Origin of the sequence: Flavobacterium sp. GP15, from assembly GCF_014281985.1 — a bacterium.
In the GTDB taxonomy this organism is placed as follows: domain Bacteria; phylum Bacteroidota; class Bacteroidia; order Flavobacteriales; family Flavobacteriaceae; genus Flavobacterium; species Flavobacterium pygoscelis.
Genome location: NZ_JACFTC010000005.1, coordinates 1 through 57,671, shown reverse-complemented (window position 1 = coordinate 57,671; position 57,671 = coordinate 1). Strand labels below are relative to the sequence as shown.

At 31.0% G+C, this 57,671-nt stretch carries 44 protein-coding genes and 1 tRNA gene (1 of these 45 running past the window's edge); 18 read left to right on the top strand and 27 right to left on the bottom strand.

The window, feature by feature from the left end:
• The 3 genes from H2650_RS11340 to H2650_RS11330 form a co-directional block, all read right to left on the bottom strand.
• Positions 1-1,496, bottom strand: partial view of an ABC transporter permease gene (locus H2650_RS11340; protein WP_188050929.1) — the 5' portion only. It extends 946 nt beyond the left edge of the window; 1,496 of the gene's 2,442 nt are visible here — the first part of the coding sequence; it begins with the start codon at positions 1,494-1,496; its stop codon lies beyond the left edge, outside the window.
• Positions 1,497-1,507: 11 nt separating this feature from the next.
• Complete coding sequence (locus H2650_RS11335) at positions 1,508-2,212, bottom strand: ABC transporter ATP-binding protein (RefSeq protein ID WP_188050928.1); 705 nt, start codon at positions 2,210-2,212, stop codon at positions 1,508-1,510.
• Between the two features lie 79 nt (positions 2,213-2,291).
• Complete coding sequence (locus tag H2650_RS11330) at positions 2,292-3,530, bottom strand: efflux RND transporter periplasmic adaptor subunit (protein ID WP_188050927.1); 1,239 nt, start codon at positions 3,528-3,530, stop codon at positions 2,292-2,294.
• Between the two features lie 193 nt (positions 3,531-3,723).
• On the opposite strand from H2650_RS11330, the gene H2650_RS11325 reads away from it, so the two are divergent.
• From H2650_RS11325 to H2650_RS11315, 3 genes are all read left to right on the top strand, one after another.
• Positions 3,724-5,073 carry a sigma-54 dependent transcriptional regulator gene (locus H2650_RS11325; protein WP_188050926.1) on the top strand — a complete coding sequence of 450 codons (1,350 nt, stop codon included), beginning with the start codon at positions 3,724-3,726 and terminating at the stop codon, positions 5,071-5,073.
• A 70-nt stretch (positions 5,074-5,143) separates the two neighbouring features.
• Positions 5,144-6,406: a PAS domain-containing sensor histidine kinase gene (locus H2650_RS11320; RefSeq protein WP_370566863.1), complete on the top strand. Its 1,263-nt coding sequence runs from the start codon at positions 5,144-5,146 to the stop codon at positions 6,404-6,406.
• Positions 6,407-6,709: 303 nt separating this feature from the next.
• Complete coding sequence (locus H2650_RS11315) at positions 6,710-8,119, top strand: glycosyltransferase family 2 protein (protein ID WP_188050924.1); 1,410 nt, start codon at positions 6,710-6,712, stop codon at positions 8,117-8,119.
• A 132-nt stretch (positions 8,120-8,251) separates the two neighbouring features.
• Here the strand turns inward: H2650_RS11315 and H2650_RS11310 are convergent.
• A tRNA-Val gene (locus tag H2650_RS11310) sits at positions 8,252-8,329 on the bottom strand.
• A gap of 207 nt (positions 8,330-8,536) precedes the next feature.
• On the opposite strand from H2650_RS11310, the gene H2650_RS11305 reads away from it, so the two are divergent.
• On the top strand, positions 8,537-10,324 hold the full coding sequence (locus tag H2650_RS11305) for an ABC transporter ATP-binding protein (protein ID WP_188050923.1): 1,788 nt from the start codon (positions 8,537-8,539) through the stop codon (positions 10,322-10,324).
• 221 nt (positions 10,325-10,545) lie between these two features.
• On the opposite strand, the gene H2650_RS11300 is transcribed toward H2650_RS11305, so the two are convergent.
• On the bottom strand, positions 10,546-11,715 hold the full coding sequence (locus H2650_RS11300; RefSeq protein WP_188050922.1) for a proline dehydrogenase family protein: 1,170 nt from the start codon (positions 11,713-11,715) through the stop codon (positions 10,546-10,548).
• A 93-nt stretch (positions 11,716-11,808) separates the two neighbouring features.
• Here H2650_RS11300 and aroB point away from each other — a divergent pair, with 93 nt between their 5' ends.
• From aroB to H2650_RS15905, 7 genes are all read left to right on the top strand, one after another.
• Positions 11,809-12,876 (top strand): 3-dehydroquinate synthase, encoded by a 1,068-nt coding sequence (gene aroB / locus H2650_RS11295; RefSeq protein WP_188050921.1) that lies wholly within the window; start codon positions 11,809-11,811, stop codon positions 12,874-12,876.
• A gap of 291 nt (positions 12,877-13,167) precedes the next feature.
• Positions 13,168-14,568 (top strand): arginine decarboxylase, encoded by a 1,401-nt coding sequence (locus tag H2650_RS11290; protein ID WP_188050920.1) that lies wholly within the window; start codon positions 13,168-13,170, stop codon positions 14,566-14,568.
• Positions 14,569-14,669: 101 nt separating this feature from the next.
• Positions 14,670-15,644, top strand: coding sequence for a deoxyhypusine synthase family protein (locus tag H2650_RS11285; RefSeq protein ID WP_188050919.1), 975 nt, complete (start codon positions 14,670-14,672; stop codon positions 15,642-15,644).
• A 7-nt stretch (positions 15,645-15,651) separates the two neighbouring features.
• Entirely contained in the window at positions 15,652-16,053 is a 402-nt protein-coding gene (locus H2650_RS11280) for a DNA primase (protein WP_188050918.1), read from the top strand.
• A gap of 83 nt (positions 16,054-16,136) precedes the next feature.
• On the top strand, positions 16,137-18,248 hold the full coding sequence (gene recQ, locus H2650_RS11275) for a DNA helicase RecQ (protein ID WP_188050917.1): 2,112 nt from the start codon (positions 16,137-16,139) through the stop codon (positions 18,246-18,248).
• Positions 18,249-18,257: 9 nt separating this feature from the next.
• A complete protein-coding gene (locus tag H2650_RS15910) occupies positions 18,258-18,440 on the top strand; it encodes a uracil-DNA glycosylase family protein (RefSeq protein ID WP_255462875.1) in 183 nt (60 codons plus the stop codon).
• Positions 18,437-18,733, top strand: a complete 297-nt coding sequence (locus H2650_RS15905) for a DNA-deoxyinosine glycosylase (protein WP_370566868.1) — start codon at positions 18,437-18,439, stop codon at positions 18,731-18,733. The genes H2650_RS15910 and H2650_RS15905 overlap by 4 nt, the downstream gene beginning before the upstream one ends.
• A gap of 1 nt (position 18,734) precedes the next feature.
• Here H2650_RS15905 and H2650_RS11265 read toward each other — a convergent pair whose 3' ends face one another.
• The 4 genes from H2650_RS11265 to H2650_RS11250 all read right to left on the bottom strand — a co-directional run bounded on the left by H2650_RS11265 (position 18,735) and on the right by H2650_RS11250 (position 23,657).
• Positions 18,735-19,250, bottom strand: coding sequence for a DinB family protein (locus tag H2650_RS11265; protein ID WP_188050916.1), 516 nt, complete (start codon positions 19,248-19,250; stop codon positions 18,735-18,737).
• 12 nt (positions 19,251-19,262) lie between these two features.
• A complete protein-coding gene (locus tag H2650_RS11260) occupies positions 19,263-21,848 on the bottom strand; it encodes a phosphoenolpyruvate carboxylase (RefSeq protein WP_188050915.1) in 2,586 nt (861 codons plus the stop codon).
• A gap of 96 nt (positions 21,849-21,944) precedes the next feature.
• Positions 21,945-22,424, bottom strand: a complete 480-nt coding sequence (locus H2650_RS11255; protein WP_066082003.1) for an Lrp/AsnC family transcriptional regulator — start codon at positions 22,422-22,424, stop codon at positions 21,945-21,947.
• Positions 22,425-22,502: 78 nt separating this feature from the next.
• Positions 22,503-23,657: a M14 metallopeptidase family protein gene (locus H2650_RS11250; protein WP_188050914.1), complete on the bottom strand. Its 1,155-nt coding sequence runs from the start codon at positions 23,655-23,657 to the stop codon at positions 22,503-22,505.
• A 311-nt stretch (positions 23,658-23,968) separates the two neighbouring features.
• Between H2650_RS11250 and H2650_RS11245 the strand changes: the two genes are divergently transcribed.
• A complete protein-coding gene (locus H2650_RS11245; RefSeq protein WP_188050913.1) occupies positions 23,969-24,445 on the top strand; it encodes a helix-turn-helix transcriptional regulator in 477 nt (158 codons plus the stop codon).
• Between the two features lie 33 nt (positions 24,446-24,478).
• Here H2650_RS11245 and H2650_RS11240 read toward each other — a convergent pair whose 3' ends face one another.
• A complete protein-coding gene (locus H2650_RS11240; RefSeq protein WP_188050912.1) occupies positions 24,479-25,033 on the bottom strand; it encodes a 1-acyl-sn-glycerol-3-phosphate acyltransferase in 555 nt (184 codons plus the stop codon).
• Positions 25,034-25,094: 61 nt separating this feature from the next.
• Here H2650_RS11240 and H2650_RS11235 point away from each other — a divergent pair, with 61 nt between their 5' ends.
• Positions 25,095-25,760 carry a spermidine synthase gene (locus H2650_RS11235; protein WP_188050911.1) on the top strand — a complete coding sequence of 222 codons (666 nt, stop codon included), beginning with the start codon at positions 25,095-25,097 and terminating at the stop codon, positions 25,758-25,760.
• On the opposite strand, the gene kdsB is transcribed toward H2650_RS11235, so the two are convergent.
• Positions 25,761-26,486: a 3-deoxy-manno-octulosonate cytidylyltransferase gene (gene kdsB / locus H2650_RS11230; protein WP_188050910.1), complete on the bottom strand. Its 726-nt coding sequence runs from the start codon at positions 26,484-26,486 to the stop codon at positions 25,761-25,763.
• 99 nt (positions 26,487-26,585) lie between these two features.
• On the opposite strand from kdsB, the gene H2650_RS11225 reads away from it, so the two are divergent.
• Complete coding sequence (locus tag H2650_RS11225; protein ID WP_188050909.1) at positions 26,586-27,392, top strand: hypothetical protein; 807 nt, start codon at positions 26,586-26,588, stop codon at positions 27,390-27,392.
• Positions 27,393-28,101: 709 nt separating this feature from the next.
• On the opposite strand, the gene H2650_RS11220 is transcribed toward H2650_RS11225, so the two are convergent.
• Positions 28,102-29,523: an ATP-dependent RecD-like DNA helicase gene (locus H2650_RS11220; RefSeq protein ID WP_188050908.1), complete on the bottom strand. Its 1,422-nt coding sequence runs from the start codon at positions 29,521-29,523 to the stop codon at positions 28,102-28,104.
• A gap of 198 nt (positions 29,524-29,721) precedes the next feature.
• On the opposite strand from H2650_RS11220, the gene H2650_RS11215 reads away from it, so the two are divergent.
• Positions 29,722-30,543 carry a DUF3822 family protein gene (locus H2650_RS11215; RefSeq protein ID WP_188050907.1) on the top strand — a complete coding sequence of 274 codons (822 nt, stop codon included), beginning with the start codon at positions 29,722-29,724 and terminating at the stop codon, positions 30,541-30,543.
• Complete coding sequence (locus H2650_RS11210; RefSeq protein WP_188050906.1) at positions 30,540-31,130, top strand: RsmD family RNA methyltransferase; 591 nt, start codon at positions 30,540-30,542, stop codon at positions 31,128-31,130. Before H2650_RS11215 ends, H2650_RS11210 begins: the two co-directional genes overlap by 4 nt.
• Before the next feature lie 88 nt (positions 31,131-31,218).
• On the opposite strand, the gene H2650_RS11205 is transcribed toward H2650_RS11210, so the two are convergent.
• The 11 genes from H2650_RS11205 to H2650_RS11155 all read right to left on the bottom strand — a co-directional run bounded on the left by H2650_RS11205 (position 31,219) and on the right by H2650_RS11155 (position 50,007).
• Positions 31,219-32,580, bottom strand: a complete 1,362-nt coding sequence (locus H2650_RS11205) for an amidohydrolase (protein WP_188050905.1) — start codon at positions 32,578-32,580, stop codon at positions 31,219-31,221.
• 173 nt (positions 32,581-32,753) lie between these two features.
• Positions 32,754-34,172 (bottom strand): aminotransferase class V-fold PLP-dependent enzyme, encoded by a 1,419-nt coding sequence (locus tag H2650_RS11200; protein WP_255462897.1) that lies wholly within the window; start codon positions 34,170-34,172, stop codon positions 32,754-32,756.
• 197 nt (positions 34,173-34,369) lie between these two features.
• Positions 34,370-36,433, bottom strand: a complete 2,064-nt coding sequence (locus H2650_RS11195; protein ID WP_188050903.1) for a thioredoxin family protein — start codon at positions 36,431-36,433, stop codon at positions 34,370-34,372.
• Between the two features lie 133 nt (positions 36,434-36,566).
• Positions 36,567-39,374 carry a pitrilysin family protein gene (locus H2650_RS11190; RefSeq protein ID WP_188050902.1) on the bottom strand — a complete coding sequence of 936 codons (2,808 nt, stop codon included), beginning with the start codon at positions 39,372-39,374 and terminating at the stop codon, positions 36,567-36,569.
• A 388-nt stretch (positions 39,375-39,762) separates the two neighbouring features.
• On the bottom strand, positions 39,763-40,794 hold the full coding sequence (locus H2650_RS11185; protein WP_188050901.1) for a TlpA disulfide reductase family protein: 1,032 nt from the start codon (positions 40,792-40,794) through the stop codon (positions 39,763-39,765).
• Between the two features lie 104 nt (positions 40,795-40,898).
• A complete protein-coding gene (locus H2650_RS11180; protein ID WP_188050900.1) occupies positions 40,899-42,323 on the bottom strand; it encodes a RagB/SusD family nutrient uptake outer membrane protein in 1,425 nt (474 codons plus the stop codon).
• 12 nt (positions 42,324-42,335) lie between these two features.
• Positions 42,336-45,836, bottom strand: coding sequence for a TonB-dependent receptor (locus H2650_RS11175; protein WP_188050899.1), 3,501 nt, complete (start codon positions 45,834-45,836; stop codon positions 42,336-42,338).
• A gap of 98 nt (positions 45,837-45,934) precedes the next feature.
• Entirely contained in the window at positions 45,935-47,149 is a 1,215-nt protein-coding gene (locus H2650_RS11170) for a FecR family protein (RefSeq protein WP_223151100.1), read from the bottom strand.
• A 66-nt stretch (positions 47,150-47,215) separates the two neighbouring features.
• A complete protein-coding gene (locus H2650_RS11165) occupies positions 47,216-47,770 on the bottom strand; it encodes an RNA polymerase sigma factor (RefSeq protein WP_188050898.1) in 555 nt (184 codons plus the stop codon).
• Between the two features lie 338 nt (positions 47,771-48,108).
• Positions 48,109-49,269, bottom strand: coding sequence for an MFS transporter (locus H2650_RS11160; RefSeq protein WP_188050897.1), 1,161 nt, complete (start codon positions 49,267-49,269; stop codon positions 48,109-48,111).
• A 168-nt stretch (positions 49,270-49,437) separates the two neighbouring features.
• A complete protein-coding gene (locus H2650_RS11155; protein WP_188050896.1) occupies positions 49,438-50,007 on the bottom strand; it encodes a Crp/Fnr family transcriptional regulator in 570 nt (189 codons plus the stop codon).
• Between the two features lie 383 nt (positions 50,008-50,390).
• Between H2650_RS11155 and H2650_RS11150 the strand changes: the two genes are divergently transcribed.
• A complete protein-coding gene (locus H2650_RS11150; protein WP_188050895.1) occupies positions 50,391-51,137 on the top strand; it encodes a GYF domain-containing protein in 747 nt (248 codons plus the stop codon).
• A 155-nt stretch (positions 51,138-51,292) separates the two neighbouring features.
• Here H2650_RS11150 and H2650_RS11145 read toward each other — a convergent pair whose 3' ends face one another.
• Positions 51,293-52,147 carry a DMT family transporter gene (locus tag H2650_RS11145; protein WP_188050894.1) on the bottom strand — a complete coding sequence of 285 codons (855 nt, stop codon included), beginning with the start codon at positions 52,145-52,147 and terminating at the stop codon, positions 51,293-51,295.
• 257 nt (positions 52,148-52,404) lie between these two features.
• On the opposite strand from H2650_RS11145, the gene H2650_RS11140 reads away from it, so the two are divergent.
• Positions 52,405-53,400, top strand: a complete 996-nt coding sequence (locus H2650_RS11140) for a metal-dependent hydrolase (RefSeq protein WP_188050893.1) — start codon at positions 52,405-52,407, stop codon at positions 53,398-53,400.
• Positions 53,401-53,724: 324 nt separating this feature from the next.
• Here the strand turns inward: H2650_RS11140 and H2650_RS11135 are convergent, their stop codons facing one another.
• The 3 genes from H2650_RS11135 to H2650_RS11125 all read right to left on the bottom strand — a co-directional run bounded on the left by H2650_RS11135 (position 53,725) and on the right by H2650_RS11125 (position 57,318).
• On the bottom strand, positions 53,725-54,318 hold the full coding sequence (locus H2650_RS11135) for a 2OG-Fe(II) oxygenase (protein ID WP_188050892.1): 594 nt from the start codon (positions 54,316-54,318) through the stop codon (positions 53,725-53,727).
• 278 nt (positions 54,319-54,596) lie between these two features.
• On the bottom strand, positions 54,597-56,060 hold the full coding sequence (locus H2650_RS11130) for an AAA family ATPase (RefSeq protein WP_188050891.1): 1,464 nt from the start codon (positions 56,058-56,060) through the stop codon (positions 54,597-54,599).
• A 139-nt stretch (positions 56,061-56,199) separates the two neighbouring features.
• Positions 56,200-57,318: a VWA domain-containing protein gene (locus H2650_RS11125; RefSeq protein WP_188050890.1), complete on the bottom strand. Its 1,119-nt coding sequence runs from the start codon at positions 57,316-57,318 to the stop codon at positions 56,200-56,202.
• Between the last annotated feature and the right edge of the window lie 353 nt (positions 57,319-57,671).

Below are 57,671 nucleotides of genomic sequence, written 5' to 3'. Positions count from 1 at the left end.
TCTTTTATTCTCAGGTAATCCCTTAAAAATTCATTTTGATAACTTTCATCAGAATGTGTGTCAAACTTTTTGAGATAATCAATTTCAATAATTTTATCACCTTTAAAACCTAAATTTTTATTGGTCAAATGGCTGACTTGTTGATAAACAATTGTTGATCCGATAATAAAAAAAACGGCTATTGCAAACTGAAAAACCAACATACTGTTTCGAAAACAAATTCCCATTTTACTCCTGTTAAAGTTTCCTTTTAATACTTTTTGAGTTTCAAAACTTGAGATATAAAGTGCAGGAAAAAATCCACCGAGAAAAACCACAATTCCAAAAATAAAGAGCAATTGTAAATAAAACTCACTTCCGTACATTTTTAAATCCTTCTCTAATAATTCATTGTAAAACGGCAATGATATTTCGACAATTACTAATGCAAAAAGAATAGAAACTAGTACTATTATGATAGTTTCAGATATAAATTGAGCAATAATATTTCTTCTACTTGCGCCTAATATTTTACGCATACCAACTTCTTTAGCTCTTTTTATAGCACTTGCATTAGCTAAATTGACATAGTTAACAATGGAAAGAATCATTATCAAAATAGATAATACTACCGTTATAATTAAGTATTGATAATTACCGATTCCTTCAGGATATCCCCAATTTTCATTTAATTCTGAATTAAGACGCGCATCGCTTAGGGTTTCTAGATGTATTGCCACGATTCCGTGTTCTTTTATTTGCTGTTCTAAAGTAATATTGGCTTCATTTGCTTCTTTTTTTATAACGTTTTCTATAAAAAGTTTTTCAATCTTACGTTCAACCGCTTCTTTACTAGCATTAGTTTTAAGCTTGAGAAGTAAGCAAAAATTAAAAGTTTCCCATTGATCTAAATTCTTCTTAATGATTTTTTTAAAATTATCCGTCAGTACTACATCAGGTGCAAATGAACTTTTCATTTCATTTTTATATACGCCATTTACAGTGTAAAAATTTTTACCAAACTTAATTTGTTTACCTATTGGATTTTCATTGTTGAAAAAAATCTTATAAATTTTTTCAGAAATAGCAATAGACGAATCATCTTTAAGCGCATTTTTATCATTTCCAAATATGAAGGGAAATGGAAAATAGTCGAAAAATTTATTTTGAGTATTAAATGCTTTTTCAATTTTTTGCTTCTTTCCATTATAACTAAACAATTCCGAATCGTACCAATTAAAACTGTAGTTATAACTTTCAATATTTGGATCACCGTCAAAATATTTACCAAGAGTACCAACTGTATAAGGCCATTGTTCATTATTTACCTTATTTATAACCATATGAATATTGTTCTTTTCAGGATTCCATTCATTGTAACTTTGCTCGTCGTTCCAATAGAGCGTGGCAAAAATTAATCCTGCTATTCCTATCGCTAAACCCAAAACATTTAAAACTGTAAAAAGCTTATTGTTTTTTATGTGATAGAAAAATATATTTATCCAATTTTTTAGCATGATTCAAAAATTTATGAAGTGATTAGTACATCAACATTACGACTATTCGTTTTTTCAGAAAGTACTATTCCGTCCTTCATCAATATTGTTTTTTGCGAAAAAGAAGCGTCATAATCAGAGTGTGTAACCATCAAAATGGTAGCGCCATTGGCATGTAAATCTGTCAATAATTCCATTACTTCATTTCCGTTTTTACTATCTAAATTTCCTGTAGGTTCATCGGCAAGAATAATTTTTGGATCATTAATTAATGCTCTTGCAACAGCAACGCGCTGCTGTTGTCCTCCAGAAAGTTGTTGCGGATAATGTTTCAGTCGGTGTGAAATATTCAGTTTTTCAGCAATTGCTTCTACTTTTTGTTTTCTTTCTGCTGCAGGAATTTTGTTGTAAATCAACGGTAATTCAATATTATCATACACCGATAATTCATCGATTAAATTGAAGTTTTGAAAAATAAATCCAATATTTTCTTTTCTAACCTTCGATTTTTGTTTTTCTTTTAAACCCACCATTTCCTGATCGAGTAATTGGTAACTTCCGCTAGAAGCGCTGTCTAATAATCCCACAATATTCAGTAAAGTCGACTTTCCGCTTCCTGATGCTCCCATTATCGAAATAAAATCACCTTGATTAATGGTTAATGATACGTCACTTAAAGCTTTGGTTTCAATTTCTTCGGTTCTAAATACTTTTGAAAGGTTTTTGATTTTGATCATACTATTCGTTTTTTGATTGATGTTATTTATTTATTAACTATTTACTAAGAACTAATTACTACGTGCTATTTAATTCAGCTCATTCTAAATTTAAAACTTCTACTTGCTTGTAATCATTGTAAGAGGAAGTAATGACTTTTTCTCCCGGTTTTAATCCTTCCAAAACTTCATAATACAACGGATTTTCTCTTCCTAATTTAATGGCCCTTCTTTCTGCTTGGTTTCCTTTGACTACAAAAATCCATTTTCCATTGGTTTCTTCGTTAAAACTTCCTTTAGAAACGACAATTGTTTTCGTCTTTTCAGATAAATTTAGTTTTACACCAAAACTCAATCCTTGCTTTAAATCCAATTTTTCTTTTGATATAAAATCCAGTTCGACTAAAAATCTTCCATTTTTAATTTCTGGAATTACTTTAGTTATTTGAACTTCTATGTTTTTATTGTCAAAAATAACCGTTCCTTTTTGCTGCTCAGAAATACGGTCCAGATAAAACTCATCCACATCAGCGACTAATTTATACCCTTTTCGATCATCTATAATTCCAATGGTAGAATTCTGAGGATAATTTTTTCCAAGAATAGGTTCAAATGAAGACAATCTTCCGGAAAGTGGCGCAGTAACCAGAAAGTTCTTTTTATTAGTTCTTAAAATTTCAAGACTTTTATTCATCACTCCAATCGATTGATTGAATTGTCCGATTTGTACTAAATTAGCTTGCTTTTCTTTAGTTACACTTTGTTTTATAATTCCCATTCGTTCTTGTTGAAAACGAAAATTTTCTTTGGTTTTGTTCCACTCGCTTTTAGCTAAAATTTCCTGTTCAAATAAATTTTTATTCAAATCATATAAATTTTTGGCATCTAAATAATCGTGTTCTATTGCAATCAAATCTTTACTGAGATTTAATTCTTGGTTTCTTAAATCGAGTTTCGCTTTATTCAGATTATTAATTTGCTCAATAATAGCGGTTTCTTGTTGCATATACGCCAATTCTGAATTAGGATTGTACAATTTTGCCAACGGTTGTCCTTTGCTTACTTCATCCCCATTTTCGACAAAAATTTCTTGAACAGATCCACCTTCAATGATATTAATCAACATCGAATTTAGCGGAACTGCCTTTGCTTGAAAAGACATAAAATCTTCAAAATAATTATCTTCGACTAATTTTATTGAAATTTCATTTCTTTTAATTGTAAGACTTCTCTTTTTTGTTGCCGATGTAAAAACAACATACCCCACAATCAAGATAATTGGTAATGCGATTAATACGTACTTTTTTTTGTTACTTTTACTTTTAATAATGGTATCCATTGTTGCTAATTTGATAAGTGTAAAGGGAATTTCATGCCACTGATTTATAAATCATAACAATTTAATTTTCAGTTATTTGCATTTAAAAAATTATTCTATATGTCCATTATTGAACACTATTTGTCCATAAACGAACACTATTATAATTGACTCTATTTTAATAGAAGTTTAAAAAATAAAATATACGCCATAAATGAAAAAAACAAATGCCTCCATTTTAATAATCGACGATCAAGAAGACATTCTTTTTGCTTCAAAAATGTTCTTGAAAAAACATTTTGAAACTATTTTCACCCTTAGCAATCCAAAAAATGTAGTCGATTTATTAGCTCAAAATGCGATTGACGTCGTTTTATTAGACATGAATTACCGCATCGGTTTTGAAGATGGCAAAGAAGGTTTGTATTTATTGAAAGAGATAAAAACACTTTCGCCACGAACAGTAGTCATTTTAATGACGGCTTTTGGTAAAGTAGAAACCGCTGTTGAAGGTTTAAAATCGGGTGCTTTTGATTATATTTTGAAACCTTGGGAAAATGAAAAGTTGCTCGAAGTAGTCAAACAAGCCGTACACAAATCCCGTAAAGACCAAAAGAAATGCGATTCTAATTACTCCGATATTGATTTTTTTACAGGAACTTCAGAAGTAATAAAAAAAGTTTATGCTGTGGCGGATAAAGTAGCAAAAACCGATGCAAACGTGCTGATTTTAGGTGAAAATGGAACCGGAAAATTTGTTTTATCACATTATATCTATAGACAATCCGAACGAAAGGAAAACCCATTTATTCATGTTGATTTAGGTTCTTTAAACACTAATATTTTTGAAAGTGAACTCTTTGGTTATGCCAAAGGTGCTTTTACGGATGCTAAAGTAGATACACCTGGACGTTTTGAAATGGCGCAAAATGGAACGATTTTTTTAGACGAAATAGGAAATGTGCCGCTTCATTTACAATCAAAACTACTGCAAGTTATTCAAACCAAAACAGTAACTAGATTAGGTGAATCTAAAGCTAGACCTTTGAACGTAAGGATTATTACTGCGACAAATTTGAATTTGAAAGAAGAAGTAGCCCACAAAAATTTCAGAGAAGATTTGTATTACCGCATTAATACGATGGAAATTATCTTACCACCTTTGCGAGAAAGAGACGCTGATAAAATACCGTTGGCAGACTATCTATTGCAAAAAATGAGTTCTAAATACCAGCGAGAAGCCATTATTTTTGACGAAAAAGTAATCGATGCAGTCGAAAAACACGCTTGGAATGGTAACATTCGGGAAATGGAAAACAGAATAGAACGCGCAGTAATTTTATGTGAGAACAATACAATTACTGTTTCTGACTTAGATTTAGACCAACTAACCGCGTACGATGAAAATACAACCGATCATCAACTTTGGTCAATTGAAAAAAATACCGTTGAAAAAGCGCTCCTAAAAAACAACAATAATATCAGTAAAACGGCAGAAGACTTAGGATTATCAAGAGGTGCCTTGTACCGCCGTTTAGAAAAACATAACATTAGCACTAATTAATATGTTTAAATCTTTTAAAATTTACAATCTGCTTTTTGCACGATTGATTCTGATTCTTTTAATGAGTGTAATGTCTATTTTTCTATTTGAAAAAGAACTTATTTTCACTTCTACTTTTGTAGTTTTCATCGTAGTATTGCTTGTTGTAGAACTTTATTTTCATGTTAAAAATGTATTTTCTATTTACGACAGAACCATTACTTCTATCTTAAAAAATGATTTTACTGCTGATTATTCAACTTATAGCGTCTATAAAAACTATGTAGAATTATTTCATTTATATGAAAGTTTAAAACACAAGCAAAAAGAAGAAACTTCGAAAGACATTGTGTATCGTTCCATTTTAAATAATATAGATAGCGGAATTATTATTCTGCAAAAAGAAGAAACCGATTGGAAAATATTTTTGATGAATGATTACTTTTCTAAACATTTTCAGGTTCCTAAGGTTTCCAAATGGAAATATCTTAAAAATCAATTGCCGTCTTTATGCCAAATCATTGAAGATCATCAATTTCAGGAACTTAAAACCTCATTAGAAATACGTGTCAATCAGCAAGACAATCAAACTTTTGCCTTACAAACCTCAAGAAGTGAAATTTACAATCAAGATTATTTTATTGTTTTATTAGATTCTATCCAAAATGTAATTGAGAAAAAAGAAAAAGAAGCGTGGATTAATTTGATGAAAGTCATTTCTCATGAACTTTTAAATTCGATCACTCCTATTCGATCGCTTTCGCAAAATTTACAAGATTTAGTACAACAAGAAACCATTTCTACAGAAGATTTAGACGACATGAAAAATAGTGTCGCGGCAATGCTTAGAAGAAGCGATCATTTGCAGCAGTTTGTAGAAAGTTACCGAAAATTAGCGATGTTGCCTTCTCCCAAAAAAGAAAAAATCAAGTTGCACGACCTCATTCACAATAGTCTACAATTGATGGCGCCACTTTTTAAACAAGAACAAATTGAAGTGATTAACACTATTGCTTTAAACCATAACTTAAATATTGATTTTCAACAAATAGAACAAGTTTTGATCAATCTGTTTACCAATTGCAAGTATGCTTTAAAAGAAGTGTCAAAAAAGCAAATCTATCTATCGGCTGAAGCTAAAGAAAACAGAGTTTTTATATACATTTCAGATAATGGAAATGGTGTTGAAAAAGAGATTGAAAATAAAATATTCTTGCCGTTTTTTACAACTCGTAAGGAAGGTGCCGGAATTGGCTTGACCTTGTCTAAAAACATAATCGAATCGCATGGTGGCTATTTGGCTTACCGAAAGGATAATAACAAAACTACTTTTGTTATTTGTTTGGTTGATTAACAGTTTATCAAATAATTATATAAAACCTCCAAAGAGCAACCTTTGGAGTTTTTTTTTGTAATAATCCATTTATAATTTATATGATATTATTCAAAATAAGATTTTAGTATTAGATTTTTTTTAAGTCATTTTTTATCATTTACACACCACAAATAATGAGTAATTGTCTCAAAGTGGGTAATTTTTACACAGTGATAAATAGTAATAGTATTTGCAAGTGTTTGATTTACAATTAGAAATCGATTAGGAACAAAAATTGCTAAATATTTAAAAAATAATTACACATCATTTTAGTCCTTTACCATGAGAACACAAACCATAACAACCGCTGACATTTTATTTGCTAATAAGGAAATAGCATCTACACCTAAAACTACCACTTCAAAAAGTGCTATTGCCAATCGAATTGTTTTATTAGCTACAATGCTATTATTGATTGGTGGTGCTGCATTAGTATATTTTTTGCAACCCCATTTTTATAATTTTAATCAAAGCAGAATCAACTCTCCTATCGGATTAACATTTCTTATCATAACAACGGGTTTACTTGTATTTAAGGTTTTATTTTTACTATATAATGCTTATTTGTACTTACAATATAAGCCTATTGCCTCTGTCAGTGACGAATTATTGCCTACTTGTACCGTAATTGTACCCGCTTATAACGAAGGAAATTTAGTTTTTCAAACTTTATTAAGTATTGCTAATAGTGATTTCCCAAAACATAAATTACAAATTCTAGCGATCGATGATGGTAGTAAAGACGATACTTGGTATTGGATGAATAAAGCTAAAGAACAATTAGGAGATCAAATAGTTGTTTTTCAGCAACCGGAAAACAAAGGAAAAAGACATGCACTTTACCGTGGATTTAATTTAGGAACTGGTGAAATATTTGTTACTATTGATAGTGATTCAATTATTAAAACGGATACTTTAAGAAACTTAGTTAGTCCATTTGTAAAAGATGCCAATTGTGGTGCTGTAGCTGGAAATGTTCGTGTACTAAACAATAAAACTGCTATTTTACCTAAAATGCTGAATGTGAGTTTTGTAATGAGTTTTGAATTTGTACGATCTGTTGAAAGTCAATTAGGAAGTGTACTTTGTACTCCTGGAGCCTTGGCTGCTTATAGAAGTTCTGCTGTTTTTGAATGCCTTCCAGAGTGGATTAATCAAACTTTTATGGGAAGCGCATCGGATATTGGTGAAGACAGAGCAATGACAAATATGATTTTAAAACAAGGGAAAAAAGTACTTTTTCAAAGAAATGCACTAGTTTTAACAGACGTTCCAGAAAAATACCAAGGATTGTATAAAATGTTCATTCGTTGGGGAAGAAGTAATGTTCGTGAAAACCTGGCCATGGCCAAATATGTATTTACCGACTTTAAAAAGGAATCTAAAGCGGGAACTAGATTGTTATTCATTAATCAGTTTTTAACATTAGTAATGACCTACCCTTTTTTAATTTTTATGTTGTTTTTTATAGTGGTTCATCCATTACTATTTATAAGTTCTACACTTTTAGGAATACTTATTGTGTCTAGTTTTCCTGTTCTTTTTTATGCTAAAAGATACAGCGCAGCAGAATCATTGTGGGCCTATGCTTATAGTGTTTTATATACTTTTGGTTTATTCTGGATTCCACCTTATGCCATTGCAACAGCAGGTCGCAGTGGTTGGTTAACTAGAGAGCTTTCTCAAAAATAAATTTTATGTTGTAATTAAAAAAGCCACTTTTGAAAGTGGCTTTTTTTTGATTTAAAACGAAATTTTACAATAATTCTATCTTTTATAAAACTCATAAAATAAAAAAACTCCTTAATTTCTTAAGGAGTTTCTTGGTGGGCGATGAGGGGTTCGAACCCCCGACCCCCTCGGTGTAAACGAGGTGCTCTGAACCAGCTGAGCTAATCGCCCTTTCGGGTTGCAATGTCTTTCGTTATTGCGAGTGCAAATATACAGCTCCATTTCGATTTCACAAGCATTATTTTAAAATAAATTGATATTTTTTTTCCGAAATTTGCTTTCACACTCTTTAACAGCATTTTAAATAAGAAATGAATCTGAATCATTTTTTTGTATTCACTTCTTATAGTCTTACATTTGCTTCACAAATAAAAAAAAATGGGAAGATTCAAAGAAAATGATTTACCAAAATCAAAAATTACAGCAAGTTCACTCAATAAAGCAAAAATAATTTTTAAATATGCAGGCAATAATAGCTGGAAATTCTATGTTGGTCTTGTTTTTTTATTACTAACCAGTGTAACGGCATTGGCTTTTCCTAAATTTATGGGAATGCTAGTGGATTGTGTCAATAAAAAAGACAGCCATTTAGCCAATCAAATTGCACTTGGCCTTGGATTGGTATTGATATTGCAATCTGTTTTCTCGTTTTTTAGATTGTCTTTGTTTGTCAATTTTACCGAAAATACTTTAGCAAATGTTCGGTTGGCTCTTTATACTAATTTAGTAAAATTACCAATGACGTTTTTCTCTCAAAAACGCGTTGGAGAATTAAATAGTAGAATAAGCAATGACATTACACAAATACAAGATACATTAACTACCACAATAGCCGAATTTCTGCGTCAATTTATATTGATCATTGGAAGTTTTATTATGTTAGCAAGCATCAATGTCAAATTAACTATTATGATGGTTTCTGTAGTGCCTTTAGTAGGTGTTGCAGCGGTATTTTTTGGTCGCTTTATTAGAAAATATTCTAAAAGAGTGCAAGATCAAGTTGCTGAAAGTCAGGTTGTGGTTGAGGAAACCATGCAAGGTATAAGTATTGTAAAAGCTTTCGCTAATGAATGGTATGAAATAGCACGTTATAAAGAGAGAATTAAGGAAGTTGTAAAAATTGCTATTCAAGGTGGTCAACTTAGAGGTTATTTTGCCTCTTTTATCATTATTTGTTTGTTCGGAACTATTGTAGCGGTAGTTTGGTACGGCGTTCAATTAAGTATTGCAGGAGAAATTACTGTTGGAGAATTATTCACCTTCATCTTGTATTCTAGTTATGTAGGCGCTTCCTCTGGTGGAATTGCAGAATTGTATGCTCAAATGCAAAAAGCCATTGGTGCGACGGAAAGAGTTTTTGAACTATTAGAGGAAACTCCTGAAAAAATAAATGCCGTTAAAAATACTACTTCTCTTGAAAAAATAAAAGGAAACGTAACGTTCAAAAACGTAGCGTTCAGTTATCCATCTAGAAAAGAAATCAAAGTTTTAAAAAATGTAAACTTTACCGCTAATTTTGGTCAAAAAATTGCAATAGTTGGACCTAGTGGTGTAGGAAAATCGACTATTGCCTCGTTATTATTACGTTTTTATGATATCGAAGGTGGAGAAATATTAATTGACGGAAAAAACATTTCTGATTTCGATTTAGAAAACTTACGTGGAAATATGAGTATTGTTCCTCAAGATGTAATCCTTTTTGGAGGAACCATAAAAGAAAATATCGCTTATGGAAAACCAGATGCTACAGATGAAGAAATTCTTTTGGCAGCAAAACAAGCGAATGCCTTTAACTTTATTGAAGGTTTTCCGGAGAAATTTGAAACGATTGTAGGTGAAAGAGGAATTAAATTATCAGGAGGACAAAGACAGCGTATTGCTATTGCTCGCGCTTTACTTAAAAATCCAAGTATTTTAATACTAGATGAAGCCACTTCCTCTTTAGATAGCGAAAGTGAAAAATTAGTTCAAGAAGCATTAGAAATTTTGATGGAAGGAAGAACAAGTATTATAATTGCTCACCGTCTTTCTACAATTCGCAGCGCTGATCAAATTTTAGTGTTGGATAATGGAGTGATTTCTGAACAAGGAACCCATCAAGAGTTAATTGGTTTAGAAAACGGGATTTATAAAAATTTAAGCAACTTACAGTTTAGTACAACTTAGAATCCTCTCCCCGTCCCTCTTCAAAGGAGAGGGTGCCTAGATAGAAATGCATTGGTTTCCAAAGTAAAAATTTACAATAATCGAAATATAAAATATTTTTTACTTTTCTTTACTATATCAATTAGAGTTAGAAATTAGAAATAACACTAAAGCAAAAAGCTCCAATTTTTCAATTGGAGCTTTTTTGTATATTTAAAATTCTGACACGTTAAAACTGAAAATTATTTCCCTTTTCTTCTATTTCTCTCTGATTTGATCATTGATAATTCACGACTCGTTTGTCCTGCTACTGAAGTATTTTCTTCAGCACGACGAATCAAGTACGGCATAACATCCTTTACAGGACCAAATGGAAGATATTTAGCCACATTATAGCCATTAGCAGCCAGATTGTAACTAATATTATCACTCATGCCATATAACTGTCCAAACCAGAATCTGTCATCATTGTTGTTTATTCCTTTTTCCTTCATAATATCCATGAGTTTATAAGTACTCAATTCGTTATGTGTTCCGGCAAAAATGGACATCATTCCCAAATGATCAGCCATATAACGCACCGTATCATCATAATTTTTATCAGTAGCCTCTTTAGTCTCGCAAATTGGAGACGGATATCCTTTTTCTATTGCTCGTGCAATTTCTTTTTCCATGTAGGCACCGCGAACTAATTTCATTCCAATAAAAAAACCTTCATTTTTAGCTTTTTCATGTAATTTTTTCAAATAATCCAAGCGATCCCAACGGTACAATTGTAAGGTATTAAAAACAATTGCTTTCTCTTTATTGTACTTGCGCATCATATCAGTTACTAAATCATCAGCTGCATCTTGCATCCAAGTCTCCTCGCCATCAATTAATAAGGCTACATTTTTTTTATGTGCTTCGCTACAAACTAAATCAAAACGAGCTACTACTCTATTCCATTCTGCTTGTTCATCTGCGTTTAAAGCTGTTTTTTCTCCAATTTTTTCATACAGTTCAAAACGTCCAAAACCGGTTGGTTTAAAAACAGCAAATGGGATCGCTTTACGTTCTTTGGCAAATTCAATAGTTTTTAGCGTCATCTCTAATGCAGCATCAAACTGATTTTCCTCTTCTTTTCCTTCAACAGAATAATCCAAAACAGACGAAACTCCTTTAGTATACATTTTATCAACTACAGATAAACAGTCATCTTCATTTACACCACCACAAAAATGGTCAAAAACAGTAGCACGAATCAATCCTTCGACAGGAAGATTTGCTTTTAAGGCAAAATTAGTAACTGCAGTTCCTATCCTAACTAAAGGTTGATTGTCAATCATTTTAAAAAGAAAATAAGCTCTATCTAGTTCCGTATCGCTTTTTAATGAAAATGCAACTTGTGTATTATCGAATATTTTTTCCATTTTTTTGTGAAATTTTTGTACAAATATAAAGAGAGTTTTAAATATTATTCAGCAAAAATTACCTTATTTTGCCATTACTATAAATTATTTAAGATGCAATCAATTCAAGCCAACGGATATCCAATTCATTTCAACGAAAAAGCATACGAAGCTTTAAACCTTCATTTAAAAGAAAACAAATATTCTAATCTTTTTATTTTAGTGGATAGCAATACAAATGAGTCTTGCTTACCAAATTTATTACCTCTTTTAGAAACGGATTTAAACATTGAAATAATTGAATTTGAAGCAGGAGAATCGAATAAAAACATCGAAACTTGCGTTCAAATCTGGAACGTACTAACGGAACTTGGAGCTGATAGAAAAACTCTTATAATTAATTTAGGTGGTGGAGTTGTTACGGATTTAGGTGGCTTTATAGCATCTACCTTCAAAAGAGGAATAGATTTTATCAACATTCCCACTACTTTGTTAGCGATGGTAGACGCATCAGTTGGAGGAAAAAACGGAGTTGATTTAGGCAATTTAAAAAACCAAATTGGAGTTATAAACGTTCCAAGTTTGGTTCTAATAGATACTCAATATCTTGAAACACTGTCTCAGAACGAAATGCGATCCGGTTTAGCCGAAATGCTAAAACACGGTTTAATTTATGATAAAAAATATTGGGAGCAATTTTTGGATTTGAAAGCCATTGATTTTGCTGATTTTGATCAACTAATATACCGTTCGGTTGAAATTAAAAATGAAATTGTAACTCAAGATCCTACAGAAAAAAACATTCGAAAATCTTTGAATTTTGGACATACTTTAGGGCATGCAATAGAAAGTTACTTTTTAGAAAATGAAAATAAAACTACTTTATTGCATGGAGAAGCGATTGCCGTAGGAATGATTTTAGAAAGTTATATTGCTTTGCACAAAAACTTGATTAGTAAAGCAGAGTATCATCAAATAAAAGCAAGCCTAAAATCAATATATGAAACTATTATTTTTGAAGATAATGACATCGAACCTATCCTTGATTTACTTATTCATGACAAAAAAAATGAATATGGTACGATACAGTTTGCTTTGATAGAAGGTATCGGAAAAATAAAGATCAATCAATCCGTTGAAAATGAATTAATTCTTAATGCCTTTGAGGATTATAAATCTTAATTTTATTTTTATAAAAAGGAAGCATACTGTTTATAATATTTTTTTACATTTGCATCAATGAAAAAGTGTCAAAATAAACCCAATTATAGTTCTAATAAAGCGCGAAACAATATGTCTTTTCTAAGGATATTGAAACGCTTTTATTCTATTAAAGGAAACTTCAGTTTTGATATTTTTCAGTACTTGAAATCTGATCATGAGAAATTACAGATTATTTATGCTAATATTCGGGTTTGAATTATAGATTTATTTGTTTTAAAATATTCTAATCTCTAAAATTCAAAAAATCTAATGAATACAAAATATTCTGATTTAATCAATCAAACTTACTATTTTCCTCAAGAGGAATTCAAACTTAATAAAGACAATCTTCAGTTTCACAATATCGATTTGATGAGCTTGGTTGAAAAATATGGTACGCCATTAAAATTCACCTATTTACCTCAAATATCAAACAATATCAATAAAGCCAAAGGCTGGTTTAGAAAGTCGATGGAAAAAAACAAGTACGAAGCTAAATACTTTTACTGCTATTGTACAAAAAGTTCTCATTTTGAATATATCATGAATGAGGCTTTCAAAAACAATATTCACATTGAAACCTCTTCTGCTTTTGATATTAATATTGTTGAGAATTTACTTGAAAATGGTAAAATCAATAAAAGCACTTATGTAATATGTAATGGTTTCAAAAGAGATCAATACGTAGAAAATATTGCTCGATTGATCAACAACGGTCATAAGAATACCATTCCTATCATTGATAATTACGAAGAATTAGATTTACTGCAAGCAGAGATCAAAGGAAAATTTAAAATTGGTATTCGTATTGCTGCCGAGGAAGAACCTAAATTTGAGTTTTATACTTCAAGACTTGGAATTGGATACAAAAACATTGTTAGTTTTTATAAAAAACAAATTCAAGAAAATAAAAATTTGGAACTGAAAATGTTGCACTTTTTTATCAATACAGGAATAAATGATAATGCGTATTACTGGAATGAATTAGTAAAATGTATTAAAGTATATGTTGCCTTAAAAAAAGAATGTCCATCGTTAGACGGATTGAACATTGGTGGTGGTTTCCCTATAAAAAATTCACTTGCATTTGATTTTGATTATCAATACATGATTGACGAAATCATTAATCAAATTAAAATTGCTTGTGACGAAGCTGAAGTTGATGTTCCGAATATTTTTACCGAATTTGGATCTTTCACAGTTGGAGAAAGCGGCGGTGCTATTTATCAGATTTTGTATCAAAAACAGCAAAATGATAGAGAAAAATGGAACATGATTGACTCTTCTTTCATTACTACTCTTCCTGATACTTGGGCAATCAACAAACGTTTTATCATGCTAGCTGTAAATCGTTGGAATGATACTTACGAAAGAGTGTTATTAGGAGGAATGACTTGTGATAGCGACGATTATTACAACTCTGAGCAGAATATGAATGCCATTTACTTACCTAAATACAATAAGGAAAAACCTTTGTATATTGGATTTTTCAATACGGGAGCGTATCAAGAAACAATTGGTGGTTACGGAGGATTACATCACTGTTTGATTCCACAACCTAAACATATTTTAATAGATAGAGATGAAAATGGTATATTAGCTACCGAAGTATTCTCAGAACAGCAAACTGCTGAAGATGTTTTAAAAATATTAGGTTACGATAAAAAATAAAAACAAACCTTTTTTAATTACGCCACTATTCAAATTTATTTTATTAGATTTGGATAACTACTTTACAACTAAATAATTACAAGATTTTAAATTAAATAAAAATGAGCAAAGGACCAATTAGTCAGTTTATTGAAAAGAATTATTTGCATTTTAATGCAGCTGCCTTAGTAGATGCTGCAAAAGGATATGAAGAGCATTTATTAGATAATGGCAAAATGATGATTACCCTTGGTGGTGCGATGAGTACTGCTGAACTTGGAAAGTCATTAGCAGAAATGATACGCCAAGACAAAGTACATATTATCTCCTGTACTGGTGCAAATCTTGAAGAAGATATCATGAACTTAGTAGCTCATAATTCTTATAAAAGAATTCCAAATTACAGAGACTTAACACCTCAAGAAGAAAGAGACTTGTTAGACAATCACTTTAATCGTGTAACGGATACTTGTATTCCTGAAGAAGAAGCTTTTAGAAGATTGCAATCTCATTTATTTGATATTTGGAACAAGGCAGATAAATCAGGAGAACGTTATTTCCCGCATGAATTCATGTACCAAATGATTAATTCTGGAGTTCTAGAACAGTATTATGAAATAGATCCTAAAGATTCATGGATGGTTGCTGCAGCCGAAAAAAATCTTCCAATAGTAGTTCCAGGTTGGGAAGACAGTACCATGGGAAATATTTTTGCTTCTTATTGTATCAAAGGAGAATTCAAGCCAACAACAACAAAAAGTGGAATTGAATACATGATGTGGTTAGCAGATTGGTATCCTAAAAACTGTAGTGGTAAAGGAATTGGTTTCTTCCAAATTGGTGGTGGTATCGCTGGTGATTTCCCTATTTGTGTTGTACCAATGTTAGATCAAGATTTAGAAGTAGAAAATGTTCCGTTTTGGAGCTATTTCTGCCAAATCTCAGATTCTACTACGAGTTATGGTTCGTATTCTGGAGCAGTTCCTAATGAAAAAATTACTTGGGGTAAGTTAGATATTTCAACTCCTAAGTTTATTATAGAGTCAGATGCAACAATAGTAGCACCTTTAATTTTCGCTTATTTATTAGACCTATAGCATATTTATGAAAAGAGTAATAGTTGATTACGCAAAACTTACAAACGAAATTTTAAACCTTCTAGTAGAAAAATTTCCAGACGGTTATGATGATTCTAACATCATTAGTTTTAGAAACGCAAAAAATGAATTGATTGAAGCAGTCGAAGTGCGAACTGAAGATACTATTTATTTAGTAAAAGTAAGTACTAAGCTATCTGATAGGATTGAAAATTACGATGAAGATGATGAAATGTTAATTGACGAAGTAGTAGAACCGATCAAAGGTCTTGACTTAGACGATGACATCGACGATGATGACGAAGATGAAGTTATCGACAAGCCTGATACTGGTGATGACGAAGATGATGAAGATGGAGATGATAAGGATTTTTCTGACGATGATGAAGATCAAGATGATGAAGATTAATAAATCTTAATTATAATACTATTTAAAAGGAACTCTCAATTGAGTTCCTTTTTTTATTACTTTAGGTTTAAATATACGCCAAAATGAAAAATCAAATTTTACACGACACTTTAAAGGAAAACTTTGGTTTTGAAAAATTCAGACCCAATCAGGAAGACATCATAAATTGTGTATTATCCGGAAAGGATACATTAGCCATCATGCCAACAGGTGGCGGAAAATCAATTTGCTTTCAATTACCTGCTTTACTTTTTCCAGGGATAACAATCGTAATTTCACCACTAATTGCTTTGATGAAAGACCAAGTAGATAGCTTAAAAGCAAATGGAATCGAAGCTTGTTTTATAAACAGTAGTCAAACGGAAAATGAACGCCAATTTTTTATCGAAAGATTACAATCGAACCTTATAAAATTAGTTTACATCGCTCCAGAAAGTTTATCTTTTTTGGACAATATATTCAATAGTTTGACAATAAGTTTAATTGCAATTGACGAAGCGCATTGTATTTCAGCTTGGGGTCATGATTTCCGACCTGCCTATACGAACTTAGGTTATCTTAAAAACCGCTTCCCTTCTACTCCAATCTTAGCTTTAACTGCTACAGCGGATAAAGCTACACGTAAGGATATTAGCGATCAATTAAACTTAATAAATCCTACAATATTTGTAGCATCATTCGACAGGAAAAATCTAAGTTTAGAAGTGCGTCCCGCTTTAGACCGAGTGAAACAAATTATAGATTTTATAAAAGAGAAGCCAAATGAATCTGGAATCGTTTATTGCTTAAGTCGAAAAACTACTGAAGAACTTGCTGAAAAATTGCAAAAAGTAGGCGTTAATGCAAAAGCGTATCATGCTGGTTTAGACAATAAAATTCGATCAAAAACACAAGACGAATTTATTAATGATGATTGCCATGTGGTTTGCGCAACTATCGCTTTTGGAATGGGGATTGACAAATCAAATGTGCGTTGGGTGATTCATTATAATTTACCTAAAAATATAGAAGGCTATTACCAAGAAATTGGTCGTGCAGGTCGCGATGGTTTACCTTCTGAAACGGTATTGTTCGAAAGTTACGGTGATCTAATTCAGCTTCAAAAATTTGCATCACAAGGTTTGAATGCCGAAGTACAACTAGCAAAGTTAGAACGCATGAAACAGTATGCGGATGCCTTAAGCTGCAGACGTAAAATTTTGCTTTCTTATTTTGGGGAACTCGTTACAGAGAATTGTGGGAATTGTGATATTTGTAAAAATCCGCCTTTATTTTTTGATGGAACTGTAATTGCTCAAAAAGCATTATCAGCAATAATACGCTTACAAGAAAGCGAACCATTACCCGTTATTGTTGACTTTTTGCGAGGTTCTAAAAATGCTTATATTTTTGAGAAGGAATATCAAAACCTAAAAACCTACGGCGTTGGCGCCGATCTTTCCTGGTACGAATGGAACCAATACTTAATCCAATTGATTAATTTAGGTTATTGTGAAATCGCTTTTCACCAACAAAATAAAATTAGATTAACGGCTTTTGCAAAAAAAGTATTGTTTGAAGGTGAAAAAGTACAATTGACAACCGTTCAAAAAATTAATATTGATAAGCAAGAAATCAAAGAAAAAAAATCAAAATCAGTTGCTAATTCACTATTTGAAACCTTACGCAAATTACGTTATGAAATCTCAAAGGAAGAAGAAGTTCCTGCTTATGTGATTTTTAGTGATGCGGCTTTACGCCAAATGGAAACCGAACGTCCTATGAGCGAACAAGAATTATTAGCGATTGATGGTGTTGGAAAAGCAAAGCTAGAAAAGTATGGCGATGCGTTTATCAAAGCTATTATTGATTTTCAGAAAACAAAAGCAGTTAAAAAAAAGAAGGAAAAATCTACCTACAAAGAGACTTTAGAATTGTATCTAAATGGATTATCTGCTGAAGCCATTGCTGAAAAACGAAAATTAGGACTAAGCACAATTATGTCACATTTAGCCAAATTATATCTTGACGGCGTTTCTATTGATTTGAAAGCTTTCGTTTCTGATGATGAAGTAAATAATATTGCAAAAGCAAAAATAAAACTAGAATCGCCAGCAACCTTAAAACCCTATTTTGATTATTTTGAAGAAAAAATGGATTACGGAAAAATCCGATTAGCATTAGCTATAATTGAAAAAGAAAGTACTTTAATATAAATTTAAAATATGATTCATTCCTTTCTGCCTTTTGTAAACATAGACACTGAAATTTTGATTTTAGGAACGATGCCTGGAGTCGCCTCTTTAGAAAAGCAAGAATATTATGCACATCCTAGAAATCATTTTTGGAAAATAATCTACACCCTTTTCAATAATTTACCTGTGTCAGATCTTTTGAAGAAAAGATAAACTTTCTCCAAGATCATAAAATCGGATTATGGGATGTTTTAGAAAATTGCAAAAGAAAAGGAAGTCTAGACATTCATATCAAAAACCATAAAGAAAATGATTTTGAAATGCTATTTGAAAAATTTCCTCAAATAACTAAAATTGTTTTTAATGGGAAAGAAAGTCATAAGTACTTCTTGAAAAAATTTGGCCAAATAAAAGGCATCACGTATTATGTGATGCCTTCAACTAGTCCTGCAAATACAATGTCTTTTGATAAAAAATTAGAAATCTGGTCTGCAATTTTAGACTAAATTACAAATACCTTTCTTCAAAAACTCTTTGATGGTGCTTTTGATGTCCAATCATAATAAAACCTATAGCGCGAACCGATATCCCAGCATTTGAAGCTATTCCTGTTCTTTCTAATTGTTCATTTGAAAAACTTTTAAAAAGATAAATATTTGAATGTCTAACTGCAGACAATTCAGTCAATAAATCCTGAATACTTCTAGTATTTGCCTGTGTATTGTTTACATAGTTATTTTCATCAAAACCGGGTAAAGGTGTTTGATCATTTCTAGAAATACGTAAAGCGCGATACGCAAAAATACGCTCTGTATCGATTACATGCTGAATAATTTCTTTGATTGTCCATTTCCCTTCTGCATAACGAAAATCAAATTTATCCATGGGTATATTTTGAACAAAACGAATAAACTCATGCAATGAAATTTCTAATTCTTCAATCAAAGTGGCATCTCCCAAAACACTTATGTATGGGAAAAAATATTCTGCATATTCTTTTACTGGTAATTGTGATGCTTTCATTTTATTTATTTTTTAAGCGGAGTTTCTACTCGCATTAGTGTTTCCAAAAAGAGAACGTGTAACAATTTTTTCATACACTTTTATTAACTCCTCGTTGGGTATGTTTTCTTTATTTAATTCATTTATTCTAAGTAAAGCATATTGTTGTATTGTTATCAATGGCAACACAATACGTTCTCTAACATCAATAGAAGCTTTACCATCAGGATAATTTTCCATTAAAGTTTTATGACCTGCAATTTTCAAAAGTAAACGTTCTGTTTCTAAAAATTCATCATAAATAATTTGCCAAAATTCACCAAATTCGGGATCGTTTTTCATATATGCCGTCAGTGGAAAAAATGATTTTGCCAAGGACATCATACTATTTTCCAACAAGGTTTTAAAGAATAATGAATTATTGTATAGATCTTGAACTTTATGCCACTCCTTATTATCTTCAAATTTTTTCAAAGCAGTACCCAAACCAAAGAATCCAGGAACATTTTGTTTTAATTGACTCCAAGAACCTACAAAAGGAATCGCTCTCAAATCAGCAAAATCTAAACTAGCAGATTGACTTCTTTTAGAAGGACGACTACCGATATTTGTTTTAGCATAATACTTTAACGTACTCATCTGTTCTAAATACGGGATAAATTTTGGATGATTTTTAAAACTCAAATATTTTTCATAACCTATATTCGCTAAAGCATCCAAAATACTTTTCTCCTCTACAGTCAACTCATTTTGCCCTTTATTAAACACCTGATTAGTAACACCAGCGCTTAATAAGTTTTCTAAATTGTACCTACAAGAATCTAAAGTACCAAAATTAGAACTTATTGTCTGTCCTTGAACAGTAATTTGAATTTCATTATTTTCGATATTTGGACCTAAAGAAGCATAAAATTTATGCGTTTTACCACCTCCACGTGCTGGAGGTCCGCCTCTACCGTCAAAGAAAATTACTTTAATACCATATTTTCTAGAAACAGCTGTAAGTTCTTCTTTAGCTTTATAAATACTCCAGTTTGCCATTAAATAACCACCATCCTTAGTTCCGTCTGAGAAACCTAGCATTATCGTTTGCTTGTTTCCTCTATTTTCTAAATGTTTTGCATAAGCCGGATTCAAATATAATTTTTCCATAATAGCATGCGCATTATGCAAATCATCAACCGACTCAAAAAGCGGAATAATATCTACTGTTGGTTCTTGCCAATTGCTCAAACGAAACAACGCAAAAGTTTCCATTACATTTAGTGCGCTCTCATTGTTACTAATTATATAGCGATTTGCACCAAATTCACCATTTCTACTTTGTATGGTTTTTATAACCTGAATCGATTCGATTGTTAATCGTGTTAATTCATTTTCAAAAACATCAGGATTTAAATCTGCTGAAAGATTTGACAAAACATCAATTTTTTGATCTTCGGATAATTCAAAATAATTTTCTGGAAAAACAGCAGGATTTGTTTTCAAATAATAACCAACAACATCACTAAATACAGCATCATGTATTTTACTATTTTGACGGATGTCTAATGAAGCAAAGTGAAAACCAAAAAGATTTACTTTTATCAAAAGCGCTTCTAATTCATCCAAATATAAAGATTGATGCTTGGCTATAATTATATCTTTAATTGTATTTAATTCAGCTTTAAATTGCTCTAAGGATATAAACAATTCTCCTTTAGAATAAAAAACAGATCTATAAAGCTTTGATTCAAGTTCAGTAACCAAAGTATCTACACCTGAGAAAGTTAATTTTCTTTTTAATTTTCTAATTTCAATATAATAACACTTTAAAATAGAGGTTCTTAATCGTTCTGCAACATTCAAAGTAATTTGAGTAGTAACAAAAGGATTACCATCACGATCGCCTCCTGGCCAAAAACCAAGTTTAATTAATGGGTTTTGTATAGAGTTTCCTTTAAAAATATTTTTTTGCAAATAATGAACCATTTCACCAGAGGTCTCATAAAAAACATTTTCAAGATACCAAATCAAACTCACAGCTTCATCAAAAGGATTCGGTTTTACATCTTTTATAAAGGGAGTTTTACCCAATTGAGCCAACAATAGCTTAATTTCTAATAAATTATTAACTCGAATTGCATTAGTTAAGTCATTTATAATTCCTAAAACTGCGCCTGGATAAAATTGAGTTGGATGCGCCGTTAAAACTGTTCTAACATTAAAATCTTCTAAAAAATCAATTAATTCTTCTTGCTTATTTTTGACATCAGATTTCTCCTTGATATCTCTAAGCGACCCAATTCCTTCCATATTATGTACTGTAGAGAAAGCAGCATCTTCAATAGCATCAAATAAAACCACTTGTCGTTCTATATACTGAATAAAACGAAACATAATATCAATTTTCTCAGCTTCAGAGGCATTTTCTAAATACCTTGTAGCAAAAAAATCCAGTATTTCTTTAGGAGTTTCATGCTTTTTATAGCCTGCATCGCATATTTCTGAAAATAAAGGCAGCAAAGCACCTGTATTATCAATAGAATCAAAAGGAAGCGTAATAAAAACACTATTGTAAATATTGTATTTTGACAAGACCTCTTGGTTGAAGCGTTCAATTTTAGGTAAAGTGTACATATTGTATAGTTGTGGTTGGTTTAGTTAAATAAATTGTCATAAAAAAACCCCAAGTGTAAACTTGAGGTTATATTTATTATATAGCATTCAAGAACATTACATATTTTTGAAAATAGTATGCATCAAACGCTTCTTATCATTAATACTTTCTTCAAGAGAAATCATAGTTTCTGTTCTATAAACACCATCGATATCATCAATCATAAAGATCACATCCTTAGCATGTTTAGTATCTTTAGCTCTAATTTTACAGAAGATATTAAATTTTCCTGTAGTAACAGAAGCTACAGTAACGTAAGGAATTTCATTAATACGCTCTAAAACGAATTTAGTTTGAGAGGTATTGTTTAGAAAAACACCAACATAAGCAATAAAAGAGTATCCTAATTTATCATAATCAAGAACTAATGAAGATCCCATTATGATACCTGCATCTTCCATTTTTTTCACTCTAACATGCACCGTCCCTGCAGAAATCAATAACTTTTTTGCTATATCTGTAAAAGGAACTCTTGTGTTATCGATCAACATGTCCAATATCTGGTGATCTACTTCATCTAAACGAAATTTACTCATAATTCTAAAATTAATTTTTTTTAATTGCTTTAACAAAGTATAAAATTATATATAAAAAATAACAAAAAGATACAAATATTACGTTTTTATCATTCCGTTAACAAATTTTACATTATTTCCTAAATAAAAATTAGCTTTTTGGTTTAATTTTGGAATGTTATCTAAATCATCTTTGTAAGAAGCACCTTTCGCATCGTACTCAAAATGACCATAATAATGTTCTAAATTTCCTATTTGAGAAAAATAGGCATTAAAGCAAACTTCATTGTCAATTAATTCTTCTTTGTATTGTGCTGCAAAATTGGTGATTTTTTCAATACCATCATAACTTATTTTGATGTTTTTATAAATAAAATCATAAAAAACGACTTTATTTTGAGGAATATTCAAGTATTTGCCAATTCCATTAACAACTATAACGTTTTCGTAAAGTACAGTAAAACTACTCATTAGCGCCATAAAAACAAATTTACGCGTCTCTTCTCGCTGATAATCATCTTGAAAATGACCCGCTTCGAACAATAAAGTAGGAACTCCTAAGTACTGAAAAGTATCACCAATACAGTTAATATTAAACGAATCATCAAAGCGACCTATCTGATTAGGTAAATAAGACTGTAGCTTTTCGTTAATTGCAGCAATTAAATCAATTGATTTCATTCGTGATTCATTTACATCTCTATTCTCATTGAATGATGGCGCCAAAAAAGATAAGGTTGCAGGCTTCCCGGTGTCGGCTACACCAAAAATAGTACGTTGATCATGAAGATTAAAGCAAAAATGAGGCTTAAACGCATCAAAAGTAGCTCGTAAAAACTTACTTTCTGGCTGCGTAAGTACCTGTGAATCTCTATTAAGATCTACATCATTAGCATTTGATCTTGTATATAAAGCAGCTCCATCTGGATTTAACATTGGAATACATAAAAAAGTAAAATTCGTTAACAAATGATTAGCCAAGGTTTCATCGCTTTTTAGATAATTCAAAAAGTCGAATAATGCTTTTGTAGTAGTACTTTCATTTCCGTGCATTTGGGACCACAAAAAAACCTTAGTCTTTCCTGTACCTATTTGATAGGAGTATATAGGTTTATCGAGGACAGATTTTCCGATTACTTTTAATTCATTATTACTGTTTAATTTATTCAATAAAGGTTCTATTTCTACTAAAGTGATATATCTACCACTGATAGATCTTTCTTTATTTTTATTAAATAATGCTATTAAATTCATGCTGATTTATTTAGTTTACAAAAGTAAACATCTTTATATTTACATTTGTAAACAAAAAATAATATGCTTATTTCAATAGTGTAAACAGTTTATTTTACTTTTGTATGATAGCTAGAGTGATGATTAATGAGAAATGTTACCATTGTTAAAATAATTACCTAAATAACATTATATCAGAATATTAAAACCTATCAATTAAAGTGTTTATTAGCTAAAAATTACATTAAAAGTATAATTTACAACTGTAATTTAGGAAAACAGATAGCTTTTGATTACATTTGTAAATAGTTATCTTTCAATATTAATTTACAATGGTAAACATAGAGGATTTTATAAAAAGGCTTGAAATTATATTAGATTATTATAGCCTAAACGCTTCTTCTTTTGCTGATAAAATTGGTGTACAACGCTCTAGTTTGTCTCACCTACTTTCAGGAAGAAACAAACCAAGTTTGGATTTTGTACTTAAAATTTTAGAAGTTTTTCCAGAAATAGATTTATATTGGATTTTGAATGGGAAAGGAAGTTTTCCTAAAAACACAGCAGAACTGCAAACGGCAGTAAAAGCGACGGAACCCTTAAATGAAAAAAATAGCACTACTCTATTTAATAAACCAATTAGTGCCCAAGATTTATTTTCGGAAAATCAAATTCCAGATCCTGTTCTTATATCAGGATCAAAGAAAATTGAAAATCAAAATTTTAACAAACAAAACGATTCGGAAGAAATTGATAAGATTGTAGTTTTTTATAAAAATGGAACTTTTAAGAGTTATCGTCCCAATTAAGGTAAAAAATGATTTGAATGAATTGAAATGAATTTATTCTACACTATACCCCTTTTCTGGTATTTTACCTTTTACTCCAACAAAATGTTTTTTCAAAACTGCCAAATCTGAATCAAGATCTCCAGTAGGATAAACGGGCTTGCCTAAATTAACTTCTTTTTTACCAAAATCAAATGCAACCGGAACAATTGGAACATTGGCTTTAAGAGCAATGTAATAAAATCCTGTTTTAAGCTCGTTCGTTTTATTACGCGTTCCTTCTGGAGCTACAGCTAATCGAAAAACTTCTTTACGTTCAAATATAGCAGCAATTGAATCTACTTTATTTAAACCTCCAGAACGATCTAATGGTTCTCCTCCCATATATCTAAAATATGATCCTAATGGAAAACGAAATAATTCTTTTTTGCCCACAAAGTTCATTTCTAATCCAGTAATCCCTCTAGTAAAAATTCCTAAATAAAAATCATGCGCACTCGTATGAGGCAACACCATCATGACACATTTTTTAAGATCGTGATCTATTGTTCCTACTATTTTCCAACCCATAAGGTTGAAAAAAATCCATTTATATATTTGTTTTTTCATTCTTTAATTTTTTGCACAAAATAAATAATTTAAATCCTATTTTTGGGCAAAACTGCTAGCAATGATAAAAAAAATATTAAGCTATTTAATTCCAATAAAAATCTATACTTCAAAATCTTCCCTAAGTAATGCTATAGAGGTTACTTGGGCTAATGGTGAACTTGTATTAGACTCAGAAAATGCTAATTATTCATATGGTAGTTTACAAAGAATCTTGCGATTAGGATTAAAAAATATCGGATATGACAAAATAGTGTCTATGAATCATATTTTAGTTTTGGGAGTTGCAGGAGGAAGCGTGATAAAAACGCTAGTAGATGAAATTAAATTCAAAGGCAAAATTACTGGTGTCGAAATTGATCCCGAAATAATAAAAATAGCCAATACTTTTTTTAAATTAGATACTGTAGAAAACCTGCAAATTGTTATTGATGATGCTTTTGAATATGTTTTAAAAACAAAAAACAAATACGATTTGATTATCATAGATGTTTTTCAAGATACTTCGATGCCTGCTTTTTTGTTTGAAAATTTTTTTACCAAACGAATTTGCTATTTATTAAGAAGTCGTGGAGTTGTGCTTTTTAATACTATGATTTTAAATCAAAATCAAAATCTAAGAAATAAAAAATACGTTTCTGAATTTTACGAAAGTGATTTTAAAATTAGAACTATCGCCAGAGTAGAACAACATAATGAGTTAATTGTAATTGATAAGCTAACTTAATCATAGCATTTTTCTAGCTTTTTCTAAATCTTCTAAAGTATCAATTCCAATTCCAACATGAGTAGTTTCGACCATTTTGATGCGTTTTCCAAATTCTAAATAACGCAATTGTTCCAGTTTTTCAGATGCTTCTAGCGATTTCATTGGCAAGCTGTAAAAATCCAATAAGGCTTGTTTTCTAAAAGCATAAATTCCTATGTGTTGCATATACCGAACACCTACATTTTTCTCTCTAGCATAAGGAATAACCGAACGTGAAAAATACAAGGCGAACTGGTTTTGATCTACAACCACTTTTACATTATTGGGATTATTTATTTCTTCATCCTCTTTTATTTCGCGCATCAAAGAGGCTAAGTCTATTTTTTTATCGGCATCTTTTTTGAAAAATTCAATCAATTCTTTTAATGGTTCAGAATTTATAAATGGCTCATCTCCTTGTACATTGACTACAATATCTACATCAATACTTTCAACAGCTTCTGCTATACGATCACTCCCCGATTCGTGTTCCTTGATACTCATAATAGCTTTACCTTTATGAGAAATAATTTCATTATAAATTAATTCTGAATCGGTTACCACAAAAACATCATCAAATAAATTTGTTTCTACAGCAGCTTCGTATGTTGTTAAAATCACTGTTTTTCCTCCTAAATCCTGCATTAATTTGGCTGGAAATCGTGTTGATGCGTAACGTGCGGGTATAACTGCTATTATTTTCATTTTTATGTTTTAATGCTAAGACAAAAATAGAACTATTTTTAAATTATCATCAAAAAGATTATATCTTTAAATTTTTATTAATTAATAAGTAAATCCTGTATGAAGTCAATTTATATTGTTCTTTTTTTATTTTTAGTTTCTTGTAGTCCTATTAAAGTAAAAGATTTTAATTATGATTACACACAAGAGATTGTTGGCAAAATAAAGTCGATAGATATTAAAAAATACGAATACAAATTCATAAAAAAAGATACCGTTAACTTGGTTAAAAAGACAATTTTAAATTTTGACGTTAACAAAAATTTAAAGAATGAAAAATTCTTCACAGAAAATGAAAAAAAAGAGATTAGCTATAAGTATGTTAATGGATTAATTATCCAAAAAGAGGTAATTTCAGATAATGATACTACGATTATTGACTATAAATACGATGATGCAAATAATTTAATTGAAGAAAAATCATCTGACAAAAATGGACTATATAATATTACTACTCAAGCTTTTGATAAATATCATAATCCCATTGAAATAAACAAGAACTTTGCTAATAAAATAAAACAAACAATTCAAATCGAATATAATTATAAAAAAAACTACTTTATCAGTAAGAGTTTTATAGACACCTTAAGCTATACCAAATTAAAATCTAAAAAATATTTTGATAAAAAAGGATATATTATAAAAATTCACGATATTAAATCTAAAACAAATGCTAACTATTTTACGTTTGAAATTGATAAAAAAGGAAACCTAAATACAAAAAAATATTATAAAAGCGATGGTACAATTATTGAAACCGTAGCATTTAAAAATGATTATGATAACAGGGGTAATATAATTAGTAGAGAACGATTTTTAAATAATAAATTAGTTGACAAAACTATTTACGAAATAACTTATTATTGATAATACATTTTTTTAAAAAAATATTTGATTAATTAGTTTTAGATAGACTTACATATAATTCAATATGAATTTGAAAAAAACGACAGATGTAATAATTTTTAAGGAAAAAAAAAGTGCAGTTAAATATTGGTATTATTTAATATGTATTGTTATCTCTCTAATTTTCAATAGTTACTTTATACTTTTTAGTTCTATTATAAGTTTATTTGTATTATCGAGAAATATTTTTCTGATTGACAATTCAGTAAGCAAATTGAATTTAAGATACAGTACTTTAATATTAATGAATAGAGGTATACTTAAGTATAATGATATTGATACTATTGAAAAAATTAAATTTTCTGTATTCTTTGAATTCTATATGCTAAAACTTTATCAATATTGTGATTCTAATAGATGTTCAAATATCAAATATGGAATTAAAATAAATTTAAAAAATGGAAAATCAATTATTGTTCCATCCCAAAAACCTGAAGAACTTAAAAAAAACATTGAATTACAAATTAAAAAAAACTGCTACTTACCCGGTTATTTAGTGTGATTGTAATTTTAATATAATATAAAAAATATCTTTGCAATTGGAAGAAAAAAATAGTTTTAATGCGAAAATATGGAGTCTTTAATACTGAAAAAAATAAAAGCACCAATTCCAAATAATTATCAATAAACAGAATTATTTTAAGAAAGCATTGTGGTTGCATCAGTAAAATTACTCCACAAAACTTTCGTCTTTAAATCCTATCAAGTACAATTTATTCTTGGCTCTAGTCATTGCGGTGTACAACCATCTGATGTAATCTCTGTTGATTCCGTCTGGCAAATACGGTTGTTCTATAAAAACCGTATTCCATTGACCACCTTGCGACTTATGACAGGTTATTGCATACGAAAATTTAACTTGAAGTGCATTAAAATATTCATTCGCTTTTACTTTTTGAAACTGTTTAAATTTGGTTTCACCTTCATAATCCTTCAACACTTCTTGATACAATCGATTCGATTCTTCAAAGGTTAATGATGGCGATTCGCTCTTTATAGTATCCATTAACAAAACTGTTTCAATGGGTTTTTGATCGGGATAATCGATCATTCTAATTTTAACTTTCGCAAACTTAAAACCATACAATTCTTTGATATTAAAAATTTCTAAAACTTCTATAATATCACCATTGGCAATAAAACCCGCTTCGTCAGAATCCTTTAACCAAAAATAATTATTTTTAACAACCATCAAAAAATCTCCCGAAGAGAGTTCGCTTTCTTTATCAAGTATTTTATTTCTAATTTGTTCGTTATATTGATTCGCTCGTTTATTAGAACGAACAATAAAAGCGGTATCTTCAATACTGTAATTACTGTACGCCGAATTTATTGCATCTTGAATATCATATCCATCTGTTAGTCGAATTATATCTTTAAATTTCTTTACATCAAATTTGAATTCATTGATGAAAGAATCTTTCAATAATTCTCGAAGTTCCGTAGCATTGTGCAAAATTCCCGAATTTTCTTCCTGACGCATTACTTCGTCTAGTTCGATATGTTCTACTTCTTTGTCATAATTCATTCCTAAAGTACGAATATCCAAAGCGGGACTAATATCTAGATTTACTGGAGGTAATTGTGCCGTATCTCCCAGTAAAATCATCTTGCAATTTTTTCCTGAGTACACATATGAAATCAAATCATCCAATAAAGAACCATTTTCATATAATTTTGAATCAGAATTGTTATCTGAAATCATCGAAGCTTCATCGACTATAAAAATCGTATTGGTATGTTTGTTTTGCTGTAACGTAAAGGAAACGCCACCTCCTGAAGATTTTTTAGGGAAATAAATCTTTTTATGAATTGTAAAAGCAGGTTTATCCGAATAATTGGCAATTACTTTCGCCGCACGACCTGTTGGTGCCAGCAAAACATATTTCTTGTTGATGTCTAATAAGCTATTTACTATCGTAGAAATTACTGTTGTTTTTCCAGTTCCAGCATACCCTTTTAGGACAAAAATGGTTTTATTTTCGACTTCAGTCAAAAAAATAGCGATTTTTTGAAAAAAAATATCTTGTTTATAAGTAGGTTGAAACGGAAATTTTCTCTGCAAAAGACTGTAAAACAAGGAGGAATTCATCTGGGAATAGGTTGAAAAATGAATTTCAAAGATAGGGTTTCCATTTTAAAATGAGATTGTGAATGCTATTGATTTTTGAAATTGAAATTCGCATTGAATTTGATTTTTACAATTGTCATTGCTGTTTTTATTTGTAAGTTTGTTGACTCATTTAATTCGCTTCAAAATAAAAATTGTAAATGAATTATAAAACAAAATATGCCAACACAAAACACCAACATCACCGAAAAGGTTTATAAAAAACTCTCTGTTCAAGTTTCCTTGAATGGCTTGTCTTTTTGTTGTTTTGATACACTCAATAATACCGTTAGTTCTTTTAATGAAGTGCATTTTGACACCATTCATAAAGCCACTAAAATTGAAGATTTATTTGCTGAAGCTTTTGCTAATTATCCTGAATTAAAGCAACAATATGATGAGATTTTAGTAATTCATAACAACAATCTTTCTACATTTATTCCAGAACCGCTTTTTGATGAAAATCATTTAGGAAGCTATTTGCAATACAATACAAAGGTTTTTGAAACTGATTTTTTTGCTTTTGATCAAATTGCTAATTATCAAATGAATACCGTTTATATTCCTTATGTAAACATCAATAATTTTTTTATTGATCAATTTGGTTCTTTCGATTACAAACACGCCAATACCATTTTGGTTAATAAATTATTGATTGACTCCAAAAATAAGGATGAAAAAAAGATGTTCGTTCATATAAATAATGGGCATTTTGAAATTATTGTTATTCAAAACCAAAAGTTATTACTCTTTAACTCTTTTGAATACAACACGCCAGAAGATTTTATTTATTATCTCTTGTTTACTGCCGAACAATTGAACTTAAATCCCGAAAATTTTCCGTTAGAACTAATTGGCGACATTACAAAAGATAGTACTTATTACACAATTGCATATAAATACATTCGCAATGTCTCTCTAATTGATGTAGAGGATTTGCGATGGAATAATTATTTTTCTGAGGCCGAAAACAGAAAACACTTTATACTTTTCAACTCATGAGAATAATTTCAGGAAAATACAAAGGAAGACGTATTTCACCACCAAAAGGTTTGCCCGTTCGCCCTACAACAGATATGTCTAAAGAAGCATTGTTTAATGTTTTGAACAACCATTTTAGTTTTGAAGGACTTAAAATATTAGACCTATTCGCAGGTACAGGAAATATTAGTTATGAATTTGCTTCACGCGGATGTACTCCTATTACCTCTGTAGATGGCGATTTTGGATGTGTAAAATTCATCAAGCAAGTTGCAACCGAATATGATTTTAATATTGCCGCGACAAAAAGTGATGTTTTTGCTTATTTAGAAAAATGCAAAACATCGTACGATATAATTTTTGCTGATCCTCCTTATGGTTTAGATCAAAAGACTTTTGAAAAAATCATTGAATTGGTTTTCCAAAAAGAATTATTAAACCAGGACGGAATGATGGTTATTGAACATTCAAAATATACCAAACTAGATCACATGATTCACTTTTCTTTTCAAAAAAGTTATGGTGGTTCTATTTTCAGTTTTTTCGAATTTGAAAGTAATGACGAAAATGAGGAAGAATCAAATTTAAACGATGGCGAAGAGGAATAATTGATCTTATCGCTTTACAAACAAAAAAAGATGCCTTTAAAGCATCTTTTTTTGTTATAATCCTAAATCTTCAATTAATAGAAAAAAATTATGCTTTCATTTCGCCAGCTATTAGTTTTCCTTTATAGAATACAGCTTCTCGTTTGGGCAAACGCGCGACTGCTTCTGCAGAACAACTTGCATTTACTAGAATAAAATTGGCTTCATTATCTACAAGAGGCCAAGTACGAATTCCTGCATCATCAAGTGGCAAAATTTCGTTAGTAGTGGCAATATGTAACGCGCGACTCAAACCAAACTCATCTGTCCAACCGTAAAGTTGGGCACATAATTTTGCTTTTTCAAGCATATCACAATTTCCAAAAGGTTGCCAATGATCTACAATACTATCTGTTCCAGTCATTAATTTAACACCATATTTCTTCAAAGTAGGAATTGGCATTATGGTTCGGCCAATAGGAACTGTAGAAACTACTCCAATACCCAATGCTCCCATTTTTTCTGCAATTTTTTCTAAGTCTTTTTGCTCCATTCTCGCAAGAGCAAAACCATGACTTATATAGGTTTTTCCTTGAAGCTGTTTATTCTCTTCTGTTTTTTTGATAATATATTCAATTGCCGCCTTTCCAGTTGGTAATCCTTCATGCAAGTGAATATCGATTCCTTTATTATTATCAATTGCAATTTGGAACATCGCATCAAGAGATTGTTCTAAATTCCCATCAACAGTGGTTGGATCTAGTCCTCCAATAAAATCAACACCCATTTTAGCGGCTTCTCTAAGCAAAGGTTCTGATTTTGAATATAGAATACCATGTTGTGGAAAAGCTACAATTTCCCAAGCAAAATTATCTTTGTTTTTATCTAATGCGGCTAATAAATGTTCCAAACTTTTTAATCCGCTTACGGGATCAATATTGGTTTGGCAACGGGCAAAATAAGTACCTTGACTTTGCATAAGCTTAATCGCTTCTTCGGCTTTATGCTGGGAATCTGTTAGTAATTGTGGAATTATTTTTTCCTCTAACCTAATCATGTCCTTTACAGTGTAGCCTTTTCTTGGCGCAGCGTTCCATTTTCCAGCGTAATACGTTTTATCAATATGTATGTGCATATCACGTAATCCGGGAAGCATCAAGAAACCCTTTGCATTAATTGTTTTCAATTTTAAATCGAGTTTACCTTTGGCTATCTTTTTGATTTTACCATCGGCAATATGTAAATTGTATAAATCGGTTTTGGTAGCAATAACTTCGTTTTTTTCGTTGTATTCAAAACCTTCTTCGAGTCTTACATTCGTTAAAATATATTCTTTAAAATCAGCTATTTTTTTATCTTCAGGCGTCACATTTGTCATTGCCGAACTACCAACACTAGAAAATAAAGCGGCACCAGTTGCTGCTGCGCTCATTCCCAAAAACTTTTTTCTACTAATCGCGTTTTGATCCATATTCTCTTTTTATTATTTTGCTAATCTAGATTATTCCTTTATTAAGATGTACTATAATAGATGGTAAATTTATACTGAACTGTAATAGTAACAAAGCAATTTGAAAACTGATAAAGAAAACGGCTCAAAAAATAAAATAACTAAATTTCATCTTAATGAGCCGTTCCTAAAATTTATAAACTAAACCAATTTTGCATTAATTTTTTTTCAATGCTATTATTTTGATAGTGTACATAATCATTCCTTACGGCGTCATAGCGATAATCTAATTCCCATTTTTTAAAGTTTTTTGCGACATCCGTAATAGCGTCACAAACAAAATTAATTTCAGCATTAGTCATTGTAGGATGAATAGACATTCGAATCCAACCTGGACGTTCAAGCATACAACCTTCTAATATTTTCTTCTCAATACTTTTTGAGGTTTGTTGATCTACGTTTAATAAAAAGTGACCATACGTTCCCGCACAAGAACAACCGCCACGAGTTTGAACTCCAAATCTGTCATTTAATAATTTTACAATTAAATTAAAATGAGCATCCGTAATATAGAAAGAGAAAATTCCTAATCGATCTTTATGCTCAGACGCTAGAATGGTAAGATTTGGTATTTTAGAAAGTTTCTCAAAAATGATTTCATTCAATTCGTGTTCTCTCTTGATAATATTAGAAACTCCCATTTTTTCTTTCAATTGAATTGAAAGTGCAATTTTTATAGTTTGCAAAAATCCAGGTGTACCTCCATCTTCTCTGGTTTCAATATCGTCAACATAATCATGATCGCCCCAAGGATTGGTATAACTTACTGTACCACCACCAGGATTATCGGGCACTATGTTTTTATAAAGTTTTTTATTAAAAATTAAAACACCACTGCTTCCCGGACCTCCTAAAAATTTATGTGGAGAAAAGAAAATAGCATCTAAATAAGCTCCTTTTTCTTCTGGATGCATATTGATGTCCACATAAGGAGCCGAACAAGCAAAATCTACAAAACACAAACCACCATGGTTATGTATCGTGGTAGCAATTTTATGATAATCCGTTCTAATACCTGTTACGTTAGAGCAAGCAGTTACCGAAGCAATTTTGATCGGTCTGTTTTTATATTGATCTAAAATCTTTTCAAAACTCTCAAAACAGATTAATCCAGAATCAAGACAAGGAATTATTTGGACATCGGCAATTGTTTCCAACCAAGACGTTTGGTTAGAATGATGCTCCATGTGCGTAATAAAAACAATAGGCTTTAAAGCATCAGGAACCTGAGTATATTCCTTTAAGTTTTCAGAAACTTTTAATCCTAAAATACGTTGTAGTTTATTAACAACTCCAGTCATTCCTGAGCCTTCTGTAATCAAAACATCATCTTCGCTAGCATTTACATGCTTTTTGATTATTGCACTAGCATCGTGATACGCCATGGTCATCACTGAACCAGTAATAGAAGTTTCAGTATGTGTATTAGCTACAAATGGACCAATATCATGCAGTAATTTATGTTCTATAGGATGGTACAATCTTCCGCTCGCGGTCCAATCTGCATAAATAATTTCTTTTTCGCCATAAGGAGATTCAAACTTTTGGTGCATACCCACAATTTTTTCTCGAAACTGTGTAAAATAAACCTCTAACTCAGAAACTTCGGTAGCTGCTTCAGTAGTCGTTGGAGTGGCCTCTTTTGAAAAAATATTTTTAAAAAAACTCATATTCAGTAGATTTAGTTTATTGATAAAAAAAGCATTCCATTTTTAGAATTGGAATGCTTTTTTATAATCGATTTCGTTATTTATTTTTTATTATAATTAGCCACTCCTGTTTTTAACCAATTTTGGTATTCTTCGACATCTGGAGTATAACCAACAGGATCAATTAAATTTTCTCCTTCATTGTCTGTCAATACATAAAAAGGTTGAGCGTTCGCTTTGTATTTTATGGTTTGAAATTCACTCCATTTTTGTCCAACGTATTTCAGTTTCTTACCTGGTCTTAGTTTAGACTCAATTTCTTCTCCAGCAGGAAGTGGTCTTTTATCATCTACATATAAAGAGATAAGCACTACATCATTGTTAAGGATGGATAGAATTTGTTCTTTTGGCCAAACTTGTTGTTCCATTTTTCTACAGTTTACACAAGCATAACCTGTAAAATCTAACATAACCGGTTTATTTACTTTTTTGGCGTAAGCCATGCCTAAATCATAATCTGTAAAAGCCAAAATATTATGTGGCGCCATTAAATGTGCACCTTCTGGAATTTCGAGAGTTGCTGTACTAGATCCACCACCTTGAGAAGATCCAACTCCATAAGGAGATTCACTGTAATGTTGTGCGGGTGGGAAAGCGCTAATCAAGTTTAGAGGCGCTCCCCATAAACCTGGAATCATGTAAATGGTAAAAGTTAATGTCAGTAAACCTAAACTTAATCTTCCAACAGATATATGTGTTAAAGGAGAATCATGTGGCAATTGAATTTTTCCAAAAAGGTAAAAAGACAAAGTACCAAAAATAGCAATCCAAATCGCTAAGAAAACTTCGCGCTCTAATAAATGCAATTGTAAGACTAAATCGGCATTTGATAAGAATTTAAAAGCTAATGCTAGTTCTAAAAATCCTAAAACTACTTTCACAGTGTTCAACCATCCACCTGATTTTGGTAAGGAGTTTAACCATCCTGGGAAAGCGGCGAATAAGGCAAAAGGAATGGCTAATGCCAAAGAAAAACCTAACATTCCTACGATTGGACCAACTTGATTTCCGCCAGCTGCTGCTTGTACTAATAAAGTTCCCACGATTGGACCTGTACAAGAAAAAGAAACGATTGCCAAGGCTAAAGCCATGAAGAAAATCCCGATTAATCCGCCTTTATCTGCTTTTGTATCTACTTTATTTGCCCATGAATTAGGAAGCATAATTTCGAAAGCTCCTAAAAAGGAAACTGCAAAAACAACCAAAAGCACAAAGAAAATAATATTAAACCATACATTAGTCGACAATGCATTCAAAGCATCGGCACCAAAAACAGCACTTACGATTGAACCTAACAACACATAAATGATAACAATAGATAATCCGTAGATTATGGCGTTTTTGATTCCTTTAGCTCTAGTTTTACTTTGTTTGGTAAAGAAACTTACCGTCATCGGAATCATTGGGAACACGCATGGTGTCAATAATGCGGCAAATCCAGAAAAGAAAGCAATGATAAAGATGGCTAACAAGCTTCTATCCGTTTCTTTTTTATTTTTATTTAGTGTCGTTTTCTCTGCCTTAATTTCAGCTTTAGCAGTCGAATCTATAGCTACTTCTTCTTTTTCTAAAGTATCTATTGTGTTTTTTTCGGCAGCAATTAAAACGGCTTCTTTTTCTACTGCTACTTCTTCTTTAATAGCTGCAACTAAAGTATTTTCTGGAATTTGAAAATTCAAATCAACATAAGAAGGAGGTAAACAATTGGCATCATTACAAACCATAAACTCTACTTCAGCTACCACTTTAAAAGCTTTTTTTGAAAGTGACTTAATACGTTGTTTGAAAACAGCTTTGCTTTCAAAAAACTTAATCTTCATATTAAAAACAGGATCATTAATTGTGCGTCCCGTTCCTTCAGTAGGTTTTCCTACTAATTCAAAGTTTGCATTTTTGGTAAAAGTAAAAGCTGTAGGAACTGGTCCGTCATCAGGAACACTTTGAGAATACAAATGCCAACCGTCTTCAATAGTAGTCTGGATAACCAAATCAAATTGTCCCTCTCCAACAGCTATTACTGAAGTAGACCATTTTACGGGATTGTGTATTTGAGAAAAAGAAATAGCACTTATAAAAAAGGCTAAAAGAATTATTATTTTTTTCATTAGAATTTAATTTTTGAGATTGAAGTAAAAAAAAGGGCCATATTTAAATGACCCAATAAATACTTTCGTTGGTTGCTTACTAATTCAAAATACTTATACAAAACATAAGTAGTAACGAAAGATGTTTTGAATATTATTTTTGAGGTTTAAATATAAATTCGAAACTTTCTGCTTTGTCCAAAATTGTATTGACCAATTTTTGAACATCTTGTGGTGTAACCGAATTTATAAGATCTAAATTATTGGCCGCATCATTTCTATTGTATCCTTCGATGGTGTAGTCATACATTACATTCAAACCGTAATTTGTATATTCTTTTTCCTCCTTCAGGTCTTTTAAATAACTAGTCAATACTTTATCTAAATCTTCTTTATCGATGTCTCCTTTTCTGATTTTCTCTATTTCTTCATGAACAATCGCTACCAACTTATCAACTTTGTCAGGATCACAATCAAAATAAACATAAAAACTAGCTATTTGTTTGGGTCTTTTTGGTAAAGAGCTAAAAACGCTGGCTCCATAAGTTCCACCTTCTTGCTCTCTCAAAGTTTCTAACAATCTATTTTCAAGAACATCTTGAAACGCTTTTAGAACATAAGTGTTTTTTAAGCTATACGTAAATGGATTTTTAAAAGCAATTCTTACCGTAGCTTTTGGGTCTTCCATGGCCATGAAAATTTCTTTTTTGTTCGTTCCTTTTAACCAAGAAACCGAATTATCTTGCCATTTTTCTTTTTTCTTAGTAGTTGGCAAACTAGCAATGTATTTTTCTAGCAAAGGTTTTAGATCCTCTTTTGAGATATCACCTGCAATAAAGAAAGTAAAGTCAGCAGGATTTTTAAAACGCTCAAGATAAATAGCTTTAATTTTTTCGAATGAAATATCTTTGATATACTTTTCATCAAACAAACGTTTTCTAGGATTATTAAATCCGTACAAAGTTGTAGTGATGCTATCTTCCATTTTATAGGCAATATCATTCTTTCTTTGAATCAAACTATTGTCTAAATTGTTCAATAAAACTTTAAAACTATCTTGGTCAAAACGAGGTTTTACAAACTGTAAATGAATCATTTGCAATAATGTTTCGATATCTTTAGTAGTGGTCATACCCGAAATATTTTCTTCTAAATCCGAAATACCAATTCTGGCATTCGCATTTTTACCTGCCAATACTTTTCTTAAATCTGTCGCATTATAATCGCCTAAACCAGACATTCCCATTAAAGTACTAACCATGGCTGCCGATGGAAGATCAGCATCTTTTACTAAAGAATTACCTCCAAAACTAGCCGCTTCTAAAAGCACATTGTTTTTTTCGATATTGGTAAATGTATAATCTACTACTACTCCATTGCTCAACACAAAACGGGTAGAGCCTATTTCTTTATTTACTTTTTCAGATTTTATCTTTCCTGCTTTTATTTTCAGACCAGAAATCAATGTTTTACCCACAAATTCATCAGTGTAAGCAGTTATAGTAGCATCATTTTCTACTTCCTTAATCAATTGTAAAGCTGCAGCTTCAGAAAGATTATTTTCTCCTTCAACACCCGTTACATCAAGAACTCTGTTTTCTGGAGAGTATAATTTTTGAATAAAATCTTGTAAATCTTTAGGAGTCATTGTAGCAAAAATCGTTTTAACGATTTCATACTCTTTTGGCATGTCTGTCATTGCCTCATTTTCTAAATAGTTTTTCTGAATCGTATTTACTATTTCTGCATGAGGTGTTTGATCAATTTTACTAATTTTAGTTTGGTAATAATTGTTGTACACTGCCATCGTTCTATCAATTTCTGCTTGTGTAAAACCAAACTTCACGGCTCTATTTAGCTCTATTAAAGCAACTTTAAAAGCTTCTACTTGATTATTTGGTTTAGGTGAAATCAACAGTCCGAAATTATTTTTTGCTCTAGCAAAACTTTGAAAACTAGCGCTTGCCGATACAAATGGAGCGTCTGGTTTTTGAGAAATCTCTCTTAATCTAGAGCTCAACATTCTTGAAATCATTCCGCTAAATAAAGATTCTTTAAGATCAGCAACAGTTTCGTCTTTTAAAGATTTTGGTTGATTTATGGTAAAAGAAATCGTTGAGGTTGCCACTTCTTTATCTATTCCTAAATTATAAAGCATCACTTTATTATCAGGAATTTGTATTACAAAACGCTCAATAGGATTTTTTATAGCTTCTATTGGAGAAAATAATTTTTGAATTTTTTGTTCAATCTCAGCTACGTCAACATCACCCACAACAGCAATCGCCTGCAAATCTGTTCTATACCAATCGTGATAAAAGTCTCTAAGTGCTTTGTATTTAAAATTATCAACTACGCTCATTAAACCAATAGGCATACGATCTGCATATTTAGTATTATTAAACATCGCTGGTAATGATTTTTTAAAAAGACGCATATACCCATTTTGTCTTGTTCTCCACTCCTCTTTAATTACGCCACGTTCAGCATCAATTTCTGCTTCAGTCAGCAATAAACCATCTGCCCAATCATGCAAAATCAATAAGGAAGTATCAATAAGTCCCGGAACATTTGTAGGGATATTATCCATATTATAAACCGTTTCGTCAAAAGCGGTATACGCATTGATGTCTTTTGCGAAAACGGCTCCATGTTTTTGAAGGGTGTTTAAAACTCCTTTACCAGGAAAATTTTTAGTCCCGTTAAAAGCCATGTGCTCCAGAAAATGCGCCAATCCTTGTTGATCATCATTTTCTAAAACCGAACCTACATTTTGTATAATATAATAACTTGCCACATTTTTTATTACATCCGTTTTATAAATGTAATACGTCATTCCATTTTTAAGAACTCCTTTTTTAATTCTGGTATTCACCGGAAGCGGATCATTCAATTTTAGTTCTTGTGCAGTAATTGTGTGCACTGCCAAAGAGAGAAAAAATACGGTTAATAGATTTTTCATGTTTATGTAATAATAAATTTTAGATAGGTAGTTTACAAAAGCACTACACTATTTAGTAATTAAAAAAAAGAAATGTTTGCTTTGGGCGTGACCTTTCAGATTGCTTCGTCGTTCCTCCTAGCCTCTTCAGGTCGGGCTTTACGTTCCCGCTTTTTTTATCAATTTCTCGTTCAAAAACGAGAATTTCATAAAAAAGAGCTTCACTGCAATCCCTCACGCAAAAAAACAGCATAAATATGCCCGTTCTGTTACCGATTCTCATTTTAAAAATCGAAACAAAATAATATAATACTAATAATCAATAACATTAAGCGATCAATTACCAAACCTATGAAAATTAAAAAAATCATAGGTTTAGTTCTAATAATTGATGCTTTTGAATTAATAATTAAAGATCAAAAGAATTTAAGATATCTAATAATTCTGGTTCTGAAGGTCTAGGAGAATCAGAATTGATGATTTTACCTTCTTTATCTAAAATGATAAAACGTGGAATTGCTTGAATGTAATATCCTGCAATAAATGAAGAATTAATTTCTTTATCCGCTAAAAGTTGGATTCCAACTAAACCTTCTTTTTTAATCATATCACGCCATTTTTGTTCGTCTTTCAAACGGTCAATTGAGATACTTACAAATTTGATGTTTTTACCGTGATACATTTTTTCTACTTTTCCAATAAAAGGAAATTCGTATTTACAAGGTCCGCACCATGTTGCCCAAACATCAATAAAAACGTAGCTTCCTCTAAAATCAGAAAGTGAAGTTTTTCCACCATCATGATTGATGTAATTTTTAAAATCTGGTGATTGTTTACCAGCTCCTAATTCACTATTATTTCTTTTTTCCTCAACAAAATTTATAGCCATTCCTTTATTAAACTCCTCTAAGTATACTAATTGAGCCGTAACGAAATCAGTCTCTAAAGTGGATTTTTTCTGATCTAATTCAGTTTTAAATTCGTCACTGAATTTTTTCATTTTAGAATCAAAGTTTGGCTTTTCAACATTCAAGAAAGCTTTGTAATCTGCTCCCATTAAACCGCCTTCTAATTTAGCTCTAAATCGTAGGAACGTATTTTCATGTTCACCTTTTCCTTTGAAAACGATAGTTTTCGAAAGACTTTTAGCATCAAAATTAATTTCTAAATCCATGTCATTAGCTAAATAAGCGCCAAAGACATTACCGTAAACTGCATTATAATACGCCGCTTTTTCTAATTTTATAGTGTCTCTAAATACACCGTTAGCTTCTACTTTAATTGTAAAAGATTTTCTAGTGGTGGGATTATAGAATCTTAAACCCAATCCTTCTGTTGGATTTTCAATTTTTCCGTGTAAAACCACATAATCTTTAGGTGGCATAACTTTTTGGCAAGAAAGCAAAACTACTAGTAATGCGATCAAAAATACATTTTTCATCTTTTGGTTTTTAAAAAATTAATAGAAAAAAAGGAGAGTACTAAATTAGTTAGAATAGAATTTATTCAACGCTTTTTAAGCACTCTCACTTTAAGTGGTTAGGATTAATAACCTTTGTTTGGAATTATAAATTTATTACCGGCAATTACTTGCAATGGTATTGGTAATACAAATTGATTTGGAGAAACTAAACTGGCTTTAGCAGATGAAGCTGTAAGATTTCCAAGATTAACATAACGAACAATATCAAACCAACTTTCTCCATTTTCAAAGAAAAGTTCTAGTAATTTCTCCTCACGGATGTCATTTAATAAAGTCGCTTTATCAGAAAGAGTTTTTAAATCTACTCCTGCACGAAATCTAATATCATTAAGACTTTCTAATGCAATATCAAGATCTCCGCCTGTTCTTCTCGCTTCGGCTTCCGCTTTGATTAAATAAATCTCACCAAGACGCAAGTGATATAATGTATTACCTTGAGATTGTTGGTTGTCTGCAAATGGATATTTACCATTTCCGTTCCCTTTTTTCGTGTTATCAGAATAAGCGAATGCATAACGAGGGTCGAAACCAGAACCAGAACCTACTAAACTTCCATCATTTGAAGTGCCTTTTTGTACATCAGCCAACGTTTTAAATGTATTGCTAGACTTCATTCTATTTACTTGATACATCGCTGTTTTACCTTCATTATCTGGACCAGTAAATGGTGCAAAAATAACTTCTGAAGATCTAAAACTTTTTGCAAAAATATCAGCATAATTCAATTCTAACTCATATCCTTCATTGGGACCATTGCTGATCACATCATCAGCTAAAGTTGCAGATTCAGTAAATTTCCCTTCGTATAAATATACTTTAGATAATAAAGCTTTTGCAGCAAGACTCCCCGTATAGAAGTGGTCTATATAAATAGGTCCTTTATCCGAAGCAAAAAGCAAGTCCTCTTCAATTAGTTTGTAAACTTCTGCTACTGTATTTCTTGGTTTTGCGTCAAGCGTTGTTGAGAACTCAGTTCTCAAAACTACTCCATAAGTAGAGTTTAAATTATAAAACTCTCCAAAATAGCGAAGTAAATTAAAATAAGCAAAAGCTCTTTGAAACTTAGCTTCAGAAAGCATTTCTCCTTTTCTTTCTTCTGAGATACCAATAGCCTTTCCTGCTTCTAATTCTTGAATTAAAAAGTTACAAGAATTAATAGTTTTGTAATGACCATTGTACAAATTAGTCAAATAGATATTATCCACTGGAACTTCATTGGTATTGAAACCTTTACTACCACTAATACCAGTTGAAAAAGTACCTTCATTACCCAAAGCCGCTAAATGCAAAGGGAAAAAGTTAACATCAAACGCTCTTCCTGAATTATAAACACCATTTAGTACTAATTGAGCCGAGGCTTCGTCTTTTACTGCATCTTCAGGGGTTAATTTATTAAATGGTTTTATATCATCAATACTGCAACTTGTAATGCTAGTTGCAAGTGCCAAAAATAAAACGGTTTTAATTTTTTTTATATATTGTTTCATCTGTTGATAAATTTAAAATTGTAATTGAATTCCTAAAGAGAATGATTTAGCCAATGGGTATGGATCTTCATTACTTACTTGATCTGTAATATTTCCTCTTTCTGAGAAAGTTTCAGGATCAATTCCAGGCCATTTTGTCCAAGTCAATAAATTTGTACCAGTTAGTGTTAATGATGCTTTATCAATTCCAATTTTGTTTAGCACTTTTTGATCGAAATTATAACTAAACTGCATGCTTTTTAATCTTAAATAAGAGCTGTCGTAAACATATCTATCTGATGTTCTTCCATTCGCAGAAGGATCTGTATAAACCGTTTTTGCATAACGCGCATTTGGATTTTCAGGAGTCCAAGTATTTAAAGCATATTCACTATACTTGTTTTCTCCCAATGAATTTAGCGTACTTATAGGAATTGCATTCCAAATTGATTTAGCTCCTACTGAATATTGGAATAATGCACTAAGACTAAAATTCTTATAGGCGAATGTATTTGAGATTCCACCAAAGAATTTTGGTTGAATATTACCAATTACAGCTCTATCGTCAACCGTTATTTGACCATCACCATTAGTGTCTATCATTTTAAAATCTCCAACCGTAGTTGACATTTTATCATAAAGCCCTGTAGGTGATGCATTATTTAACGCATCTACTTCATCTTGAGATTGGAAAATTCCAGCTACTTTATATCCTTTAATAGTTCCTACTGGCTGCCCTTCAATAAAGAAATCCAATTGGTAAGGATTGATGCTTGCTCCGTTTAATTTTACTAACTTATTTCTGTTTAATGACCAGTTCACGTTAGTAGACCATACAAAATCTTCACTTCTAATAATATCACCACCTAAACTAACCTCAATACCTTTATTAGAAACATCCATAAAGTTCGAAAAGTAAGAGTTAGGACCTAATTCAAAAGGAATAGGTGTTTTTACTAAAGCACCAGTAGTTTTTCTATCGTAAATATCAAAACTCCCTTTTAATCTATTATTAAAAAATCCAAAATCTAAACCTAAATTAACTTCGTCAGTTGTTTCCCAACCAATATTTGGATTTGGAAAATTATTATCAGGCATAATAGCTGAACCACCATTGTAAAGACTTCCTGGTTGATTTTGAAAAAATTGCAAATAAGCAAAGTCAGAAACGTTAGTAGATCCAACTCTACCCACACTTGCTCTTAATTTTAAACTACTTATATCCTCAACACCATATAAAAACTCTTCATTAGAAATATTCCAGCTGGTTGACAAAGATGGAAAATACCCTCTTTTGTTATTTGGACCAAATTTTGAAGAAGTATCCGTTCTAAAATTCAATGTTGCATTATACAAATCTTTGTAAGTATAGTTTAAACGAGAGAATAACGAATATAATCCAGTTTCTAAACGAACACTTGAATACCCAAGTACCGCTCTTGCTGAATTCGCGTTTATAAGAATTTCATCATCTGGAAAACCAGTATAAAAATGGTTTGAATTATTAAAACTTGTACGATCCCAAGCAGCTCCAGCTAATAAACCAATTTTATGATTGGATATTAAAAAACTGTAATTTGCTGTTAAATTGGTAGTAATGTTAGACACTAAACCATCCGCTTCGTTTAAGAAAGAGTCCGTTGGAAAAAATAGGTAATCAGTTTGAGCAATTTTTGGAATAAATGAACTGTTTTTATTATAAAATACAGAAGCATTTACATCCGTTTTCAGTTTTAAATCTTTTAATGGCTCTACTTCAAGATATGCGCTACCAATAAAATTATAGGCTTTATTATCCGTTTTATTACTTAAACGCATTAAAGGATTAGGCTCTAAGGTCATAAACCCATTTTGATAATCTGGCTGTCCCGCTAATTTTCCGTTAGCATCTCTTGGTGCTAAATCCGGACGTGCGCGAGCGATAGAAGTGTTTACAGTATATTGATTTAATACATCATTGTCTCCGTTTTTTTCTTGAGTATGTCCCACATTAATAGAGGTTCCAACTTTTACAAAATTTGTAACATCAGTATCCATCGAAAGACCTAAATTATATTGTTTCATGTTATCATTAACAGTCAAGCCTTCTTGATCTATAAATGAAGTACTAAAATTATAATTGGTTTTATCGCTACCACCACTCAAACTTAAATTTGCTTGTTTAGTCACCGCCATAGATCTAAAAACTTGTTTGTTCCAATTGGTATTTGAAGTTCCAAAGTAATCAGGTCTCATTCCATTAGAATTTACAGTGAAAGTGTCAAAATCTAATTCTACGTCAGCAATCTCTTGAAAGTCAAAAGCAAAGAAAGGATCTAATTGACCATTATTCATCGCATCAACACTATTAGACAACATCAAATTATAATAATTTTTATATTGATTTGCATCCAAAACCGATACGGTTTTAATAGGTTGTGCTAATGTTGTAGCATAAGAGAAATTTACTCTTGGTGCTTGCCCTTTTTTACCTCTTTTAGTTTTAATGATAATAACACCATTAGCGCCACGAGATCCATAAATAGAAGTCGCTCCAGCATCTTTTAATACATCAAAACTCTCAATATCATTAGGATTTAATGTAGATAAAGGATTTGCACCTTGTAAAGCATCCACATTAAACGGTACTCCATCAATTACAAATAAAGGTTGGTTTAATCCACCACCTACAGAAGATAATGGTGAAGTTATACCTCTAATATTAATACGAACGGGAGCACCTGGACGACCTGTATTTTGAGAAACCTGAACTCCTTTTACTAATCCTCCTAAAGCTCTATCAAAACCTACGGTTCCTGTTGCTGATTGAATAATATCTTTAGCACTCACAGAAGAAACGGCACCAGAAAATTCACTGCGTTTTTGCTTACCATAACCTACAAGTACCACCTCTTGCAGTTCATTTAATTCTTCTTGCAAAACTACTTTTAATGAAGATTCACCTGTATAAGCAATACGTCTTGACTCATAACCCAAATGAGAAAAAAGCAAAATTCTCCCCGTAGCATCAGCATTCAATTTAAATTTTCCGTCAAAATCAGTCAATGTACCGACTTTTGTTCCTTCGATCATAATAGAAACACCCACAAGAGGCAAGCCTGCTTTGTCAGTAACAATTCCTTGTACTTGCTTTTGTTCGGTTGCAAAAGGAACTTCAAAACTATAGTTTTTTTCTACTTTTTTAAGAACAATCTGATTGCCTAAAATTTGATAAGAAATATTGGTATTACTAAATAGTTTACCAAGAACATCTACAACTTTAGTTTTATCAACATTTAAATCAATTTTTTGATTAACATTCAGCTCATTTCTGTTATAAAAGAAATGAAAATCAGTTTGATTTTCAATAATCTGAAAAATATTGGTCAATGCTACCCCGTTAACATCCATGGTAACTGTATTTTTTTGACCGTAACTACTTGATGCACTGACTTGCATAAGAGTGGTGAATAAAAATAGGAGTGTGAATTTCATCTTTAAATTAGAGTTATTCAAAATGCGCAGCAACGCACCTTTAGTTCGTTGTTTTTTCATAATTTTACAATGGGTTTAATTTGTTAGTTTTAGATTAAATCACTTTTTCAAATGATAAGGGAAGGTGTTGGCGCACCTTCCTTTTTTTTGGTTTTTTTTTATTTCATTTTCTGCGGTCTATTTATAGTTACTACTCTGTTATTAATGGTATAGTTAAAGGCCTTATAGGTTTGAAAGGTTTTCAAAACCTGATCAATATTTTCTTCTTTAAAAGTGGCAGTGATCATAATATCATTTAATTCTTCGTAGTTATTTACAATATCAACGTTGTATTTTCTTTCTAATTTATTGGTAATGACACCAAAAGAGTCATCTATAAACATTAACTCTCCAGAAACCCAAGCAATGTATTTCCTAACATCGACAGCTTCCGTTTTTAAATGCTTATTTTCAAAAAAGGCTCTGTTACCAGGTTTCAATAGTACTTCTTCATTTGCTACTACTTTACTTGATGCAACCACGCTTCCTTCAACCAAAACTGTATATGTTTTTGCATCTTCCTGATACGAGGTCATATTAAATTTGGTACCTAAAACTTTAACATTCATATCGTTTGAACCTACTATAAATGGATGTTTAGGATCTTTGGTAACATCAAAATAGGCTTCTCCATTTAAAAAAACTTGACGATTCAATCCCTTTATAAATCGAACAGGATATTTTAATGAAGTTCCCGCGTTTAAATGTACATTGGTTCCATCCGAAAGTTGGAGTTCAAAACGTTTTCCGTAAGGTATTTTTATTGTATTGTAAACCAGAGTATCTTTTGAGGCAGCGTTACTATATACTAATTGATTGCCTTTTTGAGTTCCCACTACAGTACCATTAGCATCTAAAACTTGAGTTGATCCATCTTCTTTAATAACTTGTATGTCGCCATTAGCTAACTGAAGAGTGATTCCTTCTTGAGAAATAGGATTTTCTAAAACGGGCTTAAGAGCGATAGCTTCCTTATCGAAATAAAAATAACCAACAGAAACTAGAATTAAAATTACTGCTGCATATTTTAAAAATACAGAACCTATTTTCAAAAATCTGATTTTGGGCTCATTTAAAGCCAACACATTCTCTTGTGCTTTAAGCGGCATCTCTAATTGCGATATTACTTTTTGCCAAGCTTTATCTTTATCAATGTTTCCAGCAAAAAGAATTTGTTTTGTTTTTTTATAAAAAAGTATGTAGTCAGAAAAAGCTTTTTTATTTTCTGGCGATTCATTTATCCAATCTTTTAAAACAGAGAATTCATTTTCGTTTATTTCTTTTGAAATATAAACGGAAAGGATTTCTAAAATATTTTGAGGAATAGTGTTCATTTGTGTCATCTTATATTATACAGAGTACAAAAGATGAAAAATGGGTGACAAGAATTTAATTTTTTTTTAAACTAAAAGTAACATTACTATAACATCTAATGAATTCCGAAGTTGTTTTAACGCTCTTGAGTAATGCGTTTTAACCGTATTTACTGATATTCCCAACTCTAATGCAACCTCTTTGTATTTTTGATTTTCTAATACAATGGCTTTAAAAACTTCTTTACTTTTTAATGGTAAAGCTTCAATTTTTGTATATAATTTCTGTTTTTCTTGCTCTAGAAACTCTAAATCAAGTCGTTCCTCCTCCATTAACACATTCACTTGATCTTCTATTTCTTCAAAAAAATATTTACTTTGCTTTTTTACGGCTTTTAGACTGTTGTTTTTTACAGCTTTAAAAAGATAAGGACTTATTGCTTGATCCAAATCTAAATAGATTTTTTTATCCCAAAATTTAATAAATAAATCTTGAACAATATCTTCAGCTAATTCAAATGAGTCACAGTATTTTAAGGAATAAACACTGAGTGGCATATAATATAGGTCAAACAATTCTTTATAAGCAGAAGAATCTCCCACCTTAAGTTTTTCAAGGATTAATAAATCTTGTGACTTCATAAAGAATGATTGCTACTAGGAAAAAGTGGTTTTAGATTTAAATGATACACTACAAACAGATTAATTTTGAAAAACGAATAGTTTTAGAAAAATAATCGGCCATAAATATTGCCCGAATATAGACTATTTTCAAGCAAAATCAAATCTATAAACCTTACAAAGGTAACTTCTGCACAGCATTGTACATTTTTATTTACAAAAAATGAACGTTAAATTCTATTACAGTTAACGAGTAAGAGTCTTATATTAAAATATTTACAGTTTGATCCATTAAAAACTAATCTCAAATTATTATTTAACATTTTCTTTAAAATAAATGCAAACAAGCTGCTAAAAGATTACTTTTTTCGAAAAGCAAGATGCACGATTAAGATAAGAACTGATAAAACGATTCCAAGTGTCGAAACTCCCACCCATTTGTAATTTCCCCAGGCCATTGCGCCAGCAACAGTACCAAAAGCACCTCCAATAAAAAAACCAACCATATAAATAGTATTCACCCGATTTCTAGCTTCTGGATTTTTAGAAAAAATAATTTTTTGATTCGTAATGTGCAAGGATTGCAATCCTAAATCGACTAGTAAAACTCCCAGCATCAGACCTATTAGTGAATTACCCGAAAAAAACAGTATTATCCAAGAAAGAATTAAAAGTAATGTTCCAGCTAATATAACGGTATGATTACTTACAGAACTACTAATTTTACCAACTACAGTAGCACCTAAAGCGCCAACGATCCCAAGAATTCCAAAGGCACCGGTTATGGCACTTCCGAAACCAAATGAATCCTGCATCAAAAAAACCAATGTAGTCCAAAAAGCACTAAGCCCTGCAAAGGCTAATCCTCCTCTTAATGTTGCCAATCTTAGAGAGCCGTCTGTTTTAAAATAATGATAAAGTGATTTCATTAAGCTAGCATAACTCCCTTTAAATACGGGTGCAATGGTTGGTAATTTGTACTTTAATATAATGTACAATAAAACCATCATTACTGCTGCTGCATAAAACATAACACGCCATCCAAACTGCTCTCCTACAAAACCACTAATCACTCGGCTTCCTAATATACCAATTAGCAAACCACTCATCACAATACCTATTGCTCTACCTCTATTTTTATCATCAGAGAGTTGTGCTGCCATTGGTACAAATAATTGTGGTATAGCGGAGGTAAAACCAACAAGAAAACTACTTATTGTTAATATTAAAAGTGATTTTGCAAATCCTGCTGCCAACAACGAAATAACCATGATTAGAAAATCCAATCGCAATATTTTCTTATTAGAAACTTTATCTCCCAACGGAATAATAAACAATAATCCTAAGGCATAACCTAATTGAGTAAACAGCGCTACATTACTAACCTCTGCTTCTGTAACCTTAAAACTTACTGCAATTTGATGTAATAATGGCTGATTGTAATATAAATTGGCAACGACCAAACCAGCGGAAATACTCAATAAATAGAGTACTTGATTGCTAAGAGTAACTTGTTTCATTTTATGATTTAGAAATAGAAATTAAATAGAAATTTTATAAAAAAAAGGCATTTATACATTCAGTCATATAAACAATTACGAAGACGGAGAAGCAAATGCTTTATTTTTTTTTCAAAATTAAATAGAATAATATTAAAAAACATTGTCATAGATCAACGTTTAAAAAAATTACAGTTGCGATTTTATCCTACTTAAAGTAGAAGGAGAAATACCTAGATAAGAAGCTGCCATCTTATTAGACACTCGTAATAAAAAATGAGGTTGATTTTTGATGATCCATTTCAATTTTTCTAAAGCATTATTTCCTTGAAAACTATAAATTCGTTGCTGAGCATTAATGAAACCCAATTCTAAAATTCTCTTATAAAGAGTATCGAATGCTGGAAACTGATCGACTAATTTATAAAAATCAGTTCTTGATATTACTAATAATTCACATTTTTCTATAGTTTGCAAATATTCTGCTGCAGTTTTTTGATCAATAAAACTAGGTAATGCCGTGCAAAACATTCCTTCAAAAGCAAAATACCTTGAATTTTCTGTTCCGTCCGTATTTAGTGTATACAATCTTAAGGAACCTTTATTTATAAAATAGTAATAATTACAAATTGTATCAAAATCAATTAGAATTTCGTTTCGTTTAGTCTCAATGGGTTTAAAGCAAGAAAAAATTAACTTTAAATCAGCTTCACTTATTGTGCTTTGATCTGTAATATATTTTTTTAAAAGAGAATACATTTAAAATTATTGTTGAATTAGAAAAACATTCAAAAATGCAAAAATAAATTCAAATTTTCGTTTTTATATTTAACTAATGAATTTTCAATTTCTCTACTTATTAAATCTTTTCAAAAGCAATTATCATAATTGCATTAGAAATAAAAAAACTAGATTGATTATGTACAAATATTTTGAACTCACTTTATTTTTCAAATTTTAATAATTAATCATCTTATTTAGTATTATAAAATAACAATGGTGTATTATCAAATAAAAATTTTATTCAAAAAAGAAAAGCTAAAACGAACTATTGTTCCTGTTTAAAATGGTAATATAAATTAATATAAAGTTAAAATGAAATTGTTTTGTATTTTTGAAATTTAAAAGCAAAAATTCACAACATGAATTCCTATTACATCCATAATGGTACTGAAAGTACTGGTCCCTTTGATTTTGATGAGTTAAAAGCAAAAATGATTGCAAAGACAACTCCTGTATGGTGTGCAGGAATGGAGGATTGGAAATATGCTGGAGAAATAACCGAATTGCAACCATTATTTGTAATTGTACCGCCACTGATTAATAATTTTGTAACACCTACAACACAAACTGAAATAGAAAGCCTTGAGGAAACTGAAACAACTGAGCCAACAGCCAATTCAAAAATATTAGGCATCAATAAAACATTTTTTTATGTACTAATAGCCATAGTAACACTATTTATAGCAAGTTCTGTATTTACTTATTTTGAAAATAAAAGAAGTGCTGAATTAGAGCAAAAGAACACTAGAACTGAAAAAGAAAATCTTCAATTTCAATTACAAGAAAAAACAATTAAAGAACAAAAAAATCAAATTATTGAACAAGAAAAAATAGCTTTTGAAAAAGTTCTAAAAGAAAGAAAAGCAACACTAAATAGCAGACTTGTAGAAGTTCAGGAAAAACTTTTTAAATCTGTTAGCGCTCTAGAACAGGCCAAGAATAAATTAAATAAAGCCCAAGATTTTCAGTTTTTAAGATCTGCTACTCAAAGAGAACAAGAAATTAATTCGAGCCAAAAAGAGATTGACTCCTTAGATAATGAAGTAGTTGAATTAAAAAAAGAAATGGATCATATCTCTTTAGAATTAGAAAAAATAAAAATATAAATTAAAATTCATATTTCAAATTAGAAATTAAAATACAGATTCATATAGAATTATAATTCATTATTTCTATATTAAGCTATTGTTATTGTATGCTTACTAAAATCATATTAGTTTTTCATTAAAGCCTTATTCCTTGTATAAATTAAATCTAAAAATTATTTTATTTGCGATAATACAATTAAAACAACAGCTATTAAAGCTAGAAAAAGTCCGGCTAAATTTATTTTAGACAATTTCTCCTTAAATACAAAAATACCTAAAAGACTTCCTAAAATTATCACACCCATATTCATTCCTGCAAATACAGTCGAAGGATTTTCGGAAAATGCTTGGTGAGCTTTGAGATAGAAAAGAATATTTCCAAAATTAAAAAGACCAACTAAACATCCAAATGCGATGTTTTTAATCTGCAAACGGACATTATTAGCTATCCATTCATAAGTAACAACAGCAACCATAATTAGCAAAGCGATGCAAAAAACTACAAATAAGGAGGTGGTATAAGGCAAAGTGGTGTACGATGCTATTTGTTTAAAAAGAATATCTATTAAACCAAAACCAAGTAAAACTATAGCAGGATATAACCATTTATTTTTGGTGTTTTCAGATGGTTTTGAGAGAATCAATAGTATTGCTGGTAAACCAATTAAAAAGGCAGTAATTTTTAATGAATTAAAGTCTTCTTTGAAGATTAACCAAGCGGCTAGAATAGGAATAAATAATGAAAGTCGTTGTGCTGCATCTGTCTTTACAATTCCCATATGCTTGATTGAAGCAGCCAAAAATAAAAATACGGACGGCAACAAAAGTCCAATAACGATGTACAAAGTCCAAGGCGATTCTGTGTCAACTGACTTCAAATTAGGACTAAAAAACAAATAGCAAAGAATTAAAGCAAAGAGATAGTTTGCTGCCACAATTTGTGAATTATTGACATTGTATTTGCGAGTTATTTTAAAAATCACACCCACAGTAACGCTACAAATAACACTTAAAATTAGAAAAAGCATAATAAATTTTTAGAGTCCAAAAATACTCTTTATTGGTTTAAAAATAGTTCTTTTTAGAAAATTAAACCTTACTATAAGTACAACTTAAAAGCACTTTCTGTCCCCGCCAAAACACAAATCCATAAAGAATTTAATTATTTTGAGTTATAACAATTCTTTTAATTTAAACCAATATTTTAAAAAGTTAAGCAATAGATTTTACCAAAATTCAGAACACATCAATTGGGAAGTCAATTGATTTGGCTTACTTTCGCATTATGGATTCTTTTACACAAATCGTTTTAGGAATTGCAGTTGCCGAAGTATGCGCTGGAAAAAAACTTAAAAACAGAACCTTTATTTACGGTGCAATTTTAGGGACATTACCTGACTTAGATGTGATAGTTGGATTGTTCTTAAATCCTGTAGACGCTATATTAATTCATCGTGGCATTAGTCATTCTCTTTTTCTTTTTTTGCTGATTAGTCCGATTTTGGGTTGGCTAATTTCTAAATTTGAGAAAGGTAAAATCAGCTTTTTTTCTGCTACTAATATGGCTTACTGGGGCTTACTGACTCACGTTTTGCTAGATATGTTTACTTCCTGGGGAACTCAAATTTTATGGCCTTTAGAGCCACGATTGGCATTAAAAACTATTTTTGTAATTGATCCACTTTATACAATTCCGCTTATTGTAGCATTAGTATTCGTATGGAAAACAAAGAACACGACACTGCGTAACAAATACATCATCAAAGGATTAGTAATCAGTAGTTCCTATTTGCTTTTATCTTGTTTTATAAAACTTTATACCTTATCACAATTTGAAAAAGTACTAAAAAATCAAGGAATTCATTATTCAAAAATCATTGTAAAACCAACTGCTTTCAATTTGATTTTATGGAATGCAAACGTCGCTACTTCAGACAATTATTTATTAAGCGATTATTCCCTTTTTGACACACAACCCATTTCATTTGTTGTTTACAGTAAAAATAAGATTCTAGAAAAGCAATTGCTAGGAAATTCAGATTTTGAAAAACTCAAAAAAGCTAGCGAAGGTTGGTATATTATTTCAAAAAAAGACGGAAATTTATATTTTAACGATCTGCGCTTTGGTCTTTTGAATGATAATCCAACCAACTCACAATTTGCTTTTAGTTACCAGTTTATTCAAAATCCTGCTGGAATGCATGCGATCGAAGTCCCTAAAAGTAAGAGAGATGGAAAAAAATTACTCCAAAAGATATTCACTCGTTTAAAAGGAAATTAAATCAGTTTTTACTAAATTAAATATCGACTGACGTAGATTAAGCTGTCACGTCGAGCGCATACGAGACGCTTTTTTAAAGTAATCCCTATAAAGAATCTCGACTGCGCTCGATTAGACAATATTTAGTGTAGCTGTCACGTCGAGCGCAGTCGAGATGCTTTTTTTTCAAAATAATTACTAGAAAAAATCTCGACTGCGCTGGATTTGAAAATATTTTGAGTAGTTGTCACGTCGAGCGCAGTCGAGACGCTTTTTTTAACTAATTACTAGAAAAAATCTCAACTACGCTCGATTTGACAATATAAATAATTTGTATTAAAAAAATCAATCACTTTTTAACCAACCCGTTATACTCATTCTAGTGTTATTCGTAATCAAAACTTCATGCACTAACTCGTCACTTTTAAAGAAAACTGTTTTACCTTGTGTGGGTGCTATTTTTTGATTATTATTTTGTTGATGAATAAGCAATTCGCCTCCATCACTTTCTTGCCAATCGGCATTCAAATAACTAATCATAGAGTATTTTCGGCTAGGATTATTTTTGAATTGATCCAAGTGTTTTAAATAAAAATCACCTGATTCATATAAAGAATAATGAAACTCATAACTGGTAATTCCTGCAAAGCAGCTTCGATTGAGGTATAAAATGAATTCTTCTATTTGGGCAAAAAATTCATTTTCGAAAGCATTATTGTGTTTTTTATCTAACCAATAAATAGAATCACTCCGAATTGCTCCATCGTAGGAAACCTTTTCGGCGTTGCCTATTCCTGCATCGACCAATAAACTTTTAGTGTTAAGAGCAATTAAATTTAGCTTTAAGTTATTCGCCAAAGTGTTACTCAAGAAATGCTCAGATATACCTACTTTATTTTCAATATAAGTGGCTATCAAAGTCTCGAAATTATTTTCCATGTCAATTTTCATTGACTGCTTAGACCGCCAACGAGCAAAAGTAGAATAAAAAAAAATAGTATTACTTTATTGTGAAATAAATATGCATGATTTTTTACAGGATATTCGTTGACTTTTAAAAGTACTTTTATAAAAATCTAAAATTTAAATTGTTATTTTTTCAAATAATATCTTTCTAAATCTTCTAACAAAAATAAGGACTTTACTAATTTGCGCTTAAAAGTATAGGAATTTCAAAATAAAAAAGGGTTTAGAAATAAATCTAAACCCTTTTTCTATTACAGTTTACTGATAAAACTACCGTAAATATCCTTAAACTGATAGCCTTCGGAAAAACGATCTTTACTTAATTTTTTATATTCGACCAAGGCCCATAATATAAACTCTTTCATAAAGTATTTGTCTTCATTGGCGAGTTGTGGTTGGTATTTTTTAATTAAAATTTCAAGCGGAACAATACTTCCTAAAATTCTTTGGTATTCTTCGTCCGTACAATCGTCTAATAACTCGAAACCACTTTCGGCAAAAAACCATTCGATAATATCCGTGTAAGCTGTTTTTTCGTCTTGCTTTTCTAATTTTTCAATCCTAGGAAAATAAGCAGGGAAAAAAGTATGGATCGCATCACCTAATAAGTGCTGTGCGACTACGGCTGCTCCCTCCTGCTCTCCTTCATAAACCAATTCTACTTTACCAGTAATTGCAGGAATTATTCCCATAAAATCTGACAAGCGAACCGTAGTTTTATCGGCTCCATTTTTCAAAGCTCTTCTTTCGGCAGTACTTAATAAATTCTCAAAAGCCGTAATACTCAAACGCGCACTTATTCCGCTTTTGTTATCAATATATTCACTTTCTCTAGCTTCAAAACTAACTTGCTCCAATAAATCTCTCGCTAAAGAAGGAACGTAAACCATATCATTCTGCAATGTATCTAACTTGGCTTCTTGTTCCGTAATTGTTCTTGCAATTTTTATCGTGTCAGGATAATGGGTTAATATTTGCGAACCTATTCTATCTTTCAACGGCGTCACAATACTTCCTCTATTGGTATAATCTTCTGGGTTTGCTGTAAAAACGAACTGCATATCCAGAGGCATTCTTAACTTAAAACCTCTAATTTGGATATCCCCTTCTTGCAAAATATTAAACAATGCAACTTGAATTCGAGCTTGTAAGTCAGGTAATTCGTTGATCACAAAAATACAGCGATTCGCTCGTGGAATCATCCCAAAATGAATTACACGATCATCAGCATAAGACAATTTTAAATTTGCCGCTTTTATAGGATCAACATCACCTATTAAATCTGCTACGGTAACGTCTGGAGTTGCTAATTTTTCAAAGAAACGATCGCTTCTATGCAACCAAGAAATTGGAGTATCATCGCCTTTTAAATCAATAATATCTTTCGCAAAACGCGAAATCGGTTTCAATGGATCGTCATTAATTTCAGAACCGCTTACATACGGAATATATTCATCCAATAATTCTACCATTTTACGTGCCAATCTCGTTTTGGCTTGACCACGAAGACCTAATAAGTTGATGTTATGACGTGACAAAATTGCTCGTTCCAACTCTGGAATTACCGTATTCTCAAAACCATGAACTCCTTCAAAAGTAGTTTGCCCAGCTTTTATCTTTTGTCTTAAATTTAATCGCAATTCATCTTTAATACTTTTGCTTTCGTATCCTGATTTTTTTAATTCCCCGAGTGTTTTTATATCTTCTATTTTCATATTTGTTGTTTTTTAACCACAAGGTTTATAATGTTTTGCACAAAGTTCACCAAGATTATTTTAATTTTTATTACTATTATTCTCTAATAATATTTTTAAGTTAAGTGTTCAAAGCTATGTTTCAACTCATTATTCAACACTATTTTATTCTCTTCTTTCTATTGGTTTCATAATCCTCAAAAATCATTTCTCCCAATCCTTTTAGCCCTGTATAAAATGCTTTTCCTTGATTCGCTTCAGTAAAATGATTTACAAATTGTTGCAAGTATGGATCATTCGCAATCATAAAAGTTGTAACTGGAATATGTAATTTCCGAGCTTGTTGCGCCTGATTGTAACATTTATCCACAATATATTCGTCAAGACCGTTACTGTTCATATAATAGGATCCATCTTTCTCGCGCACGCAGCTTGGTTTTCCATCGGTAATCATAAAAATTTGCTTGTTGGTATTTCGCTTGCGACGTAAAATATCCATAGCCAATTGTAATCCAGCAACCGTATTGGTATGATAAGGCCCTACTTTTAAATACGGTAAATCCCTAATTGGAATAGTCCAAGCATCATTTCCAAAAACTAAAATATCTAAAGTATCTTTTGGGTAACGCGTAGTAATGAGTTCAGCAAGAGCCATCGCCACTTTTTTAGCAGGAGTAATACGATCCTCGCCGTACAAAATCATACTGTGGCTAATATCAATCATTAAGACCGTGCTCATTTGTGATTTAAACTGTGTTTCCTCGACAACCAAATCATTTTCGGTTAGCATAAAATCATCCACGCCATTATTGATTTGGGCATTACGCAAGCTCTCTGTTAGTGAAATACGTTCTAGTCCGTCTCCAAAATGAAACTCCCGAAACTCGCCTGTATGTTCGTCTCCACTTCCTGCATGTTTTGTTTTATGATTTCCGCTTCCAGAACGTTTCAAGTTCCCAAAAATAGTATCCAGAGCCTGCTGTCTTATAGCACGTTCCGTCTTGGCAGTGATGCCGGTTCCCGAAGTCCCGTCCTCTTTCAGTTCATCACGAATATATCCTTTTTTTCTTAAATCTTCAATAAAATCATCAATGGTATAGTGTTCATCGGTGAGTTTATATTCCTTGTCTAATTCTCTCAACCAATCGATCGCTTCATCAAAATCTCCCGAAGTATGCGTTATTAATTCCTTGAAAATACCAAAGAGTTTGTCAAACGGGGACTGAAATGGCGCTTCATATTGCTTGAAAAAGAAACCTTTTTTATTTACATTTTCCATAGACTTTAAAATTACATCATTTTATAGCGTACTTCAAACGAACGTTTATTAATTTTTAGTTAAATGAGATTTAGAAACCCATTTTAGAAATAATTGTTCACCACACACTTGTATTTTAAAGTTCAGTCGTAGTTTGCATTTATAATATCCCTAATGAAGGAAATCTATCTGTTGATACTTTGGTAACATAAATCATTCATTAAACAAGTTTAAAAAATGTATCTATTTAGAAAATTTAAATCTATTTGTAAGAATTTATTAATACATTTGAAATATAAATAAAGTATGATTTAGTCATACCAATCCACCATAAATTGGTTGTATGGGTATAAATTAGTCATACATATATACTA

What these genes read in the sequence shown, in the direction of transcription:
- H2650_RS11335 (WP_188050928.1), bottom strand. Translation starts at nt 2,212, where the DNA reads ATGATCAAAATCAAAAACCTTTCAAAAGTATTTAGAACCGAAGAAATT.
- H2650_RS11330 (WP_188050927.1), bottom strand. Translation starts at nt 3,530, where the DNA reads ATGGATACCATTATTAAAAGTAAAAGTAACAAAAAAAAGTACGTATTA.
- H2650_RS11325 (WP_188050926.1), top strand. Translation starts at nt 3,724, where the DNA reads ATGAAAAAAACAAATGCCTCCATTTTAATAATCGACGATCAAGAAGAC.
- H2650_RS11320 (WP_370566863.1), top strand. Translation starts at nt 5,144, where the DNA reads ATGTCTATTTTTCTATTTGAAAAAGAACTTATTTTCACTTCTACTTTT.
- H2650_RS11315 (WP_188050924.1), top strand. Translation starts at nt 6,710, where the DNA reads ATGAGAACACAAACCATAACAACCGCTGACATTTTATTTGCTAATAAG.
- H2650_RS11305 (WP_188050923.1), top strand. Translation starts at nt 8,537, where the DNA reads ATGGGAAGATTCAAAGAAAATGATTTACCAAAATCAAAAATTACAGCA.
- H2650_RS11300 (WP_188050922.1), bottom strand. Translation starts at nt 11,715, where the DNA reads ATGGAAAAAATATTCGATAATACACAAGTTGCATTTTCATTAAAAAGC.
- aroB (WP_188050921.1), top strand. Translation starts at nt 11,809, where the DNA reads ATGCAATCAATTCAAGCCAACGGATATCCAATTCATTTCAACGAAAAA.
- H2650_RS11290 (WP_188050920.1), top strand. Translation starts at nt 13,168, where the DNA reads ATGAATACAAAATATTCTGATTTAATCAATCAAACTTACTATTTTCCT.
- H2650_RS11285 (WP_188050919.1), top strand. Translation starts at nt 14,670, where the DNA reads ATGAGCAAAGGACCAATTAGTCAGTTTATTGAAAAGAATTATTTGCAT.
- H2650_RS11280 (WP_188050918.1), top strand. Translation starts at nt 15,652, where the DNA reads ATGAAAAGAGTAATAGTTGATTACGCAAAACTTACAAACGAAATTTTA.
- recQ (WP_188050917.1), top strand. Translation starts at nt 16,137, where the DNA reads ATGAAAAATCAAATTTTACACGACACTTTAAAGGAAAACTTTGGTTTT.
- H2650_RS15910 (WP_255462875.1), top strand. Translation starts at nt 18,258, where the DNA reads ATGATTCATTCCTTTCTGCCTTTTGTAAACATAGACACTGAAATTTTG.
- H2650_RS11265 (WP_188050916.1), bottom strand. Translation starts at nt 19,250, where the DNA reads ATGAAAGCATCACAATTACCAGTAAAAGAATATGCAGAATATTTTTTC.
- H2650_RS11260 (WP_188050915.1), bottom strand. Translation starts at nt 21,848, where the DNA reads ATGTACACTTTACCTAAAATTGAACGCTTCAACCAAGAGGTCTTGTCA.
- H2650_RS11255 (WP_066082003.1), bottom strand. Translation starts at nt 22,424, where the DNA reads ATGAGTAAATTTCGTTTAGATGAAGTAGATCACCAGATATTGGACATG.
- H2650_RS11250 (WP_188050914.1), bottom strand. Translation starts at nt 23,657, where the DNA reads ATGAATTTAATAGCATTATTTAATAAAAATAAAGAAAGATCTATCAGT.
- H2650_RS11245 (WP_188050913.1), top strand. Translation starts at nt 23,969, where the DNA reads ATGGTAAACATAGAGGATTTTATAAAAAGGCTTGAAATTATATTAGAT.
- H2650_RS11240 (WP_188050912.1), bottom strand. Translation starts at nt 25,033, where the DNA reads ATGAAAAAACAAATATATAAATGGATTTTTTTCAACCTTATGGGTTGG.
- H2650_RS11235 (WP_188050911.1), top strand. Translation starts at nt 25,095, where the DNA reads ATGATAAAAAAAATATTAAGCTATTTAATTCCAATAAAAATCTATACT.
- kdsB (WP_188050910.1), bottom strand. Translation starts at nt 26,486, where the DNA reads ATGAAAATAATAGCAGTTATACCCGCACGTTACGCATCAACACGATTT.
- H2650_RS11225 (WP_188050909.1), top strand. Translation starts at nt 26,586, where the DNA reads ATGAAGTCAATTTATATTGTTCTTTTTTTATTTTTAGTTTCTTGTAGT.
- H2650_RS11220 (WP_188050908.1), bottom strand. Translation starts at nt 29,523, where the DNA reads ATGAATTCCTCCTTGTTTTACAGTCTTTTGCAGAGAAAATTTCCGTTT.
- H2650_RS11215 (WP_188050907.1), top strand. Translation starts at nt 29,722, where the DNA reads ATGCCAACACAAAACACCAACATCACCGAAAAGGTTTATAAAAAACTC.
- H2650_RS11210 (WP_188050906.1), top strand. Translation starts at nt 30,540, where the DNA reads ATGAGAATAATTTCAGGAAAATACAAAGGAAGACGTATTTCACCACCA.
- H2650_RS11205 (WP_188050905.1), bottom strand. Translation starts at nt 32,580, where the DNA reads ATGGATCAAAACGCGATTAGTAGAAAAAAGTTTTTGGGAATGAGCGCA.
- H2650_RS11200 (WP_255462897.1), bottom strand. Translation starts at nt 34,172, where the DNA reads ATGCACCAAAAGTTTGAATCTCCTTATGGCGAAAAAGAAATTATTTAT.
- H2650_RS11195 (WP_188050903.1), bottom strand. Translation starts at nt 36,433, where the DNA reads ATGAAAAAAATAATAATTCTTTTAGCCTTTTTTATAAGTGCTATTTCT.
- H2650_RS11190 (WP_188050902.1), bottom strand. Translation starts at nt 39,374, where the DNA reads ATGAAAAATCTATTAACCGTATTTTTTCTCTCTTTGGCAGTGCACACA.
- H2650_RS11185 (WP_188050901.1), bottom strand. Translation starts at nt 40,794, where the DNA reads ATGAAAAATGTATTTTTGATCGCATTACTAGTAGTTTTGCTTTCTTGC.
- H2650_RS11180 (WP_188050900.1), bottom strand. Translation starts at nt 42,323, where the DNA reads ATGAAACAATATATAAAAAAAATTAAAACCGTTTTATTTTTGGCACTT.
- H2650_RS11175 (WP_188050899.1), bottom strand. Translation starts at nt 45,836, where the DNA reads ATGAAAAAACAACGAACTAAAGGTGCGTTGCTGCGCATTTTGAATAAC.
- H2650_RS11170 (WP_223151100.1), bottom strand. Translation starts at nt 47,149, where the DNA reads ATGAACACTATTCCTCAAAATATTTTAGAAATCCTTTCCGTTTATATT.
- H2650_RS11165 (WP_188050898.1), bottom strand. Translation starts at nt 47,770, where the DNA reads ATGAAGTCACAAGATTTATTAATCCTTGAAAAACTTAAGGTGGGAGAT.
- H2650_RS11160 (WP_188050897.1), bottom strand. Translation starts at nt 49,269, where the DNA reads ATGAAACAAGTTACTCTTAGCAATCAAGTACTCTATTTATTGAGTATT.
- H2650_RS11155 (WP_188050896.1), bottom strand. Translation starts at nt 50,007, where the DNA reads ATGTATTCTCTTTTAAAAAAATATATTACAGATCAAAGCACAATAAGT.
- H2650_RS11150 (WP_188050895.1), top strand. Translation starts at nt 50,391, where the DNA reads ATGAATTCCTATTACATCCATAATGGTACTGAAAGTACTGGTCCCTTT.
- H2650_RS11145 (WP_188050894.1), bottom strand. Translation starts at nt 52,147, where the DNA reads ATGCTTTTTCTAATTTTAAGTGTTATTTGTAGCGTTACTGTGGGTGTG.
- H2650_RS11140 (WP_188050893.1), top strand. Translation starts at nt 52,405, where the DNA reads ATGGATTCTTTTACACAAATCGTTTTAGGAATTGCAGTTGCCGAAGTA.
- H2650_RS11135 (WP_188050892.1), bottom strand. Translation starts at nt 54,318, where the DNA reads ATGGAAAATAATTTCGAGACTTTGATAGCCACTTATATTGAAAATAAA.
- H2650_RS11130 (WP_188050891.1), bottom strand. Translation starts at nt 56,060, where the DNA reads ATGAAAATAGAAGATATAAAAACACTCGGGGAATTAAAAAAATCAGGA.
- H2650_RS11125 (WP_188050890.1), bottom strand. Translation starts at nt 57,318, where the DNA reads ATGGAAAATGTAAATAAAAAAGGTTTCTTTTTCAAGCAATATGAAGCG.